Origin of the sequence: Geobacillus sp. B4113_201601 (genome assembly GCF_001587475.1) — a bacterium.
GTDB lineage: Bacteria > Bacillota > Bacilli > Bacillales > Anoxybacillaceae > Geobacillus > Geobacillus icigianus.
On record NZ_LQYX01000075.1, the window covers coordinates 19,776 to 77,446 of the forward strand.

Sequence of the window (57,671 nt, forward strand, 5' to 3'; positions counted from 1 at the left end):
CGCGAACGGAAACGCTTGCGTGAAGGTATGCACCATCAGCCAAACAAGCGAATGCCCCCAGACGGATTGATGATCTTTGTGCGAGTAGTGCCAATCACACCCTTGAATGGCGTGGGCGGCCCGTGACGAAGGCTTTGTTTTTTGGCAAATGGTATCATCCATCGAAACAAAAAGGGGTTGATTCTCCTGTTTGGCGATTCGCTTGATGCGATGAAGGATCCATTGCTGGAGTTTGCGAAGCAACGTCTCTTCATCCCAAGGGCTTTTCGTGAAAAAATGGCTGAGCGTGGTTCGATGATTGGGATGAAAACTCCAGTGATGGACATCGGTCAATGTTCCCGAAAATCCCTTGGTAGTCAAGGCATCCACAAGATGAACGAGATGCTTGATGACCGGCTTCGAGAAATAAAGCGCCAATCCCAGCGTCATGAAAAACTTGTGGATTCCTTGATGATGTGCTAATCTATTCATGAGACATGAACCTCCTTGTGGGTAGTTGGTGGTACATCTATTCTAACCAAGGAATCGGGTTCATGTCTCCTTTTTTGTTTAGTTGTCAATTTATGTTAGCAAATTTGCTCATCTACAGGAGAGAAGATGTTTTTATGGAGTCTGTCCAAAATAAATTCCGGATCCTGTCTATGGATGAGTGAAAAGAGCCCTGTATATAATTATTAATGATAATCATTATTAATTAAGGGGGAAGGACTCATGGTAAGAAGAAAGTGGCTTTACGGTGGCTTTATGATTCTACTTGTTGCACTCTTAGCCATCAGCGGAGTAAGGTCATCATCAACGGAGGCGGCTAGCAAGACGGCTAAAATTAAATATCTTGAGAAGACCTATAAGGTTCCCTTACCAGCAAAAAGAATTGTGATTACGGGAAGCATGGAGACGATGGAAGACGCTCTTGTGCTAGGAGTGAAGCCAACTGGAGGTATCACAGTTGGCGGTAAATTCCCAAGCATGTTCAAAAAAATCACTGGTTCTACAGTACCAATTGGTGAAAAAGCTCAGCCTAACATGGAAACCATTGTTAAGCTAAAACCAGATGTCATTTTGGCATCGAAAAAATTTCCACCAGATGTAATTAACAAATTGCAAAAAATTGCTCCAACCATTCCTGTTTCTCATATTTCAACAGATTGGGAAGCCAATTTGCGCTTGCTCGCTACATTAACAGGAAAGAAACAACAGGCAGAGAGCATTATCAAAAGCTATAAAAATCAATTGGCGATGGCTAAGAAAAAGTTAGGTGCAAAACTGAAAGGGAAAAAAGTAGTCGCCATCAGGATTAGAAATGGGAACATCATGATTTATAATCAAGATATCTTTTTCAACCCCACGTTGTATCGAGATTTAGGATTAACGGTGCCGAATGAGATTAAAAAGGCAAAATCTCAGGAAGTGATGTCGCTTGAGAAATTCAGTGCTATGAACCCTGATTATATCTTTATTCAATTCTCCGCAGACGAAAACAAGAATAAGGAAAATGCATTGAAGCAGCTACAAAAGAATCCAATTTGGAAAAGTATGAAAGCAGTGAAAAATAAGGACGTATTCATAAACGTTGTCGACCCACTTGCACAAGGTGGAACAGCGTGGAGCAAAATCCATTTCTTGAAAGAAGCGGTACCGAAGCTTAGCAAATAATATCACACTTTCTTGACAATTTGTGAGTCAATCATCCAAGGGAAGAGACAATAGCTATGAAAGACTGAGCTCTTTATATTCCCTTATCATAGGGGTTAGATGAAAATCCTTTTTTGCGATCTCATCTCTGATTTTTAGCAGGAAAGATGGATGCAAACTCGCACGTTTCCTATATTATTTATGAATGTTAATGTCGCTTTTCCTTAGAAAAACAAGCTGAAATCAGAGTTAAGCAGGAAAGGATCAAGGCTCTGAGAACACCTGCTTAACTCTTCTTTTATTTGTTTTAACATCCAACAAAATGAAAATAAGAAAATGTTAGAAGTTTTGTCGAAGAAAAATATTTTTTGAGACCCCTGAAACGGTCACAACCGTTGACAACATAGAGGGAGGATGGTGGCCCGTGATCGAATGGGAAATGACGAATTCGATTCCTCCTTTAACGAAGCAGGTGTGCCAAGTTTGGCTCGCTGACATCAGCGATTTACAATCATGGCATATTCAATTGCTGGACAGGAAGGAAAGGGAAAGAGTACAATTATTCAGGAATGAACAAGATCGAGCTTGTTTTATGATTGGATGTGTAATAAGTCGCTTTGTATTAGCGGCACAGCTCAATGTCGATCCACATGAAGTGCCGATTGATCGCACTTGCCCAGCTTGTCGTCAGGCTCATGGTCGGCCGCAGCTCCTTGGCCTTTCATTCCAATGGTCTATTGCTCATTCCGGTAAAAAAGTTCTTGTGGCTTTTACAGACGGCACCCCTGTCGGCGTTGATGTTGAGAGGCTCGATAATTCTTCGCTTTTAGATATCAAGCAAATGGCGAATGAGGTGCTGACAGAGGAAGAAAAATATCATTTGTTTCAAGCATTCCCTCAGGAGCAAAGAAAAGTTTTTTATACATATTGGACAAGGAAAGAAGCGATATTGAAAGCAATGGGTAAAGGATTACAAATTTCCCCATTGCATGTGATAGTATCTGCACCTCATCAAATTCCACGCTTACTTGACTTCAAGGATAATCCTGATTGTATTCATCATGCAGTGATGTATCCATTAGAGATGGATGACAGTTATGTGGCCTCGTTAGCTTTATTGGGTGACACATGCAAACGAATAGAGCGATACGATGCTCGAATGTTGCTCAGGGAAGGATTTAGATAGAAAGATCTTGACAGAAACATGGAACAATAAATGGGGAGAGAGGGATATGGCTGTTCTCTAGGGGAGACCAGCCATATTTTTGATTGTGTGGCTATCCTGAAAACACCACTTAAGACAAAAAAAGGTACCCCCTAACCTTGGGGACTAATTCTCAAAAAAGGGTATTACAGTATATATGTGGTTCATCCGTGCTATGCACTCGTTTTTTCCAGTTTCACTATAATGAAATACCGCTAATCCTCTTAATTAATGGGAGAATGAGTGAAAAGGAGGACTGGTGCAACAAGATTCTTTAGTTGAAAAATGGCATTGTAAAGCCGTATCCGCGAGTAAATCACCAGCCTCCTATAGATTTTTGCGCTTCATTTTTTTTGCAATGATTTGAGCTTGTATGAAACGATATTGTGAGAAAAGAAATGATTTGATATACTTTATATAATAATGATAATCATTATCAAATAAAACAGGAAAGAACAGTCAAAATGTCAATGAAATCGTTATATATACATGCTCATTGAAAAATGAACATTTGGCTTCTCCTGCAACAAGCTTCCTCTCCCATGGCTTAGCTTGCAGGTTGAGCCACAGGATTTTTGGAGAAAATGTGCAGCGCTTAGCGTGTGCAGGATAACAGAGAGGTGAACTCTTCATGTTGCATGTATATAGATCAAGAAGGAGGGAGATCATGGCCCAGTCTGGAACGATCAAGCAAGAGGGTGATGAATTTGCTTGGGATCGCTCGTTTTTTAGAATGAGGGAGATGCAGTTTATCAAAGAAGAAGGAGATTGGCGGATCGAACAGCAGCTTACAACTTCTCATGTACTGATGATCGTTAAAGATGGACAAGGACATTTTATGTTAAATAGTCACAGGTATCGACTGCGGCAGAATACTGTTTATATGTGCTCCCCTGGTGATACATATGGAATTGAAATAGAAGCAAGAAGTAAAATGTTCTTGTTTAAGTTTGACGTGTTTCAACGGAAAGGTTCAGGATATGAGTGCCTATCCGATCACGGGGAATGCTTTTTTCCGTTACAGGGGGAAATCTCTGTATTTCCTGCGGATCGGCTGATCTCGTTATGCGATGAAATTTATGATCATTGGCGAAGCGCGGATGAGCTGGAACGGTTTCACTGCCAGCTTGCTTTCCAACAGTTGCTTTATTATATCATGAAGCATCGATCCCCTTTTCCTAAAGAATCACGAACATCGCTAGAGGCCGCTAAGAACTATATGGAACGTTATTTTTATGAGAATTTGACAATTGAGCAATTAGCAAGGATATCCAATATTAGTCCTAAATATTTTGTTGATTTGTTCAAAAAAACGTATGGAATGAGCGCAATGGATTATTTAACAGAGCTTCGGCTGAATAAGGCGAAGCGTCTGATGGCTCAATCTGACGCTAAACTGCGTGATATCGCCCATCAGGTTGGTTATCATGATGAATTTTACTTTAGCCGTAAATTTAAAAAGAAGGTAGGGGTTACGCCGACTGCTTATATGAAAAGCCGTCGGCGAAAAATTGCTGCTTATACGTCTCCGATTACCGGCCAATTGCTTGCATTAAAGATTATTCCTTATGCGGCGCCGCTTCATCCGAAATGGACGGCTTATTATTATAAAATATACCGTGACGATATTTCTGTCCCTCTCAGTGCTTATCGCAAAAATCAAGATTGGGAATCGAAAGTTGAGGCTTTGTCCCATAAGCGGCCGGATGTGATTATTAGCACAGACGATCTCGAAAAGATGGAGAAGGTGAGGCTTGAACAGATTGCTCCTATTTTTTACGTTCCGTGGACTGAGAAAAACTGGCGGGAGCAGCTGATGCTGACGGCTGAATTTTTAGGAGAAGAGAAGGAAGCAGAGAACTGGCTTCAAATGTATGATCGAAAGGTGAAGTTTGCTAGACAACAGCTAAAGAGGGAAGTTGGAGAGGACACATTTTTAGTCGTACGCATCTCGAAGCAGCATTTATATGCTCATTGCAATCGTAGTATATTAGAGGTGTTTTATCAGGATTTGCAAATGAATGCCGCGTATCCTAAAAGCGATGCTTACAACGAGCCGATTGCGCTCGATCAGCTTGCCCAAATAGATGCGGATCGTTTGTTGCTATTAATTAGGCAGGAAGAAGAAACGTTAGCTTTTTGGAATCAATTGCAATATTCACTTCCATGGCAAGAACTGAAAGCGGTTCGCCACCATCAGGTATATGTGCTTTCTTCCGATCCATGGGTGGAGTACTCGGCATATGCCCATGATCGAATTATTGATGAATCGTTAAAGTTTTTTTCTGGAATTTGTCCAAAATGAATTTCGGATACTTTCCATGTTCAGGGTAGAAGATCTAAGTTATAATCATAAATGATAATGATTATCACCAAGAGGATGAGGGGGGGGACTTAAGAGAGACATGAAGAGAAACTATCTTTATCTAGGTCTGATAGCTCTACTTATTTTAGTATTAAGCGCTTGCGGCGCGAAAGAATCATCAGCGCCTGAAAAATCGGGGGATCGCTCGAATAAAAAACAAGAAACACAAGCAGATCCAAACGAAAAGCATACGATTCATTATCTTGGGAAAGATTACACAGTTCCAGTCAAAACGGATAAAATCGTTATCACTGGAAGCATGGAAACCATGGAAGATGCGCTTGTGTTAGGAGTAAAGCCGCTTGGGGGCATTACGGTTGGCGGCAAGTTCCCAGAAATGTTTAAGGACATTACAGGCTCTACTGTCTCTATCGGTGAGAAAGCGCAGCCTAATATTGAGGAAATCTTAAAATTAAAACCAGACGTTATTTTCTCGACGACAAAATTCTTGCCAGATGTTGCACAAAAACTGAAAAAAATAACAACAACGATCCCGATTTCTCACATTTCAACAGATTGGGAAGCGAATTTGCGTGTGTTGGCAGAAGTTACTGGAACACGAGACAAAGCTGATGAAGTATTAAACCAATATAAAAAAGACTTGGAAGAAGCGAAAGCGAAGCTGGGAGACAAGCTAAAAGATAAAAAGGTCGTGGCGGTTCGCATTCGCAGCGGAAATATTATGATCTATCCGCCAGATGTATTTTTCAATCCTTCGCTATATACGGATTTAGGACTGACCGTACCTCAAGAAATTCAAAATGCGAAAGCTCAGGAAATGATTTCTTTAGAGAAATTTAGCGAAATGAATCCGGACTATATTTTTGTGCAATTCTCAGAAGATGAAAATAAAAACAATCCTAAAGCACTTGAAGAGCTGCAAAACAATCCAATTTGGAAAAGCATCAATGCTGTGAAAAATGATAAAGTGTTCGTCAACATTGTCGACCCGCTTGCACAAGGCGGCACAGCGTGGAGCAAAATCAATTTCTTGAAAGCAGCTGTGGAGAAGCTCGGCAACGAATAATACAAGGCAGGTAGCGTCAATATGCAATTAAGAATTTCTCCGTCAGCCCTGATTTTATGGCTTTCACCGGTTGCGATGGTGTTGATCATCATCGCATCTATTTTGTATGGGGCCAAAAATATAGATGCGTGGACTGTTTGGAAAGCGATAGTTGCTTTTGACCCGAATGATGTTAATCATCAAATTGTCAGGTATTCGAGACTGCCAAGGGCGATTGGTGCTCTTTTGATTGGTGCATTACTTGCGATTTCAGGAGCGATTATGCAAGGGATGACAAGGAACTATTTAGCCTCTCCCTCCATTATGGGGGTTTCAGATGGTTCGGTTTTTGCGATCACACTTTGCATGATTATTCAGCCAGGCGCCTCTTCGCTTGAGATGATCATGTACTCGTTGGTTGGTTCAGCTGTTGCCGTAGGCTTCGTGTTCTGGATGGCCTCTGTCCTTCCCTATGGAATGTCGCCTGTTCGAATGGCCATTATTGGAACAATTATCGGAACCTTTTTTAGCAGCATATCAGCCGCTCTCTCTTCTTATTTTCAAGTTTCACAGGATGTGAGCTTTTGGTACAATGCCCGGCTGCATCAAATGGACCCTCATTTAATTAAATTGGCAATGCCCTTTGCCATTGCGGGTCTTGCTGTTGCTTGTATGATTTCTAAATCGATTACGATTTTGTCGTTGGGAGAGGAGATATCGGTCAGCTTAGGTCAGAAAACGATGGTGATCAAGATCTTGGCCATCGTCAGCGTGGTTATCTTAACAGGCATTTCTGTTGCCTTGGCTGGAAATATCAGCTTCGTTGGTTTAATTATTCCACATATGACGAGGTTTTTAGTAGGGGTTGATTATCGACGAATCATTCCTTGTGCCGGTGTTCTTGGTGCGATCTTTTTGGCGCTTTCCGATATTTTAAGCCGATTTTTGAATTATCCGTTTGAAACACCGATTGGGGTCGTTACAGCTTTGATTGGTGTGCCTTTCTTCCTCTATTTAATTTATACGAGAGGGGGAGGAAAGGATGCTTAATCATTCAGCCAAGCGCTATTGGTTGGTGTTGTTTAGTAATATTGTAATTATATTGTTGGTCATTTATATTAGTCTAACAAATGGAATATTTGATATAACCGTTCAAGATGTCTTAAAAACACTACTGCGAATGGATCCGGTCCCGGAGCATGATTTGGTAATTTTGGATTTCCGACTGCCGCGTATTGTCATTGCTGCGTTGGTCGGTTTTGGATTAGGAGTGGCTGGGGCGACTATCCAAGGAATTAGCCGAAACGGGTTGGCTGATCCAGGAATTTTGGGCATTAATGCTGGGGCCGGGGCTATGATCGTCATTTTTATGCTTTTCTTTGGAGGTCACAGGATAGCGGAAAATGATTGGCTATCGATTTTAGCGATGCCGCTATTTGGGTGGGTTGGCGGATTGGGTGCCGCCCTGCTCATTTATCTATTTGCTCGACAGAATGGCCATTTAGATACGCAGCGCCTCATTCTTGTGGGAATTGCCGCGGGGGCTGGTTTTGGAGCTCTATCCTTATATTTATCGTTAAAGATGAATCCACAGGATTTTGAAATGGCGACAGTATGGCTTATGGGAAGCATTTGGAACGCCAATTGGCAATATGTTGTTGCTGTGTTTCCATGGATGATTTTGCTTGTTCCCATTATCATCAGTAAAGCTTATATTCTCGATTTGTTCCAATTAGGGGAAGAACATGCAAAAGGGTTAGGGGTTTCTACTGAAAAGGAAAAAAATCTATTGCTATTGGCGAGTATTGGGATTGTGAGTGCGTGTGTGTCTGTGGCTGGAAACATCGGTTTTGTTGGTTTGATTGCCCCCCATATTGCCAAGCGTCTCGTCGGGGTTCATCATCAGCGTATCATTCCGGTTAGTGGAACGATTGGCATGTTGTTGGTAGTGGTTTCAGACTTTATTGCTAAAACAGTTTTTGCGCCTGTCGAACTGTCTGTTGGAATTGTCATTGCCATCATTGGTATTCCCTACTTCGTGTACTTGCTATTTAAAACCAAAGTGTAAGAGACGACTCGAAAACTGAAAAATGGAGGGGATGGAATGGGTTCTAAAAAAAGGGATTTATGTTCTTCAGCTGTTCATATAGCAGGTGTTAGTGAGTTCACAATTCCGCGAACGAAGCAGCGTGTGATGTATTCTCACTATGGGAATCGTGAGTATCGGATTTTTGTTGCACAACCTGATGCGGATCCACCTCCTTTGGGATTTCCAGTGATTTATGTACTTGATGCCAATTCGGTGTTTGGTACGATGGTGGAAGCGATGCGTGTGCAGGCAGGACGTCCTGATCGCACAGGAGTTGTTCCTGCGGTGATTGTTGGTATTGGTTATCCAACAGAAAAGCCATTTTCTCCTGCCCGTTTTTACGATTTTACCATGTCTGTTCCGGAAAGCGAATTACCTGCTCGTCCAGATGGAACCGCATGGCCGGAAATGGGAGGAGCAGAGGCTTTTTTGGAGTTTATTGAAACAGAACTGAAGCCTGAAATACAGCGAGAATTGCCAGTCGACCGGACGAAGCAGGCCATTTTTGGCCATTCTCTCGGTGGCCTCTTTGTTTTGCAGGTGCTTTTTACGAAACCGACTGCTTTCAGAACGTATATTGCTGGAAGTCCTTCGATTCATTGGAGTAAACAGCTGTTGCTTGAGGCAGAACAACGTTTTGTTGCTCGTATCACACATGAAACGCTCAACGTTGACGTACTTTTGGCGGCTGGAGAGTTGGAAAGAAGCCACAAAAGCCGAATTAACGCTCATGCTGAAGAACTGGTAAAACGCCTTTCCGCCTTTACTGATTTTGGGGTATATGTGGAGTTTCAGGAATTTGCCGGGGAAGGGCATGTCACAGTATTGCCGGCCCTCATCAGCCGAGCTCTACGATTTGTATCGAGAAACAGCATATAACCAATAATGATTTCGTCCTTAAGTTGCATCAAATATTTATTTATCTCAATTTCACACATTAGACAGTAAAAAGATTCATGTCATTCGAGGTGGCAAACAAAAAGGGCTCGGATAGGAAGGGATGAGCCCTTATTATTTTTTAGTTCGGATCAGTTCCTTCTCCATGAGAGCCATTCTCTTCTGTGAAAATGACGAACTGACGCGGATTTTCATCTTCGGGTGGAGGGCAGACCGCTGCCCATGGATCTTTTCTGTGCAAGTCCCATTGCAATTCATACGCGTTAATGTTGTCACCAGACCAAAGCGCGGAATTTCACATCTTTTGTTTCGATCACTTCCATCGCCCAGTTAATGCTTTTGTCATCTTTTTTGGTTAAGGGCTGGGAACCCTTTTGGATATAGAAAGCGGTCATAAGAAGCAATTCCTTAACCGTTAAGCCCTTGGACTTGGTAGCAGAATAGCTGCTTTTTGCCGTCTCCATTTTTGCACCGAAGCATTCCTCCGTGCAGGGGGGATGCTTTTTATTATGTTTAACAATAAGAATATCATTAAAATAAATAATTATTTATTGAAAAACGATAAATCAACGATTACAATAAAAACAAAAGCGAATCAGTGAGGTGCTTGCGGTGAAACGAGAAACGCTTTTTTTGAAGGTGGCCTTGGTGTTGATTGGCCTTCCGGTTTTGGCGTTGTGCTTGTTTTTGGTGCCGGCGCTTGCGAAGGTGGCGGTCAAGCTGGTGCCAACGTTCCCTTGGATCAAGTATTTCGTTTATCTTGCGTTTGAGGCGTCCGCGCTGCCGTTCTACTTCGCTTTGTATCAGGCGTTCCGGTTGTTAGTGTATATTGACCGAAACGACGCGTTTTCCGAGGCTTCGGTGAAAGCGTTAAAGACGATCAAACATTGCGCCGTCGCCATCAGCGGGCTGCATTTGCTTGTCTTGCCGCTGTTTTACTTGTTCGCCGAGAAAGACGACGCTCCGGGTGTCATTTTCGTCGGGCTGCTGGTGCCGTTTGCGTCGCTCGTGATCGCTGTCTTTGCCGCTGTGCTGCAAAAGCTGCTGCAACAAGCCGTTGACATCAAACAAGAAAACGAGTTGACGATTTGAGGTGAATGACATGCCGATCATCGTGAATCTTGATGTCATGTTGGCGAAGCGGAAGATGAGCGTCACGGAGCTGTCGGAGAAAGTAGGGATTACGATGGCGAATTTGTCGATCTTGAAAAACGGAAAGGCGAAGGCGATCCGCTTTTCGACGTTGGAAGCCATTTGCAAGGCGCTCGACTGCCAGCCCGGGGACATTTTGGAGTACCGAAGTGACGAAGGGGAATCGCATTCGTAAGCGGGGGAGGGGACGGCTTGAAAGGGGAGAAATACGCGGCAGCGGCGGGGGAATGCCCGCCTTGCTGGCTGGCTGTGGTTTGGAGGTGTCTCTGTTCTGGAAAAGCGCGGCTCAGCAAAGCGTTTGTGCAGCTTGTTCGCTTCGGTTGGGCGCAGGCGTTGTCCTGCGTGTTTCCGGTCGTTATTTTTGCTTCATTGGCGCTGACGAAGCTCGTGCCGCTTCCTTTGTTGCCGCGGTATGACTGGCTGCTTGTCATTTGCCTTCTCATGCAATGGTGGATGGTGCGCTCCGGGCTGGAAACGCGCGATGAGCTCAAAGTCATCACTGTCTTTCACTTGATTGGGCTTGCATTAGAGCTGTTTAAGGTGCGTATGGGTTCATGGTCGTATCCGGAGGAAGGATATACGAAACTGTTTGGCGTGCCGCTGTACAGCGGCTTCATGTACGCGAGCGTCGCGAGCTATCTTTGCCAGGCGTGGAGACGGCTGAAGGTGGAGCTCGTGCGCTGGCCGCCGTTTTGGCTGGTCGTTCCGTTGGCGGCGGCGATTTACGTGAACTTTTTTACCCACCATTATTGGATCGATGTTCGCTGGTGGTTGGCAGGCCTTGTGATTCTCGTTTTTTGGCGGTCGTGGGTCGCGTATGAGGTCGGGGGAATTCGGTATCGGATGCCGCTTGTTCTGTCCTTTTTGCTGATCGGTTTTTTCATTTGGGTCGCGGAAAATATCGCCACTTTTTTCGGGGCTTGGCAATATCCAAACCAAGCGAGGGCGTGGAGCCTCGTTCATGTCGGGAAAGTCAGCTCGTGGGTGTTGTTGGTCATTGTCAGTTTTCTCATCGTGGCGACGTTAAAGCAAGTGAAGGGCGGTGGAAAGGAAAAACAGGCGGGACGTCCGCGGATGTAGCCGAGGCCGGGGCGGGCCGAGCAGAGGCCGCCCGCTGTTGAGGCGGCCTAGCTCTGGTTATCCGAGATGCGCCTTGATTTCTTCAATTTGGGCAAGGTGGCGTTGTTCATGGTAGCTGACAAATTCCACCCATTGCTTTAAGCTTAGGGGGCCGAAAACCGGATGCGGGAACGATTTGGTTTCCAGATCAGCCGGGGCGGCTTGCTCGACGATGTGACGCAGTCGCTGCCGCGATTGACGCAATTTTTCCTCCAATTCCCCCCACGTGAAACGCCGGTCGCTCGGGCGGGCGAAATCGGGCGCCTCCACTTTTTTGGAACGGTCAAGGGTGAGGTGGATCGGTTTTTCGCTCACGGGCTGGTTTGCGCCGCGCGTCAATGTCTGGGCGATCATGGCGGCGATCGATGTCTCGATAAGGTACAAATGTTCGAGCACTTGGGCGATCGTCCAACTCCCTTCAGCCACCCGGGTGTTGAGTTGTTCGTCCGACAGAGCGGACACGCTTTCAAGCAGCTGTCGGCGCACTTGTTCCTGATGATCCATGATTTTCCCTCGCTTCGGTCTGGATTTGACTTCATCGTACTATAAAGAAAGCGAGCCGTAAAGCCGTTTTGTGTTCGCCGTGATGACCGTTTTCACGCGCTCGCTCTCTTCGCCGTAATGCGCCGCTACGGTGCGGACAGAGTCAAATAAAAACAGCGGCGTCGTCGGTTTTCCTTGAAACGGACCGGCAAACGGCCATGGGCCGTCCGTTTCGAGAAGCAGCTGCTCGAGCGGGATGAGGGACAATAGCGCTTGGTCGCGCTCGCGGTAGCACACCTCGGGAGTGACGGAAATGTAGTAGCCGCATTGGATGATGCGTTGCACTGTCTTTGCGTTTGCCTTCAGCCAATGGAAATGGGCGTGCCGGACGCCAGCTTGCTGCACGATGGCCAAGGCGGTTTCGGCCCGGTCGTAGACGGCGTGAAGCACGAGCGGCAAAGAGACATCGACGGCGATGGCGGCGATTTGCGCCAACAAGTCACAATAGCGAGGCAATTGGGCTGCTGCCTCGGCTGAGTAGTACGGCAGCCCGACTTCGCCAATGGCAGCGAGCTGCGGCCGCGCTTGCTTGAGGAGTGATGTCCATTCATTCCAATCGGCCGCGTTGGGCATGGGACGTTCCGGATGAAAGCCGATGGCGGCGTAGACGAAAGACGGAAACCGTTGTTTGAGCTCCAGCGTTCGGTAGCTGGAGCTTAAGTCAGTGGAGACGGCGACGACGCCGGTTATGCCTGCCTCTTGCCAACGTTTGATTTGTTCGTCTACCCGGACGTATTGGTCGAGATGAAGATGGGCATCGATCATCGGCGCGACCTCCCCTGTCGCCGCAGCGTCCTAGAAGGCTGGTGAAAAATGGTTGTTTCTTTTGAGCAATGGGGGATCGTTTGAAAGGTAATCCTGATGCGACGAGGCTTTTCTATTTGAAAAACGGGCTTGATCAGCGGCTTGCCCCCTTAAATCACCGGTCTCCTAGAAGGCTGGTGAAAAACATTGGTTTCCTTTGGTCGATGAAAAAAAGTGTGCACTGTTGCAAGGCTTTTCTATTTGAAAAACGATGCTGGGAAGCGGTTGCGCGAGTAAATCACCGCCCCTCTAGCGGCTTCCTCTTTATTCTTTGTCGATTTGATATTTTCGGATGCGGTATTGCAAGTTTTGCCGGCTTAGGCCAAGCGCTTTGGCGGTTTTGGTGATGTTGAAGCCGTGATGCTGCAGCGCCTTGCGAATGTAGTAAATTTCAACCTCTTCCATGTATCGGTCAAGCGGCAAAATATCATCCGTATCGAATAGAAAATCGGTCTTGGCCTCGTCAGGGGTAAGCTTGGCCCGGAAATACGCCGGCAGATGGGCGAGCGTGATCACCGTGTCTTGTTCCATCGTTTCCATCGTTTTGAAGATGACGGCCTCTAGTTCGCGCACATTGCCGGGCCAGCGGTAAGCGAGAAACGCCTCTTGCACATCCTCATCGAGCCCTTCCACCGTCAACCCATAGCGTTCATTGCCTTGGCGGATGAAATGAGCGGCCAACGGCAAAATGTCCTCCCTTCTCTCGCGCAGCGGGGGCAACACGATGCAATGGACGGCGAGCTGGTAGTAAAGCGGCTTCAGCAGTTCCCCCGTTTGCACGGCGTCAATGGGGTCGCCGCTTGTCGAAGTGATGAGGCGGACATCGGCCCGAACAGGTTCATGGCCTTGGGCGCGGACAAACTGTTTTTCTTGCAGGAAACGGGCGAGTTTTTGTTGGAGCGGCAGACTTAACGAGTCAATGTCGTCAAGCAGGACGGTGCCGCCGTTCGCCTGTTCGAACAAGCCGGGCTGAATCTCGCCGTTTGCTTCGCTGCCAAACAGCATCGTTTCCAACCAGTCGTCGGGGAGCGACAAACACGTTTGCGCCAAAAACGGTTTGGCGCGCCGCTCGCTTTCATAGTGAATGCAAGAGGCGAGCAAATCTTTTCCCGTTCCTTTTTCGCCGATGAGCAGCACAGGCGCGTCAGAGCGGGCGGCATGGCGGGCTAGGCGGACCGCCGTTTGCATCGCCTCGCTTTGGCCGATGATGTCAGCCAGCGTCCGTCCCGGTTCGCTGCGCTGGTACTGCTCGGCGATCAGTTTGCGAAACTTTGTGACATCTTTGGCGATTTCCACTGCCCCGATGATGCGCCCGTCTTTCCGCAAAGGGTATGTTTGATTGACCGTTGTCACGGCTTGCCCTTTGTTATTGAAATACGTTTGCTGCTTGTTCAAAATGCTTTCGCCGGTGCGCAGCGCTTCAAGCAAGGTGCTCGGCTGCTCCGGATGAAAGCGGAAGACGTCTAAAATGTTTTTATCGAGCACATCTTCCACATCCATGCCCTCGATTTCCCGCATTTTTCGATTGTAAATAACCGTTTTTCCATGCTGATCGACAGCGTGGATGCCAAGGTCGATCATTTCGAGAATTTGCTCGTACATCGATAAAAGCGTTTCCATCTCCCGGTTCACGATCAGCACCTCTCTTTTCCTTGTATTATAGCATAAGCCATTGCGAAAAAGTGGAATCTTCGATACGGAAGGAGAAATGGGAAAAATTTTTTTGCTAAATATATTGAAAATAGAAAAAAGAATCAACATAATAGAGATAGGAAGCAAGTTTAATTGAAAAAATTTTTTGCTTGATGATGAGCGCTGCTTGTTCGATGAAAATGTAAGCGATTCCGATTCGATCTGTTAAGGAAGGAGAGTGTGGGGAATGCCACCAGCACAAGAATTAAAGCGCGAATTAAAAAGCAGGCACTTGTTTATGATCGCCCTTGGCGGGGTGATCGGCACGGGGTTGTTTTTAGGATCCGGTTATACGATTCATGAGGCGGGGCCGGGGGGAGCGGTGGCCGCTTACTTATTTGGCGGTCTCGTCATGTATTTGACGATGCTTTCGCTAGGGGAATTGGCGGTGAGAATCCCCGATGCCGGGTCGTATCAGACGTATGCGACGAAATTCATCTCACCGGCTGCCGGCTACTGCATCGGCTGGCTGTCTTGGCTCAATTGGTCGGTGACGGTCGGCATCGAGCTGCTCACGGTCAGCATTTTGATGAAGCGATGGTTTCCCGATGTGCCGACATGGGTGTTTTGTGCGGTTTTTGCCTTGTTGTTGTTTTTGATCAACGCCTTGTCTGTCAAAGGGTTTGGCGAGGTCGAGTTTTGGTTTTCCAGCGTGAAAGTGCTGACGGTGATCGCCTTTATTGTGCTTGGATTAGCGGCGATGTTTGGCGTCATCCAGATGAAAAACGGGCAGCCTGCTCCGTTTTTCACGAACTATACGGATCATGGCGGTTTGTTTCCAAAAGGGTTTTGGGCGATTTTTTCAACCATGATATTGGTTAACTTTTCTTTCCAAGGGACGGAACTGGTCGGCGTGGCTGCCGGGGAAAGCCGCGAGCCGGAGAAGACGGTGCCGGTGGCGTTGCGCAATACGGTATGGCGCATTTTGATCTTCTTCATTCTGGCGATTTTTGTGCTGGCCGGTTTGTTTCCGTGGGAGAAGGCGGGTGTGGTGAAAAGTCCATTTGTGGTCGTTTTTGACAATATTGGCATTCCGTATGCGGCCGATATCATGAATTTTGTCATCATTACGGCAGTGCTGTCGGTGGCCAATTCAGGATTGTACGCAACGTCGCGCGTGCTTTGGTCGATGTCGCGCCAAGGAATGGTGACTCCGTTTTTCAGCAAACTGTCGAAGCGCGGCGTGCCGCTTAACGCGCTGATCGCCAGCATTGCCATCGGATGCTTGTCGCTGTTATGCAGCATTTACGCGGAAGATACGGTGTATGTTTGGTTGACGGCGATCGCTGGGTTTGGCGCGGTGACCGTCTGGGCGTCGATTGCGCTGTCGAGCTATTTGGGGCGGAAGGCGTTTTTGCGCGAGGGCGGCGATGTGCGCGATTTGAAGTATCGGACGCCGCTGTATCCATTTGTGCCGCTGGCGGCGTTTGCGTTAAATATGGTGACGATCATCGGATTGGCCTTTATCCCCGATCAGCGGATCGCGCTTTACTGCGGGATTCCGTTTTTGCTCGCTTGTTATGGCTACTACCACTTGGTGGCGAAAAAACGGCTTCGGCCTTTGAACGTGGAAAAAGAGGAGCTGACGGTGGCCAAGTAAAAATCATTGAAAAAAGCCATAATTATTTGCATAATATAACTATGAAACCGTTTTATAACGAAAAAATTTTTTGCTTGTTAAAAAGGAGGACGACGAAATGGTGCAGCCGTACAGACATGAACCGCTCACCAACTTTACTGTGGAAGCGAACCGGGACGCGTTTTTGGCAGCGCTCAAGAAAGTGGAATTGGAGCTTGGGCGCGATTATCCGCTCGTGATCGGCGGCGAGCGCATCATGACCGAGGACAAGATCACGTCGATCAATCCGGCCAATAAGGCGGAGGTGGTCGGCCGGGTGGCGAAAGCGAATCAAGAGCTCGCCGAACGGGCGATGAAAGCCGCCGATGAAGCGTTCCGCACGTGGAGCCGGACGAGTCCGGAAGCGCGGGCCGATATTTTGTTCCGGGCGGCGGCGATCGTGCGCCGGCGCAAGCATGAATTTTCCGCTTGGTTGGTGAAAGAAGCCGGCAAGCCGTGGCGGGAAGCGGATGCCGATACAGCCGAAGCGATCGACTTTATGGAATATTACGGCCGACAAATGTTGAAGTTGAAAGACGGCATTCCGGTGGAAAGCCGTCCGGGGGAAACGAACCGCTTTTTCTACATCCCGCTTGGCGTCGGCGTCGTCATCTCACCATGGAACTTCCCGTTTGCCATTATGGCGGGGACAACGGTCGCTTCGCTTGTGACGGGCAATACGGTGCTGCTGAAACCGGCGAGCGCCACGCCGGTGGTGGCGTATAAATTTGTGGAAGTGTTGGAAGAAGCGGGACTGCCGGCTGGTGTCCTCAACTACATCCCGGGCAGCGGGGCCGAAGTGGGCGACTATTTGGTCGACCATCCGCGCACGCGGTTTATCAGCTTCACCGGCTCGCGCGATGTTGGCATCCGCATTTACGAGCGGGCAGCGAAAGTGCACCCGGGACAAATTTGGCTGAAGCGCGTCATCGCGGAAATGGGCGGCAAAGACGCCATCGTTGTGGATAAGGAAGCCGATCTGGAACTGGCGGCGCAATCGATTGTCGCCTCGGCGTTTGGCTTTTCGGGGCAAAAATGTTCGGCGTGCTCGCGCGCGATCATTGTTGAAGATGTGTATGATCAAGTGTTGAACCGCGTCGTCGAGCTGACAAAGCAGCTCAACGTCGGCGACCCGGCGGAGCAAGCGACGTTTATGGGGCCAGTGATCGACCAAAACGCGTACAACAAAATTATGGAATATATCGAAATCGGAAAACAGGAAGGCCGTCTGATGACCGGCGGAGAAGGAGACGATGCAAAAGGCTTCTTCATCCAGCCGACAGTGTTTGCCGATGTTGATCCGAATGCGCGCATTATGCAGGAAGAAATTTTCGGTCCAGTCGTCGCGTTCGCCAAAGCGCACGACTTTGACCATGCGCTTGAGATCGCGAACAACACAGAATACGGTCTGACAGGCGCTGTCATTTCCCGCAACCGAGCGAATCTTGAAAAAGCGCGGCAAGAATTCCATGTCGGCAACTTGTATTTCAATCGCGGCTGCACGGGTGCGATCGTCGGCTATCAACCGTTTGGCGGCTTCAATATGTCAGGGACGGACTCGAAAGCCGGCGGTCCGGATTACTTACTCCTCCATATGCAAGCGAAAACGGTATCGGAAATGTTTTAAGGCAAAGGGGCTGACCCAACAGGCGATCTCCCCTCAAGAAAGACACAACATATTGTGTGGCAGGGAAGCGGCTGGTGCTTATATAGCGATGAGAGAGGGTGTCCCAGTCCTTTTGGGACACCCGCTTTTGCAACGCAACGAAGAAAACGGAAAGGAGCGGTGAAGGTGACAACTAAATCGGAACAGCTCATTGCGAAGACGGAACAATACGGGGCGCGCAATTACCATCCGCTGCCGATCGTCATCTCGGAAGCGGAAGGAGTATGGGTGAAAGACCCGGAAGGCAACCGCTATATGGATATGTTAAGCGCTTATTCGGCGGTGAACCAAGGCCATCGCCATCCGAAAATTATTGCGGCCCTGAAAAAGCAGGCGGATCGTGTCACGCTCACGTCGCGCGCGTTCCATAACGACCAGCTCGGTCCGTGGTACGAGAAAGTATGCCGATTGACAAAAAAAGAAATGGTGCTGCCGATGAACACGGGCGCCGAAGCGGTGGAAACGGCGCTCAAAGCGGCGCGCCGCTGGGCGTATGACGTCAAAGGCGTCCCGGACAACCAAGCCGAAATCATCGTTTGTGAAGGAAACTTCCACGGCCGGACGCTTGCCGCCGTGTCGCTGTCGTCCGAACCGGCTTATAAACGCGGGTTTGGGCCGCTGTTGCCGGGCGTGAAAATCATCCCGTACGGCGATATCGAAGCGCTGAAAGCCGCGATCACACCGAATACAGCGGCGTTTCTTGTCGAGCCGATCCAAGGCGAAGCGGGCATCCGCATCCCGCCGCAAGGATTTTTAAAAGCGGCGTATGACGTATGCAAGCAACATAACGTCTTGTTCATCGCGGACGAAATTCAAACCGGGCTCGGCCGGACCGGGAAGTTGTTTGCCTGCGACTGGGAAGAGGTTGTGCCGGATATGTATATTTTAGGAAAAGCGTTGGGCGGCGGGGTGTTCCCGATTTCGTGCGTCGTCGCCAATCGCGATATTTTGTCGGTGTTTGAACCCGGCTCGCACGGCTCGACGTTCGGCGGCAACCCGCTCGCTTGCGCGGTGTCGATTGCAGCGCTCGAGGTGATTGAAGAAGAGCGTCTAGCGGAGCGTTCGCTTGAACTTGGCGAATACTTCCTTTCGAAACTAAAACAAATTCAAAACGAGGATATTAAAGAAATTCGCGGCCGCGGCTTGTTTATCGGCGTTGAGCTGCATGGCCCGGCGCGTCCGTACTGTGAGGCGCTGAAAGAGCAAGGCTTGCTTTGCAAGGAAACACACGAGACGGTCATTCGCTTCGCGCCACCGCTCATCGTGACAAAAGAAGAGTTGGACTGGGCGCTTGAGCGGATTGTGAACGTTTTATCCCGGCCGGTTTCCAGTCCAAACGAATGAGAATGCAATGCGAATAGGCTGTGAAGCGAAAGAGGGTTGCGAATCTCGTTCAACAAGAGAGCATATCGCTTGAATGGAATGCGAATAGGCTGTGAAGCGAAAGAGGGAGCTGATTCAAACGCCCGCCCAATCAAGTGTGGGGCTGGAATCAGCTCCTGTTATTTTTGCGGTCACCGCGCATTTTCTGCTAAGATAGGAGAAAGGATGGTACGGATGGAGCATATCATACAGAGACGAAGAGCGAGTGAATGGAGGAAGAACTGTGCAGGCGTGGATCACTGATTTTATGGAGCAATTTGGCTATATCGGCATTTTCCTCATGATCGCGCTGGAAAATATCTTTCCGCCGATTCCGTCGGAAGTCATTTTGCCGTTTGGCGGGTTTATGACGACCTACACCACCTTGACGGTTCCCGGCGTCATTGCGGCAGCGACAGCGGGTTCGGTTGTTGGGGCGATCGTGCTGTACGGCATCGGCCGGCTGTTGTCGGTCGAGCGGCTTGGGCGGATCGTTGACCGTTGGGGCGGATGGCTGCGGGTGAAGACGGAAGACATCGATAAGGCGAACCGGACGTTTCAGCGCTACGGGGTGTGGGCGGTATTCGTTGGCCGCATGATTCCGCTCGTGCGCAGCTTGATTTCGATTCCCGCCGGCATGGCGAAGATGAACGTGTGGCTGTTTGTCTGGCTGTCGGTGCTCGGCACGCTTATTTGGAATACGATTTTAATCTCGATCGGGGCGGCGCTCGGTGAGTCGTGGGGGAAAGTATCGGAAGTGATTGGGATGTACGCTGAAGTGGTGTATGTCCTTATTGCTGCGGTTATTGTGGTTGGAGCGATCCGCGTTTGGAAGCGGCGCCAGGCTTCTTAATTCCGACATCGTAAAAAATGGTTTGGTCAAAAAGGGCTGCCCCAAGGCTGTTTTTTCGGCTTGGAGCAGCCCTTCTCGCAAACGGAAAACTTCCCGCTCCCACGTGAAACGGGAGTAGAGGCGAACGGGCTTTGTTGCCTGTGAGCTTTTTCATGGTCGTTAAAAGGTTCCGCGCTTCCATAACAAATAAATGAAGTATGGTGCACCGATGATTGACGCCACCACTCCTGCCGGAAGCGGTTCGGCGAGAACGTTGCGCCCGATCGTATCAGCGGCAAGCAGCAGCCAACCGCCGATGAGCATCGCTGCCGGAATGGCCCGCTCATGGCGCGGGCCGACGATCATTTTGGCGATATGCGGCGCCATTAAGCCGATAAAGGGGATGCCCCCGGTTACAGCGACGGCCGCTGCCGCGACGGCAACGGCGGTTGTCATCAGCACGAGCCGCTCGCGGCGAACATGGACGCCGACCCCGATGGCGACCGGATCGCCTAAATGCAAAAGGTTTAGCCGTTTCGCCCGATACAGGCCGATTAACGCACCGATGACAAGCCACGGCAGCATCGCCCAAATAAACGGCCAGTCATCGCCCCAAATGTTGCCGTACAGCCATCTGGCGATAAAGTCGACTTTCGTTCGGTCGGCGGCGGAAATGAGGACAATCATGAGCCCGGAGAGCGCCATCGAAAATCCGACCCCGGTCAAGATGAACGATACCGGCTGCAGCCCGGTTGTTTGATTGTAAGAAACGGCGTAAATGGCCGCTGCCGTCAACAGCGCTCCGACGAAGGCGACGAGCGGCAGCGCGTAAAGAAACGTCCCAGCTTCAATCGGGAAAAATAAAAAGAATATAGCGACGCCCGCGCCGGCTCCGGCGTTGATGCCCAATATGCCCGGATCGGCGAGTTCATTTCGGGTGATGCCTTGCAGCATCGCTCCCGATAGGGCGAGCGCCATCCCGGCGAGCAACGTAATCACGATACGCGGCAGGCGGAGAGAAAACAAAATAAACGCTTCTTGCATCGAGCCGTAGCCAAACAGCGTCGGCACGATGCGTCCGTACGAGAGCGGCGCTTCGCCGGTGCCCAACGCGATGGCGGCCGTTGCGGCAATAAGCAACAAAAGCAGTCCCAACACGATCGTGATGCGCATTCTCATTCAAAGCCCCTCCCTTTTTTCCGCACGACAAACAAGAAAAACGGCAAGCCGATCACCGCAACGATGGCTGCCACCGGCGTTTCGAACGGGGCGTTGATCGTACGGGCCGCCGTATCAGCGACGACCATGCCGGCCGCGCCGACTGTGGCCGACAGCGGGATGATGAATCGGTAATCGGCGCCGGCGATCGCGCGCACAAGATGAGGGATCATCAAGCCGATGAAGGTGATGTTGCCGGCGATGGCGACCGACGCTCCTGTCAATAAAAAGATAGCCAAAAACAGCCACGTTTTGACGGCTGTTGTTTTTTGTCCGACGCCGACGGCGACGTCTTCGCTCAAGCTAAGAATCGTCAGCTGCCGCGAATACCATGCGGCAATGGCGAGCCCGCTCACGATGAGCGGAATGACGACGGACAGCTGTTTCCACGACGTTCCGGCTACCCCGCCCGATGTCCACATCGAAACGTCTTTGGAAATATGAAAATAAAGGCCGACCCCTTCAGCGACGGCAAACAAAAGCGCTGAGATTGCCGAACCGGCTAGGACGATGCGCAATGGTGAAAAGCCGCCTTTGCGGGCGGCGCCGATGCCAAAGACCATCCCTGCTCCCACAGCCGCCCCAAGCAGACAAGCGACGGTGATTACGAGATAATGGGCGGAAGGAAAACAGGCCATCGTTATGGCCAACGCTGCGTTCGCTCCAGCGGTTAGGCCAAGCAGTCCCGGGTCAGCGAGCGGGTTGCGTGTCATTCCTTGCATGATCGCCCCGGCGACGGCGAGTCCGGCACCGACAAAGGCCGCCGCCGTTTCCCGCGGCAGACGGAGCTCGCGAATCACGTCAAGCTGTTTGCCTTGTTCGTTGGAGAAGAGCGCTCGCCATACGTCGCTCCACGTCGTGTCGGCGGCGCCAACCACCATCGAGCCAAACCAGACAGCGGCAAGCAGAATGAGCGACAACAGGAAGGCATAACGAAATGGCAGCAGCCTTCGGTTCATTTCCATCGGCGATTTCCCCCTTTTGCACAAGAAAGGACGGGACATTCACGCACGGTGAATCTCCCGTCCTGTTGGTTATTGGCCTAAAAAGTGTTTCTTAAAGAAATCAAGCTGGTGTTCTAATGTAATCGGATCATTGAAATAAAAGGATTTGGCATCGGCAACAAACATATGCCCGTTTTTCACTGCCGGAATGTTTTTGAATGTGTTGGTTTCCATGAATGACGTGTCGCTGTCGCTATATTTGCTTACGATGAGGTAATCGCCGACAAATTGCGGCAGCGCTTCGAGAGAGACAGCGTAATAACCGGATTTGAGCGCGTGCTCTTTGACTTTCTCTGGCATTTTCAGCTTCATTTCTTGGTATAAAATTTCTGTTCCGCGTCCCCAGTTGTTTCCGAAGACGTAAAGCTGCTTATCGAAGTTTTCCATCACGGTCACCGTGGCGTTGTCGCCGATTTTCGCCCGGATTTGTTTTCCGGCTTCTTGTGCCCGTTTTTGGAAATCGGCAATCCATGCTTTCGCCTCTTTCTCTTTATTGAGCAATTTTCCGTATTCTAAAATCAAGTCTAAGTAATTGAGCTTTCCGTATGTAAACGTGACGGTTGGAGCGATCTTTTTCAGTTTTTCGACGTTTTTTGTATTGGATAAGCCAACAATTAAGTCCGGTTTTAATGCCATAATTTTTTCGATGTCTTCATCGGTTACGGTCTGGGCATTTTTGAGCTTGTCCTGAAGAAGCGGATTCATTTTCGACCATGAATCGGCTCCGACGATTGGCACATCGAAGGCGGCGACATATCCAGCACCCCATAACGCCACAACGCGTTTCGGATGAGCAGGCACTTCGATTGGCCCGTTTTCTGATTGATAGGTCATCGTTTCCTTTTCTTTTTTAGCGGAAGGAGCGTTGGTTTCCTTCTGATGATTGGCGGCGTTGCCGCACGCGCTTAACACAAGGATAAAAAGAAGCAACAAGGAAAGCCACGTTTTTCTCATGATGAATAAACTCCTTTCAGCAAATGATACGTAAAACAAACTGGTTTGTTCGTCCGCGGGTCGCGGCCGATGTCAGCGTCAATGCCAAACACGTCGCGAAGCACTTCACGGCAAATGACGTCTTCGCTCGGCCCGGCTTTGACGATTTGGCCCGCTTTCATAGCGATCACATAGTCGGCAAACCGCGCCGCTTGGTTAATGTCATGGAGCACCATCACAATTGTCCGCCCTTCTTCTTTGTTCAGCCGTTCAAGCAGCTCGAGCACCTCGAGTTGATGGGCGATGTCCAAATACGTCGTCGGTTCGTCCAAAAAGATGATGTCCGTCTCTTGCGCGAGCGCCATGGCGATCCAGACGCGCTGCCGCTGTCCGCCGGAGAGGGCATCAACCGGCCGATGTTTCAACTCGGCTGTTTTTGTCACGGCAAGCGCCCAGTCGATCGCCTCGTAATCTTGTTTCGTTAGGCGGCCCCATCCTCTTTGATAAGGAAAGCGGCCGTATGAGACGAGCTCAGCGACGGTCAATCCGCTTGTCGCTTCCGGCGTCTGCGGCAAAATGGCCATTTTTTTCGCCAGCTCTTTCGTTGGCTGTTGTGAAATCGCCCGGCCATCCAACATCACCGCCCCGGATTGCGGGGAAATGATGCGCGTCAGCGTTTTGAGCAGCGTCGACTTGCCGCACCCGTTCGGCCCGATCATGGCGGTGATTTGCCGGTCGGGAATGCGGACGGACAAGCGTTCGAAAATCGTCCGGTCATCGTAGCGGACGGTCAGTCCGTCAGCGTATAGGCGGACCATGCGGCCACCTCCTTTTGAACTAGGAAAATGAGAATCAATATCAATAACAATCTTATTATAGCGAATCCGATGAAAAACGCAATGATTTTTTAAAAATAGCAATCTGTTTTACTTGCGAACAAGGCATCTATTTGCGTGGTCTCGATGGTCGACCAAAAAATGCGCATCGTTCAAAGAAACGGTCATCGCCAAACTGTTTGACTCGGGCGTGTCCATGGAATCGTCGGCATGGCTGTCCAAATTCACGGCGGCTTCCGCTTGGAGACGATGAAGCCGACGAATACGTTTGCCGCTCATCGCTTGGCGCAATACGCGAAGGAAAAAGGGAAGCTTGATGATGTCGTCGAACGGCTGTTTTTCGCGTATTTCACCGAATCAAAGCGAATCAGCGACCGCGCCGTGCTCCTTGACATCGCGGAAGCGGCCGGGCTTGACCGAAGCGAGACGGAAGCGGTGCTTCATGGCGGCCGCTACACGGAGCAAGTGCGAAACGATGAAGCGGAGGCAGCCCGGCTTGGCGTCCGCGGTGTGCCGTTTTTCGTGCTGAATGGAAAGTATGCCATTTCTGGGGCTCAGCCGGTCGATGTGTTCCGGCGGGCGCGAGAAACGGTGTGGGAGGAGAAACAACAAGCTTCGCCGTTGCGGCCGCTCGCTGACGAAGGCGGCACATGCACGGATGGCAACTGCTCGATCGACGAATCCGTCCGTTAAGCAAATGAACAACCGGCTCGAGTCCTCCGAGCCGGTTGTTTTTTGCCATTCCATTGAGGTAAGGCCGGTAGGATGAAGGAAAATCAGCCGCGCTTCACAAACAGCGGCAAGTCCGTATGCCCCATTGCGCGGACGTAGACGAACAGCTGCCCTTTATGGTGGATTTCGTGATCCATCGCCATTGGCAGCAGCTGCGCGGCTGGGATGTGAATGCCAAAGTCGGAAACATCAATTTGCAACAGGGCGGGCTCTTCATCGATCATCACGTTTACCGCTCCACCCCTAGGGGGAATCATATCACTCCTACCTGAGCTCCCTTTCCTTCATGGCAATGGAAGAAACTCCTCTTATTCATTACAATGAAAGTAAATCGTTCAGCGCGTCCACACATGACGATGAATGGGGAAAACGCAAAGTGGGAAAGGATGGGGAAAGATGAAACAGACCTCTGCGCCCGATCCGCTGCGGATCAAAGTGCTCATTGCCGATGACAATTCCTTTGTCCGCGAAGGGCTGCGGATCATCTTAAGCACGTATGACGAGTTTGATGTCGTCGCGACCGTAAGTGATGGGAAAGAGGCGGTGGAATATTGCCGGCATCATGAAGTCGATATTGCGTTATTGGATGTGCGCATGCCGAACATGAACGGCGTCGAAGCGACGAAGCTCATCTGTGAGCAGACGAAGACAAAGCCGCTGATTTTGACGACGTTTGATGATGATGAGTACATTATGGATGCCATCCAATACGGCGCAAAGGGATATTTTTTAAAAAATACCGATCCAGAGCGAATCCGGGAAGCGATCAAAGCCGTTTATCACGGTCAAGTGGTCATGCAAGAGGTGGTCATGGAAAAAATCAAGTCCAATCTCAAAGAAGAAAAAGGACCGACGCCGAAAATCGACAAACGTCTGTTTACTGAGCGAGAGTTGGACATTATGGCGCTCATTGCGAAAGGGCTTTCGAATAAAGAAATTGCCAGCCAGCTATTTATCTCCGAGGGAACGGTGGCTAATTACATTACGTCCATTTTCAATAAAACAGGATTGCAGCATCGAACGCAAATCGCTGTTTATTACTTGACGGGGAAAATCGGTTGAGGGAGCGGTATGGAACGTTTGCTTCTGTTTTACAAACTCATTGTATGGGGATATGCAGCGCTTGATTATATCTCATCGGAACAGAGGAATGAATCTTGGTTTGTCTTGTCCTCTCTGATTTATTTTTGTCTCAGTTTGTCTGCTTCTATCGTTCGAAATGTAAGGTGGAAAAAGGGAGCGGCGCTGTGTTCCGTCGTCCTTGTGATCCTTTCCAGCGCCTATGTGGAGCCGTCATTTGGTTTATTGTTGCCTCTCAATGGATATGAGTTGGCTTCGTTCTATATTCCCCGACTATGGGGGATATGGGTGGTGCTGCTTGTTCCTATGGTTTGGCTTGGCCCTTCGGCAGCGAAATTGTATGGTCTTGTGGCGTTGTTCAGTCTTGTCAGCGTGACGACAGCCAAGCGCCATCTTGAGCGGATGAAACAACAAGAAGATCGTTTGGATCAACTGCGTAACGATTGGCATCGGCTGACAAGGAGTGTCAACGAATATCATCAATATATCAAGCAATCGGAATATATGTTGCAATTAGAAGAGCGAAACCGTTTGTCACAGCGCATTCATGACCAAATCGGCCATTCGCTGACGGGGGCGCTCATTCAGATGGAGGCGGCCAAACGGTTGATGGATGGAGACCGCAACAAGGCAAAACAATTGTTGGAAAACGCCATCCACATTTCCAAAGAAGGCATTGAACAAATTCGGATGACCTTAAAACAGATGAAACCGCCGCCTGAGCAAATGGGGATCAATCGAGTGAAATTATTTATTGATGAGTTTTCCGCCCAACATCATCTCCCGATTCCACTCGTATGCAAAGGGGATCTGGATGTGATTACGCCAATCCAATGGAAAGTCATTTATGAGAACATGGCCGAGGCGTTGACGAATGCGATCAAATACGCCGAGGCTACCGCCATTGCCGTTGAGATTCACGTCTTGAATCGAGTCATCAAGGTGGAAGTGAAAGATAACGGGAAAGGTGCGACCAAGATCAAGAAAGGGCTTGGGATCATCGGCATGGAGGAACGGGCGGCCTCTGTTCATGGCACGGTCATTGTCGATGGGACAAACGGGTTCTCTGTCACAACGTTGCTTCCGATTCATGAGTAATTCGTGAATTTTCTCATGTCAACGAGATGAATTCCTGCACTTACAGGAGTTCATCTTTTTTTCTATAATCAATAACACCAAGTATGGAAAGAAGGTGGAACGGTGAACATGTTGGAAATCAAGCAGGTCACGAAAAAATTTGGCGACTTCATTGCGGTAGATCATATGTCCCTCTCTGTCGCCGAAGGAGAAATCTTTGGCTTTCTCGGAGCCAACGGAGCGGGAAAAAGCACCACGATCAATATGATTGCCGGGTTGCTGCGCCCGAACGCAGGTGAAATCACGATTCTCGGCAAGGACATCACGAGGCACCGCCAGTTTGCCAAACGACAGATCGGCATCGTGCCTCAAGAAATCGCCATCTATGAAAATTTGACGGCGTATGAGAATGTAGAGTTCTTTGCCGGATTGTATGGACTGCGCGGCGCGGAGCTGCGCCAGCGGGTGGAAGAGGCGCTTGAGTTTGTTGGCTTGAGCGATAAACGCAAACGTTATCCGAAGCATTTCTCAGGCGGGATGAAACGGAGGCTCAATATCGCCTGTGCGATCGCCCATCGGCCGAAGCTCATCATTATGGACGAACCAACAGTCGGCATCGATCCGCAGTCGCGAAATGATATTTTAGCTGCGGTCAAAAAGCTCAATGACATGGGATGTACGATGATTTATACAAGCCATTACATGGAGGAAGTTGAAGAAATTTGTACACGAATCGCGATCATTGATCACGGAAAGATCATCGCAGAGGGGACAAAGGAGCAATTGGAAGCGATGATTACCGATACAAAAGATATTTGGATCGAAATCAGGGGCATGGATCAGCTCAACAAGCAGCATCTACAAGACATTCCCGGGGTCAAGGCGGTGCAATGTGAAGAAAATATAATTAAAATCAGTTCGGACATCAATGTTAATCATTTAAATCAAATTGTGCAATGTTTGATCAATGACGGGGTGGAGATCCGGTCGCTCGAAGACCAATCACCGAATTTAGAAACCGTTTTTCTTACGCTGACGGGGAGAAATTTGCGCGATTCATGACCGATCTTTCATTGGGCAAAGGAGGTGCTTCTTTTGAATATTGTTCGGATCGCGGTAAAGGAGATCAAAAGCGATTTTCGTGATGCCCGGACGCTGTTTTTCATGCTGCTGTTTCCGATCGTACTCATGTTCATCTTAGGAACAGCCCTTTCTCACGCGTTCCAATGGACGGTTTCCATCGGTGAGGTACGCGTCTTCTACAAAGACCAAACAGCCGGGCAGTTGTCGGCATCGATTCACGCCTTGGCTCAAGAGGCGAAGAAAGCCCATATCAATTTTCAAAAGGTGCCGGACGATATGAATGGAAAGCAAGCGGTTCAGGACGGAAAAGCCGATGGGTATGTCGAGATCGGCCTACATGGGGTCGAGTTGTACACGAATGAACATAACAAGGTAAAAGGAGCGATTGTTCAAGGAGTGATGGGCGCGTTTGTCGGCCAATATCAGCTGGCCATGGCCGTTTCGCAAGGGCAGCCGGGTTCGTTTCAGCCCAATCGAAATCCGCATGAGGAGTACATTCAAGAACGATCGCTGCGTTCCAAACGAAAACCGGGGGCGATGGATTATTATGCGGTGGCGATGACGACCATGATCGCTTTGTATAGCGCATTGCCTGGCAGCTCTTTGTTGCGGGGAGAGCGGACGCGGAAGACGGCTGACCGCCTTTTGGCGGCCCCTGTTCGCAAAAGCGAGATTTTTATTGGAAAACTGGCCGGAAACATCGTGGCGAATTTTCTTTGTGTGGCCGTAGTGATCTTGTTTAGTAAACTTGTTTTTCACGCGTATTGGGGGCGTCACTTCAGTCTCGTGTATTTGCTTCTGTTGACTGAAGTGGTATTGGCCATAAGCTTTGGGCTAGGGATGAGCTATCTGGCAAGGACGGAAGGAGCGGCGCGAACGATAGCGATGGTCATCATTCAGCTCGCTTCTTTTTTCGGGGGTGCTTATTTTCCGATCGATGAAACGAAGTGGTTTGCTCATTTGTCGCCGCTTTCTTGGATGAATGAAACGATTTTTAAAATGGTATATGCCAACGATGTGTCCAGCGTGGTTCCAACCATGTTTCTCAATGTCGGTCTAGCGGCGTTGTTTTTATTGATCGCGGTGGCGTCTGTAGCGAGACGGGAGGGATTATAGGGTGAACGATGTGATTTGGTTGGTGAAGTATACGTTAAAGCGAACGTTCCGTCGAAAAATCAATTTTTTGTTATACTTTGGCACGCCGTTGGCGGCAATTCTTTTGTCTTTGTTTGCGGCCGGGAGCAACCCTGTCAAGGAGGTGCGCATCGGGATCGTCAATGAGGATCATGGACGGATTACCGATGATACGATCCATTTTCTGAAAAACATTGACCATCTATCAGTGAAAAGCGTCACGTTGTCAGCAGTGGACGACCAAATCACCTCGCAAAAGGTGGATGGCGTGTTGATTTTTCGCCAAGGGTTTTCCGAAAGCGTCCAGCACGGCCAACCTCGGCCGATTGAACTCGTCTCGCTCAAGGGAGCGGAAATCACTACGTTTATCAAATCATACTTGCATGAATACATTGATCATCTGGCCACATTGGGGCGATTGGCCAATGGAAACACCGATCTCTTTTGGAAAATGTATGAACGGTATCAACACGCACCGTTCCGGTTAGCTATTCACTCCTTATCCGATACGTCCAAACAAAAAGCGATCACGTATCAAACGATCGGCTACTTGCTCATGATCATGGTAATGTCAGCGGGAAATTTGACGGAGATCATCCTCAAAGAAAGAGAAGAGCGCACGTATTCTCGATTATTGACGACACCGATTCAAGCCAGAACGTATGTGTTATCGAATGTTGTGGTGAATGTGTTGGTCATAACGGTACAGATGATCGTGACCTTTGTGGCGATGAAAAACATCTTTCATATTTATCCTAACGTTCCGATGTGGCAAATGGCCCTCGTACTTTTCGTTTTCTCTTTATCGGCAATCGGGTTGGCTTTGATTACGGTGATGGTGGCGAACAGCTCCACCTCCGCCGGAGCGCTGCAGCCATTGATCACCGTTCCGACCTGCATGCTGGCCGGCTGTTTTTGGCCCGTCGAGTTGATGCCGAAGTTTTTGCAAAAGGCGGCGTACTTTCTACCGCAACGGTGGACGCTTGATTTCTTAGTGAAGCTGCAGGAGGGGCGTTCTTTTGGCAGTTTGTATTTGCATGTGTTGATTCTTCTCGCGTTTGCACTGACCTTTTTCCTTATTGCTGTTTATACGTTCAGCCGAAGTCAGCAGAATGGACAATTTGTGTAACGATGTTGAATGGTTGTTGATCGCTAGCGGTGCAAGAGGCCTTCATTGGTGTGGAACCGTTGGGTAGTCCTTAAATCAAGCACAGCCGAAGCAGATGGCTGTGCCTTATTTTATCGGTTTTGGGAAACTGTCCATCGCATTTTCGCTCGTTATGCTTATGCTAATAGTGACAGATTCCTAAGCGAGAAGGGTGGGAGAGAGAAGCGCGATGGTGAACATTTTTCTTGACCCCGGTCACGGGGGGACGGACACTGGGGCGGTCGGTAACGGATTGCGGGAGAAAGACATCACGCTGTCCATCGCCTTGGAGATGAGCCGCCTTTTGCAAAGTGAGTACGAAGGAGTTTCCGTGCAACTGAGCCGGACAAAAGATGAAACGGTGTCATTGAACGAGCGGACGGAGCGAGCCAACCGCTGGGGGGCCGATTTATACGTTTCGATCCACGTGAACGCGGGCGGTGGCACGGGATACGAAGATTACATTTACTACGAGCTGTCGGAAAATTCCCGAACGGCGCGCATTCGTGATGTGCTGCATGAAGAAGTGATTCGGGCGACAGGATTCCGCGACCGTGGAAAAAAGAAGGCGAATTTTCATGTGCTAAGGGAGACAGCGATGGCGGCGGTGTTGACGGAGAACGGGTTTATCGATAATGAGGAAGACGCAAAAAAATTGGCGGACACCGAATTTTTGCGGACGATTGCCCGCGGTCATGTCAACGGACTAGAACGGGCGCTCGGATTGAGAAAAAAAGAAGGGACACCGAACAATCCTCCTGAGCAGGATCCGGATGAGCCAAGCGTTCAAAGATTGACGCGTGTGATCGTTGATGGCAAGCAAGTTGGCGCCTTTGCTAAACCGGAAAACGCGCTGCGCCAAGTGGAACATTATTTAGGAAAAGCGAAGCGGATTGTGCTCGAACAGGTCGAGAAGTGACGAAAAACGTTTGTCTGGCTTTTAGACGGGCATGTGGTTTTGTCCGTTTGTCCTAGGGGATCGGTGATTATTATACGACGATGTCCGGCACATCGATGGCAACGCCGATTTGCGCCGGCATTGTCGCGTTAATGCTTCAGGCGAAACCAACCGCGACGCCGGATGAAATCAAGCAGGCGTTAAAAGACGGTGCCGATTTGTGGAAGGGGCGCGACCCGAACGTATACGGGGCGGGCTACGTAAATGCGAAACGGGCTGTCGAGCGGCTGCGGCAAGGCTAGAAAAAAAGAGGGAGGCGCTTAGTGAGCGCTTCCCTCTTCGTCTTCACGGTTGTTATAATCGTATTTCGACGGATCGACCGGTTTAAAGCCTTTGGGCGTGTAGAACCGGAGCAAATCGCCGTAAACGACTTTATCCGACAAATCGAGCTTCGTGCGCACGATTTGTTCAAGACGCTTGATTTCCGGCGTTTCTTTGAGCGGTTCGCCCGTTTTTGTATCATAGTATTTCCCGTTGACGGCCGTGACTGTCGGTGTGACAAAATCGCCGTTGCGGAACGGGATGATCTCTTGATGGTCCGGCGACAACAAGTCTGTTCCAAAGTGGACATAGTTTTTCGTATCGATGCCAAGCAAGTGCAGCAGCGTCGGCAGTAAGTCGATTTGCCCGCCAAACTCGTGAATGACGCCGCCTTTGACGCCCGGAACGTGGATAAATAGCGGTACCCGCTGCAATTGGGCATGTTCGTACGGCGTAATTTCTTTTCCTAAAATTTGTGCCATGGCTTTGTTATGGTTTTCGGAAATGCCGTAATGGTCGCCATACAAAATGATGACCGAGCGGTCGTACAGGCCCGATTTTTTCAGATAATCAAAGAACTCTTTGACAGCCTCATCCAAGTAGCGAGCCGTTTGGAAATAACGGTCGACCGAGCCGTCGCCAGTCGTTGCCGGCGGGATCGTAGCGTCTTCCTCGCTGATCGGGTACGGGAAGTGGTTCGACAACGTAATGAATTTTACATAGAACGGCTCTTTCAACGTCTCTAACAGCGGGATCGACTCCCGGAAGAACGGTTTGTCTTTCAGACCGTAGTTCAAGACGTCTTCGTCGTTCATATCGTAGTAGCTCGCGTCAAAAAAGTGGTCAAAGCCGAACGACTTATAAATTTCGTCGCGGTTCCAGAACGTTTTGTAGTTGCCGTGGAAAACGGCGCTTGTATAGCCGTATTGATGCAAAATGGCCGGAGCCGCATGGTACGTATTTTGTCCCTTGGTCGTAAAGACGGCGCCTTGTGGCAGGCCGTACAACGAGTTTTCCAACATGAACTCCGCGTCCGACGTTTTTCCTTGCCCGGTTTGATGGAAAAAGTTGTCAAAATAGAACGTATTCGGATCACGGGTGAGCGAGTTCAAAAACGGCGTGACCTCTTCCCCATCCAACTTGTAGTTAATGATAAAATTTTGAAGAGATTCCAAATGAATGTAAATGACGTTTTTGCCTTTCGCCACCCCGAAATATTTCGGGTTCGGTTTGGCGTATGTCGCCTGCACGTGGTTCAGCACCGTCGTGATGTCGCTTTTGTTCGCAAACGCCCGTTGTGTCGATGATTTCATGCTTTGGAACGCGTCGTAAATCAAATAGTTGTATACCCCTAAATATTTGACGATATAGTTGCGGTCAAACGTTCTCGTCAGCAGTTGCGGGCGGTCAGCCTCAGCGAGCGCCAAATTGACGCTGAACATCAGAATGGCTGAAGCGAATACAATGCTTTTTTTGAAGCGGCCGGCTTGCACTTGCGGGAGCGGAACGCGCTTAGAGATCACAAGCGCCGCCAAAATGGCCGTATCCAAGAAATAAAACACATCGTACCACTTCAGCAATTCCCAAATGCTTCCGCCCAAATCGCCGAAGTTTTTCGTTTGCGTCAACGTCGGTAATGTAATGAAATCGCTGAAAAAGCGGTAATAGACGATGTTAGCGTATAAGATGAACGACAAAATGAAATTAATAATGATGATCCAGCGGTAGAAGCGCGCATCCTTTGCGAGGAGCGCCAACCCTAAGAAAAACACTGCCGAACTGATCGGGTTGATCAGCAGCAAAAGTTCCTGCATTGAATTGCTGATGCCGAGGTTAAACTCGGCCAAATAGGCGATGTACGTCTTCAGCCAAAACAACAGCACCGCCAAAATAAAAAAACCAATATATTGGTTAGAGAGAGAACGGCACATCGTTAACCAAGTTTTTCCTGTTTTTTTGGCGTTCACGTCCTCTTCTCCTCCTTTACCTCGTATTCTTCCATCCTACATTTCTCTTTTATATGAAATATGCACGTTGCGTTCTTACATCATTTTACATCGGATCGTCTCCATGTCAAGTAGCATAATACTTCTTTTGCCAAAAGTCAATGGAATGTTTTTCGGGATGATGAACGCCTCCTTCCTCGTTTGGCTGGATGCGGCGGCGAGGAATGGACTGCCATTTATTATAGACGAATCGCAACGAAAAAAGTTTCAACAAGTTTGTCCCGATGTCCATGCTCTTTACCCATTTTATTACCCGGATTTACGGTTATGATAAAAATTGTCCCGTACCGAGAACGGGTTATTTTTGGTATAGTTTTTCTATATGCGGTCCGCTGCCTTGAATAAAGTAGAGGGAAGGTGATGGGATGATGAAGCGAAAAGGCGCGTTTTTGGATCCGCCAAAAATTCTCGTGCTAGGGTTCGCGCTCATTATTCTGGCAGGGGCGCTGCTGCTGACGATTCCTATGGCGACGGTCAACGGAAAAGGGCTGCCGTTTTTGGACGCGCTGTTTACCGCGACGTCAGCGACGTGCGTCACCGGCCTAGTCGTTGTGGATACAGGAACGACGTTCACCCTGTTCGGTCAACTTGTCATTTTGGCATTAATCCAAGTTGGCGGGCTCGGGTTTATGACGTTTGCGACATTGTTTGCCTTTTTGCTCGGCAAGCGCATTTCGCTGAAAGAGCGGCTCTTGCTGCAAGAGGCGCTGAACCAGTTGACGATTGAGGGCATCGTTCGATTGGTGAAACGCATTTTTATTTTCACCATCGTGATTGAAGGCGTGGGCGGCGTGTTGCTTTCGCTTCGGTTTGCGTTGGACATGCCGGTCGGCCGGGCGATTTATTTCGGCTTTTTTCATGCGATCTCCAACTTTAACAACGCCGGCTTTGATTTAATGGGCGAATTTCGCAGTTTGACCGGGTATGTAGATGACCCGGTCGTCAGCCTGGTCGTGCCGCTGCTGATCATTTTAGGGGGAATCGGTTTCATCGTCATGAACGAAGTATACGAATATCGGCAAACACGCCGCCTTTCCCTTCACACGAAAGTGGTCGTTGTGACGACCGGCTGGCTCCTGCTGGCCAGCATGGCGTTGATTTTGTTGCTGGAGTGGAACAATCCGAAAACGATGGGACCGCTGTCGCTGTCAGGCAAGTTGTTGTCTGCCTTTTATCAGGCGGTGACACCGCGAACTTCAGGTTCGAACACACTCAACATCCCCGATTTGACGCAGCCGACCTTGTTTCTCATCATTTTCCTTATGTTTGTCGGCGCCTCGCCGGGCTCGACGGGCGGAGGAATTAAAACGACAACGTTCACGACCTTGCTTGGCGCCGTATGGTCGCAAATCCGCGGGAAGGAAGATGTCGTGCTGTTTCGCAACCGCATCATTTACGATACGGTATACAAGTCGCTGACGGTGACGATGAGCGGATTGTTCGTTGTCATGTTGGTCACGATGGTGCTGACGGTGACCGAGAGCGGCAAAGATTTCTTAATGATTTTATTCGAGGCGACATCGGCGTTTGGGACCGTTGGATTGTCAATGGGATTGACGCCGGAATTGTCTCCGTTAGGGAAAATGTTCATCATTTTGACGATGTTTGCCGGCCGCGTCGGCCCGCTGACGATCGCCTATGCGGTAACGTTGCGCCGTCAGCCTGATCCGTTCCGTTATCCGAAAGGGAGAATGATGATCGGATAACGGCGGGAATAATACAAATAAACGCCTGAGGGAGTGAGCAAAAGAAAAACAAAGAGAACGTGAGCGATCGTTCGCCCGGCAAGGCAAAATGACCGAAAGCGGCGAAAAATCGTCATTGGTTGCCTATTTTCCTTGTTTACCGCATGAAGGACGAGGAGTACGATATGAAAACAAGAGCACCAGTAACTAGGCGCTGAATCCATGACGGAGCGAGGAGCCCAACGTTGTAACGGTTTCGTTACTGGGGGTGAATCCGAACAGGAAGGGCATCTCTCCAAGCCCGAACCCGACAGCGAACTCCGCAAGCGCTTTTTGGGGAGGGACGAGTATGTTTTTCGGCTGCTTTTAGCCGCTGAGTGCGTCCTCGGCGGTTTTTTCTTTTTGGCTGACAGACATGGCAAGGAGGAATTGAAGACATGGCTTCGCTGAAACGATGGGTAATCGGCAAACCGATGGAAACGAAACAGTTAAAACATGAGAAATTGCCAAAATGGAAAGCGTTAGCTGTTTTTTCATCGGATGCGCTGTCATCAGTAGCCTACGCGACCGAAGAAATTTTGTTGGTGTTGGCGCTGTTAGGAACGAGCGTCTTTTTCTACTCGCTTCCCATTGCGGTAGCGATTTTAGTGTTGTTGCTGCTGGTGACCCTCTCCTACCGGCAAATCATTTACGCCTTTCCGTCCGGGGGAGGGGCGTATGTGGTCGCACGCGATCATTTAGGGACGAAAATTAGTTTAGTGGCCGGGGCGGCGCTCATGATCGATTATATTTTGACGGTCGCCGTCAGCATCAGCTCCGGCGTCGCCGCGTTGACATCGGCTTTTCCGGGGCTGCTGCCGTGGAAAGTAGAGGTCGCTGTCGCCTTTGTTTTGGGATTGATGATTTTGAATTTGCGCGGCATCACCGAATCGGCGACGGTTTTTGCCTATCCCACATACGTATTTATCGGTTTTGTTCTCATGATGATCGCAGCCGGCGGATGGCAATTGTGGCAGGAAGGGTGGCATGGGTTCACGAGGCAGGAGCATGCATCGACAGCCCATATGTTCGCGTCGGGGTACAGTTGGTTTCTTTTGTTGCGCGCTTTTTCTTCGGGATGTTCGGCCATGACGGGAGTTGAAGCAATCAGTAACGGCGTGCCGGCGTTCCGGCCCGACAGCTCGAAAAACGCCGCCATTACGATGGGATGGATGTCCTTGCTGCTAGGCACGATGTTTTTAGGCATCACGGTGCTGGCAGCTGGATTTGGTGTGACACCGGCTGAGCACCAGACGGTGATTTCGCAAATTGGACGTCACGTCTTCGGAAATGGACTTTTGTTTTACTTGTTCCAGCTGACAACGATGCTGATTTTAGTGCTTGCCGCCAATACGAGCTTTGCCGGGTTTCCACAGCTGACGTCGATCATGGCGAGAGACGGATTTTTGCCGCGAAGCTTGGCGGCCCGAGGGGATCGCCTCGTGTTTTCCAACGGTATTATTTTATTGAGCGTGCTGGCGATTTTGTTGATCGTTATTTTTCATGCCGAAACGCATTCGCTCATCCCACTTTACGCGGTTGGCGTCTTTCTTTCCTTTACCATCGGCCAGAGCGGGCTGATGAAAAAATTATGGAATCGGGAAGAAGGACGGAGGATCGGCGTGCTGTTTACCGTTGGAATGGGAGCGGTGGTCACCGGAATGGTCACTCTTGTCACGATGGTCGCTAAATTTGCGCAAGGGGCGTGGATCGTTATTGTGGCGATTCCGCTGTTCGTCTGGATGTTCATCCGAATTCATGAACACTACAAAAAACTCGGCAAGCAGCTACGCTTGGACGAACGGGAGTGGCAACGTCCCCAAAAAATATGGAAACCAAAAGTTATTATTCCAATTTCCGGCGTCAGCAAAGTAGTCGACCAGTCCGTTCAGTACGCCCGCAGCATTTCTGATGACATTACCGCTTTGTCGATCATTTTCGACGAAAAAGACGAACAAAAACTGCGGCAGAAATGGGAGACATTTTATCCAGATATCCCGTTGACCATCATCTATTCCCCATATCGAACAATTTTATCGCCGCTGCTTGAGTATATTACGCGAACAGAAAAAGAAGCTGATCGGGCGCCGGTGACAGTACTCTTGCCACAATTTGTTGTAAAAAAATGGTGGCATACGTTTTTGCATAACCAAACCGCAATCATTTTACGCTTTGTTCTCATTATGAAAAAAGATGTCGTCATCGCGACATTGCCGTATCATTTGCGGGAATAATGTCGAGAAAAGAGGAAGTATTTCCCCGGAAATCGATTCGTGTCGAAGGGGATGACATTCCCCTTGCCGTACTGGATTGCATATTTTACGGCAAGGGGGGATTTGAATGTGGTTATGGGTATCGATGATGGGGTTGGCTTTGAGCGTGAGCATGGACAGTTTGAGTGTGGGTATTTCATATGGGATGAGGGGGATCCGTTTTCCCTTTCTTTCATTGACGCTCATTTCATTGATGTCTGGAGTGGTAGTGTTTGCTTCCATGCACATCGGCGAGTGGCTGGCGCTTCTGTTGCCGAGGCAGGTTGAGCGCGGACTTGCTTCAGTCATTCTCATTGGTCTTGGCGGTTGGGCGGTTTATCACGTCTATCGTTCAAAGGAGGAGCGAAGGGAAGGATTGGCGGAAGACGGCGGCAGCGCGGTGGCCGGCCGTCTGAGTGGTGCCGTTCAAGTGTTGAAACGGCCTGAACAGGGGGATTTAGACCGTTCGGGAACGATCAGCCAAAAAGAGGCATTGTTGATCGGATTGGCCTTGTCCACGGATGCGTTTGGCGCCGGAATCAGCTCATCGCTTTTGCATCTTCCCGCGCTTTCTTTTGCCTTGCTGGTTGGATCGTTTACTCTCGCGCTGATTCGTGTTGGCTTGTCGCTCGGGCGTTTAGCCTCAAAAACGAAAATCATGAAAAAGGCGAACGTGGTACCTGGCTTTGTGCTCATTGTTTTAGGAGTGGTGAAGTTATTTCGATGACACCGTTAAACCGATTCATTCGTAATTCAAGGATGGAGCTAGGGAAAAGGGAAAGGAGAGAGAGTCGATGTGGAAACGGTTTTTAACGAAATTTGGCATCGGTGGCGCGAAAGTGGATCTCATGTTGCACCGTTCCCATGTGCACCTCGGTGAAACATTGGAAGGCGAATTTTGGTTGGAAGGCGGTTCCGTTGCACAGCACGTCCGTGCCTTGGACGTTTTGCTGGAATTGGAAATGCAAGCGGAAGGGAAGGGGTATCGCCAGACGGCAGCGGTGATTCCAGTCGCATCCTCGTTTACGATTCAGCCTGGGGAGCGAAAAAAACTGCCATTTGCCTACAAACTCCCACTCCATTTGCCGATCAGCCGCCCCACGGTCCGTTATACGTTCGTCACTCGGCTTGATATTGCCAATGGGGCGGATGCGTACGACGAAGATGCTATTGAAATCTTGCCGCCACTAGCGCTTGAGCAAACGTTCGCGGCGTTTGCAGCGCTTGGGTTTCGCGAGAAGCCGGCCTCTGGGCGCATTACACGATATGGGCAGGAATTTTCGTTTTTCCCAACAGGCGAATTTCATGGAATAGTTCAAGAAGTAGAATTTTTGGCCCTTGTTGAGACGGAAGGCGTGCGTCTGCATATGGAAGTGGACGTTTGCCATCGTGCCGGTGGGGAACGGGAGATGAAGCGGGAATTGTTTCTCCCGTTGGAGTCGCTGCGTGATCTTGAGACCGCGGTCCGCCTGATCCGGGACGCCCTTGAAGAAACGGTGCAAGCGGCTGGCGCGATCGATTCACTGGAGCCGCATCATTGGCCATTGTCGTCTTCGCCGTTCTATGGTCATTCGGGCAGCCACGTGCCACCCGTTTCTCGCCCACATCATGGCGGATCAGGATGGGCGGGAGCCATTGGCGGCTTTGCGGCCGGAATGCTGACGGGAATGATCGCCGAGGAGCTGCTCGATGATGTGATCGATGATGTTGCCGACGATGTCGCGGATGGAATCGATGTTGATGATTGGTTTGACGGTGGCGATGGCTTTGACGGCGGGGATTGGCTGTAACGGCGGCGCAACGCAGTTCGCTTTGTCTTCTTTGCGTTGCTAGGCTTGGGCAATGGAAACCGTTTCCTCTAGGAGGTCGGTGATTTAGTGGAAAATAATGCTGATTCCATCCATTTCTCAATGAGAGAAATCTTGTAGAATCAGCTTTCTTTTCTGAGATGAACATGCCGCTGATTGGTGTGTGCCAGCGGTTTTTCACCGGCTTTCTAGGGGACCGGTGATTTACTCGCACAAACGCTTCTCAGAATCGTTTCTCAAGCAGAAAAACTGGTTGCATCAGATTCTATGTTCAAGCGTTCCATCATCGATCAAGGCAAACAACGATTTTTCACCGGCCTCCTAGGAGGCTGGTGATTTACTCGCGGATACGGCTTTACAATGTTATTTCTCATTTAGAAAAACCTTGTTACATCGGTCCTGCTTTTCGCTCATTCCCCCATTGATGAAAGGAATCAGAGGTTTTCACCGGCCTTCTAGGCAATACAGCCAATGGAAGCAAGCCGAATAGGGGTGGGATGGATGCCTCAATATATCGTCTTTGATGTCGGTGGAACGTATGTCAAATATGCGGTGATGAACCGCCAAGGAGATTTTTTGGAGAAAGGGAGTTATCCTTCCGAACGGCATGATTTGGCCAAGTTTAAAGCCGATCTGTTGGCTGTTGTCCGTCAAGCCCGAACGAATTATTCGATTCAAGGCATGGCGATGAGCTGTCCGGGGGGAGTGGACAGCGAGAGCGGCATCATCGGTGGAAGCAGCGCGTTGCCTTGCATTCATGGCCCCAATTTCAAAGAAGTGTTCGGCGGTGAGACGGGACTGCCGATTGAATTGGAAAACGACGCGAATTGCGCCGCGCTCGGTGAGCTTTGGAAAGGAGCGGCGAAGCATCATCGCGATGTCGCCTTTGTCGTCGTCGGCACCGGCATCGGGGGAGCGGTCGTGAAAGACGGCCGCATTCATAAAGGGGCTCATTTGCATGGCGGGGAATTTGGCTATATGTTGATGAACGTTTGCTATGAGGATGGAGTAGTGAAAGGAAAAACGTGGAGCGAGTTAGGGGCGACGAGCGCGCTTGTGCGCATGGCCGCGGCGGACATGGGAGTGCCAGAAGGGGAACTGAATGGGGAAAAGGTGTTTGCGCTGGCCCATGAAGGGAATGCCGCCGCCCAAAAGGCAGTCGACCGGTTTTATTTTTCACTCGCCCATGGCATTTTTAATTTGCAATACGCCTATGACCCGGAAAAAATCGTTCTCGGCGGCGCCGTCAGCAATCGTCCGGACTTTATCGAACAGATTGAACGGCGGCTTTCCCTCTTGCTCGCAGCCGTACCGTTTGCCAAAGTGAAGCCGGTCATTGAAAAGTGTCACTTCAAAAATGATGCCAATTTGCTTGGGGCGTTGTATCACTATTTGCAGCGGCGCGGGGAACTGCCGCCGGCGTAACGGGCATGCATGACGGCTCCGTCTTTGTCCAGCCAATGAACGGCGCGGGTAGTAGAAACAGATGATTTATAGTACAATAGAGCAGGCGTGACTGAACAGGCAGTGCTATTTTGCCGCTTCGCCCATATGTATGGAAACAGACGATTTCCGCGCAGAAAGGATGGACAAAGATGCAGTGGATGGAGTTGTGGAAGGCCGTCATTTTAGGAATGGTGGAGGGATTGACAGAGTTCGCTCCCGTTTCTTCCACCGGCCATATGATTATTGTCGACGATCTTTGGTTGAAGTCGACGGAGTTTTTAGGCCAATACGCCGCCAATACGTTTAAAGTCGTCATTCAGCTCGGCTCCATTTTGGCTGCCGTTGTGGTGTTTAAAGACCGGTTTTTGGATTTGCTCGGCGTTCGTGGCCGTCATCCGGGTGGGAAGCCGCGGCTGACGCTGCTTCATGTCATCATCGGTCTGTTCCCGGCCGGGGTGCTCGGCGTATTGTTTGAAAACTATATCGATGAACATTTGTTTTCAACGAAAACGGTGCTCATCGGCTTAGTGTTTGGCGCGCTGTTGATGATCGTTGCCGACCAATTCGCCAAAAAGGCGGCGCGGGTGCGGACGGTCGACGAAATCACGTACAAGCAGGCGTTTTTTGTCGGTCTCGTGCAATGTTTGTCCTTATGGCCGGGGTTTTCCCGCTCCGGATCGACGATTGCTGGCGGGGTGCTCGCCGGTATGAGCCATCGCGCTGCCGCCGATTTCACGTTTATTATGGCGGTGCCGATCATGGCGGGGGCGAGCGGCCTGTCGCTCTTGAAAAATTGGCAATATGTCAGCGCCGCCGATATTCCGTTTTTCATCGCCGGCTTTTTGAGCGCTTTCGTCTTTGCCTTGCTGGCGATCCGCTTTTTCTTACAGCTGATTAACCGCATCCGTCTCGTGCCGTTTGCGGTGTACCGCATTGTCTTGGCGGCGGTCATTTATTTCTTGTACTTTTAACTTAACCAACGGAAGAAGTCTCCCACTTCTAAACAAAAAAGGGAGATGAATTTCGGTTCCGTCTCCAAAAAGAAAGGCTTGAAACAGTTGTGGTCTAACGGGCTGTCGAACCGTGGAGCATACGGGAGTGGCTTGGTCCACTTCCTGTCGATAGACGCGATGACCCGAGTCCCCGCCTCTAAGCGTCGGCGTAGGTGGTGGAAGTATATCACCGCTCGTTTCGAATGAAGTTTCTCTTCCGGTTTGGCTCGATGTTGACGTGATCCGTCAGACGGGAAGGCGTTAACGATGAGGATGCCCATTCGAGGAGGGAGGAAGGCGATGCCCAGCAACGGCCAATAGCGGTGTGAGGCATCGCCTTCTTTTGATCAGCGGGCGGTATCTTCAATGACAGAAAGAAGCGTTTGCAGCGGATCGTTGTTGCCGGACCGTTCCATGTTTTGCCGGTAGCGGTCGCGGTTTTCGTACAGGCGGCGAATGGCCGCTGGCAATGATTCGTCTGTCAAGTCTTCTTCCATTAACACGGCTGCATAGCCCGCTTTTTCAAATGAGCGAGCGTTTAAGATTTGGTCGCCGCGGCTGGCGGCTTTTGAGAGCGGGATGAGCAACATCGGCTTGCGCAAGGCCAGCAGTTCGAAAATGGCGTTCGCGCCGGCGCGGGAGACGACGAGATCGGCCAAGGCCAACAGGTCGGGCAGCTCTTCGTTGACGTATTCGAACTGTCGGTAGCCTTGTTGGCCTATTAGGCTTGAATCGACGTTGCCTTTTCCGCAGATGTGGACGATGTCAAATTCGCTCAGCAGCGCGGGCAGGCAGGCGCGCAATGCATCGTTGATCGTTTTTGAGCCTAAGCTGCCCCCCATGGCGAGCAGCACCGGTTTTTTTCCCGCAAACCGGCAAAGGCGTCGCCCTCGCTCCGCGCTTCCGTGTTTCAGCTCTTCGCGGATGACGGCGCCGACGTACACCGCTTTGTCGGCTTGCACATGATTCTTTGTTTCCGGAAAGGTCAGGCAAATTTTTGTCGCAAACGGCATGGCGATTTTGTTGGCCAAGCCGGGCGTCAAATCAGACTCGTGAATGACGGACGGAACGCCGTTTAGCCAAGCGCCGAGAATGACGGGAACGGAGACGAACCCGCCTTTGGAGAATACGACCGCCGGCTTTTCTTTTTGGATTAAGCGATACGCTTGCCAAATCCCTTTTAAGACGTGAAACGGGTCCTTAAAGTTTTTCCAATCAAAATAACGGCGCAGCTTTCCGGTTGACACCGGATAGTACGGAACGCCGTCGATGCGGCCGATAATCTCGCGTTCAATACCTTGATGGGATCCGATGTACACGATCTCCCATCCAAGCTCTTTCAGCTTCGGGATGAGGGCGACGTTGACCATGACATGTCCAGCCGTGCCGCCGCCGGTTAAAACGATTTTTTTTCGCAACACACATCACCTGTCTTGTTGGCAAAATGAACCTATGCCATTCTAGGCTCCGAGAGGCAGAAAAGTTTCCGCAGGCAAGGCCCGCTAGCGGAAATTCCCGCCCCAACATATCGTGCCCATCTGTCATTATAGCAAATTTCCCACCGCTGATGGAGGAAACCAGAGAGCGGTGCATTTCGTATTGAGCAGGAGGAATGGGCAAGGCGACTTCATTTCAGTGCATCATTTTTCTAGGGAGGCCGGTGGAAAACCGCTGTCACACACAAATCGGCGGCATTTTCATTCAAAAAAGAAAGCTGATTCTGCAAAGTTTCTCTAATTGAGAAATGGATGGGGTCAGTAGCGTTTTACACGAAATCACCAGCCTCCTAGAAGGCCGGTGATGATGAATAAAAGTGTGCAGTGTTGCAAGGCTTTTCTATTTGAGAAACGATGCTAGGAAGCGGTATGCACGATGGAATCACCCGCCTTCTAGCGATTTATTAAACAGTGATCGGCTAGTCTCCTATTTTCAAAGACAAGAAATATTGGTAAAGTACTATCAAGGGGTGAAGACGAGATGTTGGCATGGCTGGTTGGTTGTTTGTTGGTTGGAATCGTTAGTTACGGGGTTGTGCCGACGATCGTCATTCGCAAAAAGCGGGTGCGTTTGTTTCGTGAAGGAACGGCGCCTGACTGCCTCGCTTTGACGTTTGATGATGGCCCTGACCCGTATTATACGCCAAAGCTGCTTGATTTATTAAAGAAATATGGAGTGAAAGCGACCTTTTTTGTCGTCGGTCGAAAAGTGGAGCGCCATCCGGAGATCGTGCGGCGGATGGTGGAAGAGGGGCACGAAGTCGGTCTGCATAATTACCGTCATATCAGCAATTGGCTGCTTCCGCCGTTTTGGCTCGACCGAGGGTTGCGGCGGACCGCTGCGGCGATTGAGCGGGCGACCGGGCAGCGTCCCTTATATTATCGGCCACCATGGGGCCATTTTAACGCTTGGACGCCCATTGTGCAAAAACGATATGTTACCGTGTTATGGTCGCATATTCTTGGTGATTGGAACGAGAAATTGGGTACAATGGAATTGTTCCACCGATTGCGGGCGGCTGTGCGCGGTGGAGCTGTGATCGTATTGCATGACAACGGTGATGCTTTAGGAGCGGATCAGCGCGCTCCGGAGCAGATGCTGGCCGCTCTTGAGCTGCTGCTGAAGGATGAAACAGCGAAAAAGATGCGCTGGGTGACGATTACAGACTTGAGAAACGCGCAAACTAATCAACAAATGCTGTCGATGTAATGGGGGAGTTATGGATACGAGCGTATGGTTGCCGTATGTTCAGTCGTACGGGTATGTGATGTTGTTTTTGCTTTTGTTTTGCGGCATCGTTGGCATTCCGGCGCCCGAGGAGAGTTTGCTTTTTCTTGTTGGAGTCATGATTGCCAAAGAGCAGCTGTTGTTTTGGCCGACGATCGCTTCGTGCTGGGGCGGAACGATGGCCGGCATGGTGACCGCGTATGGGGCTGGGAGATGGTGGGGAGCTCCGTTTGTGCAAAAATACGGGAAATATGTAGGGATTACGAAGGAGCGGTGGGAACAGGCCCAACTTTGGTTTCGCCGCCGTGGAAAATGGGGCATTTTGTTCGGGTGCTATGCCCCAGGGGTGCGGCAAATCTGCCCGTATATGGCGGGGGTGAGCCGTCTCCCGTTTCGGACGTTTTTATGGTTGGCTACGGTCGGGACAGCCGGATGGGTCATCCCTTTAACGTTGGCTGGACAGCTGCTCGGCCGGCATCTCCATCTCCCCCTCGCTTCCTTCCCGCTCGCTGGATTGGGATTGTTTTTGCTGTTTTTGCTTGCGGCATGGGTCGGACAGCGGAGGCGAAAAAAATCTATGGAGAGCTAAAGGGTGCGATCGATGATGAAAGTGTTGTTTTTGCCGCTGTTTCAAATGAATACCGGACACCATAAAGTGGCCGATACGCTGATCGATTTTTTGCAACGGCAAATTCCGGCGGTTGAAAGCAAAAAGATCGATTTTTTGAGCTATTGCAATGAACTGATGGAAAAGATGGTGTCGGAGGCATATTTGCGCTGGATTCGCTCGCATCCCGGTTCGTATCACCGCTTGTACAAAACGCTCATGTACCAAGAGCTGTCACGGTTTGAGCTGATGCCGTTCGAGCCATGGCTTCCTTACTTCGAGAACAAGATGAAAAAGATGGTGGAGCAAGAGCGTCCAGATCTTATCGTCTGTACCCATTCGTTTCCATCACGCATTTTGCAGCGGCTGAAGCGGAAACGAGCCTTGGCCGTTCCCGTAGTAAACGTCTATACGGACTTTTTTATGAACAGCATATGGGGAAAACGATTCATTGACTACCATTTTGTTCCCCATCAAGAAGCCAAATGGGAGCTGATGACGACATATGGACTCGATCCGGCCCGCATTGTTGTGACAGGCATTCCGGTTCATGATGTGTTTATGAACCGTGCCGAGGGGCGGCGAAAACGGCAGCCTGCTCACGTGCTTGTCGCTGGCGGAAACCAAGGACTCGGCAATATGATGGCCTTCTTACAGGCGGCGCGGACATCGGCTCGGTTCCGCTACTCTGTGTTATGCGGCGCCAATCGCCAACTGTACGAAGAAATCGCCAGCTGGCAGCTGCCCCACATTCGCCCGCTTCCGTACATCACCGACCCTGAGGAGATGAACCGGCTGTACGATGATGCGGATGCGGTGGTGACGAAACCGGGCGGGGTAACCGTCAGCGAACTGCTTCATAAGCGCATTCCGATCTTTGCGGTTGATTGCTTACCTGGGCAAGAGCGCATTAATTTGCAATACTTGCAGCGAAACGGCCTCATTTACCATTTGAGCGGACCGGAACAAGTCGAACAGGAGATGTTGCGGCTGCTGACCGACGATGTCGAGAAAAACCGCTTTTTCCGGCGCGTCTCAGACTATTTTGCTGGGTTGGAAAAAACGGCGCAAGAGGCGCTTGCCGAAATGGTGGCCGCGATGCCGCAACGTGTGGTTTGGCGGGTGTTGCGTCCGTAATGAGAAGCCATCTGACAGGAGTTGGATGGCGTTTTTTTTTGCGGAAAGATGGAGGTGTGGCGAAACAACCCACGCCGCACATAATAAAATATCAGACCGTTGGGTGTGAACCGTGTTACAATAGACAACGATGGCTAAAGAAATGAGGAGGAACGATGATGAAAACGAGAGTAGGCGTGTTATACGGGGGCAAATCGCCTGAACATCAAGTGTCGCTGTCAACGGCCATGGCGGTGATGAACGCGATCGATCCTCATAAATTTGCTGTAGTTCCCATTTATATTACGCTGGAAGGGAAATGGATCAAAGGAGAGCCGCTGACGGGTCCGGTCAAGGAAGTCAAGCAGCTCCAATTTGTGTCAGACGCTACCGCGATGATCCCGGTGTCTTTGAACCAAGTCCAACCATCGGATGCGGGGGGGCAAGAGGAAGCGATTGATGTCATTTTCCCACTTTTGCACGGACCAAACGGCGAAGACGGAACGGTGCAAGGGTTGCTGGAAATGCTCAACCTTCCGTACGTCGGCAATGGGGTGCTCGCCTCTGCTGTCGGGATGGATAAAGTGGTGATGAAAAACTTGTTTGCCCAAGCTGGGCTGCGCCAAGCGAAGTATGTGGCAGTGACAAAATACGAATGGAACCAAGGCGGCGAGGCGGTGTATGACCGGGTTGAACAGGCGCTCGGCTATCCGTGCTTTGTCAAGCCGGCCAACGCCGGTTCGAGCGTCGGTATTTCGAAGTGCAAGCGGCGCGATGAGTTAAAAACGGCGTTTGCTGAGGCGTTTACGTATGATCGGAAAATTATTATTGAGGAAGCCATTGTCGGCCGAGAAATTGAGATTGGCGTGATCGGGAACGACGAGCCGGTTTGTTCCGTTGTCGGAGAAATTGTGCCGAAAAAGGAATTTTATGATTATGAAGCGAAGTATGAAGATGGGCAAACGGAGCTGATTATTCCCGCCGCTGTGACGGAGGAACAGTATGAAACGATCCGGTCGATGGCGTTAACGGCGTTTCGGGCCCTTGATTTATCCGGGCTCGCACGCGTTGACTTTTTCCTTGCTGAGAACGGCACGGTGTACATTAACGAAGTCAATACGATGCCAGGATTTACGCCATACAGCATGTTCCCGCTCCTTTGGAAGCATAGCGGCGTGTCATATCCGGAGCTGATCGAGCGCCTCATTGCGCTGGCGTTGGAACGGCATCAAGAAAAACAGACGATTTCGTACACATTGGAACGAAAAAGAGGGTGAGAGCCGATGATGAAACGGACGGTGCGAGAGATTGCTGCGATGACCGGCGGCCGTTGTCCCCGGCCAGAGTGGGAAGACATTGTCGCCTCTGGGGTATCGACCGACACAAGGACGATTGCGGCCGGCAATTTGTACGTCCCGTTGCGCGGCAAGACGTTTAACGGCCACGCGTTTGTGAAAGAAGCGGTGCAGAAGGGAGCGGCCGCCGTCTTATGGACGGCAGCGGAGGGGGAGCCGCCGGAAGGGGTTCCGGTCATCGTTGTTGATGATACATTGACGGCGCTGCAACGGCTTGCTGCCCGCTATCGCGAACAGCTCGGTCTACACGTGGTCGGCGTCACCGGCAGCAACGGCAAAACGACGACGAAAGACATGCTTGCCGCTTTGCTTTCGACCCGCTATCGCGTGCAAAAAACGGAAGGGAACTTGAACAATCATATCGGTGTGCCGCTCACGCTGCTCGCGCTGGAGGAAGGGACAGACATCGCCGTCGTGGAGATGGGAATGAGCGGGTTTGGTGAAATTGAGCGGCTTACGATGATCGCTCGGCCGAACGCCGCCGTCATCACGAACATCGGTGAAGCGCATTTGCAAGAGCTTGGGTCGCGAGAAGGAATCGCCAAGGCGAAACTGGAAATTGTCGCCGGTTTGCATCGCGACGGGTTGTTCGTTTATCACGGCGATGAGCCGCTTTTAGCCGAACGGGTGCCGCATTTGCCGCTGCCCCGTCACGTCGTCACGTTTGGGGAGAGCGAGGAAAACGATTATTATCCGACAGCGGTGCGCATCGAAGCGGGGGGCACGTCATTCGCGGTGAACGCCCTCCCCGGCCGGACGCTGTTTATGCCGGTATTGGGGAAACATCACGTATACAATGCGCTCGCTGCCATTGCCGTGGCCCGCTTTTTTGACATCAGCTGGGAGGAGATTGACGCCGCTCTCTCCCGTTTGCAAGTGACGCGCATGCGTACGGAAGTAGTGAGAACGAAACGCGGCTTTACAGTGATTAATGACGCTTACAACGCCAGCCCGACATCGATGCGCGCTGCGTTGCTGCTGCTTGGAGAACTGGATGGTTATCGGCACAAAATCGCGGTATTGGGCGATATGCTCGAACTCGGCGACCAAGAAGTTGCGTTCCACCGAGAAATCGGGGAAATGCTGCGGCCGCAAATGGTGGATTATGTGTTCACTTACGGACCGTTGGCGCGCCATATTGCCAAGGCCGCCGCGCCGTTTTTTGGCCAAGGACGTGTAACGGCGTTTGACGATAAGACGGCACTGGCCGAGGCCGTGCTATCGATTGCCTCTCCGGATGATATTGTGTTGTTGAAAGCATCGCGCGGCATGAAATTGGAAGAGCTGCTTGGCTGTTGGGAGTAGCGCCGAGTCGGCGCAAAGAAATGAAGAGCAGGGGGGCGTGGCTGTAAGTCTCATCGACCGCTTTTGTGACCTTCGCCCGCTGCGCCTGTTATAGCATCGCCCGCTGCATTCATCGACCCGAGGGGGGGAACATTTTTGCCCGCCGCGGACGCCCAACATTGCAAATCGCTGCATAACATGGTATGATAACTGTCAAACCTTTCTCACGAACAAAAGGGACGATTTTGGATTAAGGGAGTTTGAATAACATTGACGACATTTCAAGAATTAGGATTAAGCCAAGAAGTCATGAAAGCCATTGAGCGAATGGGATTTGAAGAAACGACCCCGATTCAAGCGAAAACGATCCCGCTCAGCCTGCAAAATAAAGACGTGATCGGCCAAGCGCAAACCGGAACGGGGAAGACGGCGGCGTTTGGCATTCCGATCGTGGAAAAAGTGGACGTGAAAAACGGCGCCATCCAGGCGCTCGTCGTCGCACCGACGCGCGAGCTGGCCATCCAAGTGTCAGAAGAACTGTATAAAATCGGCGCCGTCAAGCGGGTGCGCGTTTTGCCGATTTACGGCGGCCAAGATATTGAACGGCAAATTCGCGCCTTGAAAAAGCATCCACACGTCATCGTCGGCACGCCGGGCCGCATCATCGATCATATTCAGCGCGGAACGCTGCGCCTCGATCACGTGCATACGGTCGTGCTTGACGAGGCGGATGAAATGCTCAACATGGGCTTTATTGAAGATATCGAGGCGATTTTAAGCCATGTGCCGACCGAGCGGCAGACGCTGCTGTTTTCGGCGACGATGCCGGATCCGATCCGCCGTATTGCCGAGCGGTTCATGAACGAACCGGAGCTCGTCAAAGTGAAAGCAAAAGAAATGACCGTGCCGAACATCCAGCAATACTATTTGGAAGTGCACGAGAAAAAGAAATTTGACATTTTGACGCGGCTTCTGGATATTCAAGCGCCGGAGCTGGCGATCGTGTTTGGCCGCACGAAACGGCGCGTTGACGAGCTCGCCGAAGCGCTCAACTTGCGCGGCTATGCGGCGGAAGGCATTCACGGCGATTTAAGCCAAGCGAAGCGGCTGTCGGTGCTGCGCAAGTTTAAGGAAGGAACGATTGAAATTTTGGTCGCGACCGATGTGGCGGCGCGCGGGCTCGATATTTCCGGCGTCACGCACGTGTACAACTTTGACATTCCGCAAGACCCGGAAAGCTACGTTCACCGAATCGGGCGCACCGGGCGCGCAGGCAAGACCGGGATGGCGATGACGTTTGTCACGCCGCGGGAAATCGGACAGCTTCACCATATTGAACGGACGACGAAGCGGAAAATGGAGCGCATGAAGCCGCCGACGCTCGATGAGGCGCTCGAGGGCCAACAGCGCGTTGCCATTGAACGGCTGTTGAACGTTGTTGAAACCGAAAACTTATCGTTTTACAAACGGGCGGCGGAAGAGTTGCTTGAGGAGCACGATTCGGTGACGATCGTCGCCGCTTGTTTGAAAATGTTGACGCGCGAACCGGACACGACGCCGGTGAAGCTGACGGAAGAGCCGCCTTTGGCGGTCAAACGGGAGAAAAAGCGAGGCGGTCGCCCGGACAGCTCGACGCGCAGCCGGACGAAAAAACGGCGGATGACGGCGCATTAAGCGCCGTTTTTCTATGCCCGTGGCCGGAAACCGCCGCGTTCTTCGAGCGCTTTTCCCCCGTCCGAGGTGGCGCTCTGTTGGTGAACACGATCAAAAAAGACGATTTCGTTTCGGCGTATGGAGCCAAAGGAGGGGCGGTGGGTCAAGGCGGACAGCCAAAAACGGGGCGAGCAGCCCGCCGGTGGTGAAGCCGAACAAATGGGCCAGCAAATTTCCGTTGGGCCTTGTCAAAGCAAGCGCCAGATTCACAGCGATGACGGCCAGCAGCAGCTGGGCATATCGGGGGGCGATTGCCTCGCGGCGAAACAAAGCGAGATAGCTATACATGCCAAATAAAGCGAAAATGGCACCCGATGCCCCGACGTGTGTATACATTGGCGGCATGAACAAGACGGTGGCGATATTCGCGCCGATGCCGCCCGCGAGGTAAAGGGCGAAAAATCGTCTCGTTCCGAGCGCGCGTTCCAGCCATGGACCGCATACGTACAACGAAAGGCTGTTGGCTGCCATATGGCTGAAATCGCGGTGCAGCACGATCGGGCTGACAAGCCGCCAATATTCTCCACGGAGAATGGCGCCGTTTGTTCCGACGGTATACTGCCAAACCGGTTCGAGCGTTGCGATGGGCAGGGCGAACAGCAGCCATAGCGCGATATGGGCGCACAGCAGCGCGGCAACGGCCGGGCAAAGGCGGATCAATGTGCGACTATCGTTTGCGGGAAGAAACACGGATTTGTCTCCCTTCTTAGTGAAAATGAAATGGCATTTCTATGAAACCATTTTATGCGACGCGTCATGAAAACATTTGTCCAAAGAAAGAAGAGGAGGGAAGGCGATGATCATCGGCATCGGCATTGATATTGTCGAGCTGGAACGGATCCGGTCGCTCCTTGAGCGCAGCCGTAAATTCGCCGAGCGCATTTTGACGCCGCGCGAAAAGGCGCAGTTTGATGCGTTGCCGACCGCGCGGCAGACGGAATTTCTCGCCGGTCGGTTTGCGGCGAAAGAAGCGTATGCCAAAGCGCTTGGGACGGGGATTGGCAAGAAGGTGTCCTTTCGCGATATCGAGATCGTTTGCGATGAGAATGGGAAACCGGGGATTCTCGCCCGCCGCGACGGTGAGGCGGTGCACTTGTCCATTTCGCACAGCCGCGACTACGCGGTCGCCCAAGTGATCATTGAGCGTCTCAGACCGGGCCAGCCGCTCGATGCTTGCCATGGCTAGTCTGCATATTCCCGGACTTTGTCTCATATATTGTAGTGCATGGACAGAAACCGATCTATGAGGCAAAGGGGTTGAAGCGATGGGCAAAAAAGTCCTTTTGGCATTCGCCGGCATCATCTTTTTGTTTGCTTTGGCTGGCTGCGGGTCGAAATCACAGGAGGAAGTGCTGAAAGCGCTCGATGAAAAGATGGAAGAGATGACGAGCTATCAAGCGGAAGCGAAAATGACGTTCCGCACGGGGGCCAAGCCGCAAGTATATCATGTAGAAGTATGGCATAAGCAGCCGGCGTATTACCGCGTCAGTTTGAAAAACGCCGACAAAGGGCAAAGCCAAATGATTTTGCGCAACGACGAAGGGGTGTTCGTCTTTACGCCCGCCCTCAACAAAAGTTTTAAGTTTGTCAGCGATTGGCCGAAAAACAGCAGCCAAGCCTATTTGTACGAATCGCTCGTCAAAGACATTTTAAGCGACTCGAAGGCGAAGTTTAAGGCAACGAAGGACTACTACGTGTTCGAAACGAAAACGAACTATCCAAACAGTCAGGTCGTTCCGACACAAGAAATTACATTGCGCAAAAAAGATTTGGCACCTGTTTCGGTCAAGGTGATGGACACGGATCGAAAAGCGCTGTTGACCGTGGAATTTTCGAACGTCGAATTCAACAAAACGTTTGATGATGATGCGTTTGATACGTCCAAAAATATGACCGGGGCGCGCCTCGAAGTACCAACGATGGCTGAGGGCAGCGGACAAGGGATGGCCGTGATGTATCCAAGCCGCCTTCCGCAAGGCGTTCAAGCGCTGGAAGAAAAAGAAATCAAAAACGAAAACGGCACACGGGTGATTATGACATTCGGCGGCCAAAAATCGTTTACCCTCGTGCAAGAAAAAGCGGAAGTGCTCCCGGCGACAAGCACGCCGGTGCTCATTAACGGCGATCCTGTTGATTTAGGATTCACGGTCGGCGCTCTCACCGACAGGACGTTAACTTGGTCGTATAATGGAGTGGAATTTACATTGGCTTCAGACGATTTGACGCCGGAAGAAATGATCATGGTCGCCAGCTCGGTGCAAGAAAAAGCAGCCAAATAGAGGCATTGGAAAAGGCGGATTCCCCGCTTCGGGCGTGGGGCCGCCTTGTTGTTATTTTCCAGCCTGCGGTTTAGAACGTTGGTGAAAAACGCTGTTTCCCTTCATCAGTGGGAGAATGAGTGAAAAACAGGACCGATGCGACAAGGTTTTTCGAATGGCGAAATGACATGGTAAAGCTGGATCTGCGATGAAATCACCACCCTCTTAGATGGTTGGTGAAAAACCGCTGTTGGCCTTAATCGGTGATGGAACGCGTGAACATAGCGGCTGCTGCAGCAAGTTTTCTCTACTTGAGAAATGATTCCGAGAAGCGGTTGCGCGAGTCAATGGCCAGCCTCTTAGGCCGGAAACGGGCCTTCTAGGGTGAAAGGCCGTTCAAGGAGAGGACGGAATGAAACAAGAGAGGATGGGAATCGTTTGCGCTCCCTAGGAGGCCGGTGACTAAAGGGGGCAAGTCGCTTATCAAGCCCTTTTCTCAAATCGAAAAGCCCTGTCGCATCAGGATCGTCTTTCAAACGCTCCCCCATTGCTGAAAAGAAACAACCGTTTTTCACCAGCCCTCTAGGCAATGGGAAAGGAGCGGCCCTTTGCAACATTTTCCTCCGTGCAGGCCGTTTTTTCGCGGCTCCTCCTATTCCTTCTTTTTGGAGAACGTGATAAACTAAAAAAGGATTAAGAATCGTTGAAACGCTTACAAAACGGCTATTAAGGGAAAGGCAGCGAGAGAAGGATGGACGACTTTCATCGCGATACATGGGCGGAAATCGATTTGGACGCCATCTATGACAACGTCGCCAATCTGCGCCGTTTTTTGCCAACGGGCACGAACATTATGGCGGTCGTCAAGGCAAACGCTTACGGGCACGGTGATGCTGAAGTGGCGAACACCGCGCTGGAGGCCGGCGCCTCTTACCTAGCTGTCGCTTTTTTGGATGAGGCGCTCGCGCTAAGGAAAAAGGGCCTCGCCGCCCCTATTTTAGTGCTCGGAGCGTCTCGCCCCGAAGATGTGAGCCTTGCTGCGGAACACCGCATTGCTCTCACCGTGTTCCGTTTGGATTGGTTGGAAAAAGCAGCAGCGCTGTATCAAGGTTCTGCCCCGGTTCATTTTCATTTAAAGATGGATACGGGAATGGGACGGCTTGGCGTCAAGGATGAACGGGAGACGAAGCAAATGGCGGCGCTGATCGAACGCCATCCGCATTTCATCCTTGAGGGAGTTTACACACATTTTGCGACGGCCGACGAAATCAATACGGACTATTTTTCGTATCAGTACGATCGTTTCTTATCGATGCTTGAGTGGCTGCCGTTTCGGCCGCCCCTCGTTCATTGCGCCAATAGCGCCGCGACGCTCCGCTTTCCTGATCGAGCGTTCAATATGGTCCGCTTCGGCATTTCGATGTACGGGCTCGCCCCATCGCCAAGCATCAAGCCGCTGCTCCCGTACGAGCTCAAGGAGGCGTTCTCGCTCCATAGCCGCCTTGTGCATGTGAAAAAGCTGCAACCGGGGGAAAAGGTGAGCTACGGAGCGACGTATACGGCGCAAGCGGAAGAGTGGATCGGCACGATCCCGATCGGCTATGCCGATGGCTGGCTGCGCCGCCTAGAGCATTTTCATGTGCTAGTTGACGGCAAAAAAGCGCCGATTGTCGGCCGCGTTTGTATGGACCAATGCATGATCCGTCTCCCGGGGTCGCTGCCGGTCGGCACGAAGGTGACGTTGATCGGCCGCCAAGGGGACGAAGTCATTTCCGTCGATGACGTCGCTCGCCATCTGGATACGATCAACTATGAGGTGCCTTGCCTGATCAGCTATCGGGTGCCCCGTATTTTTTTCCGAAATAAGCGTATAATGGAAGTGAGAAATGCCGTTGGTCGCGTGGGAACGAATGCATAATTTGCTTCGGGAGACAAAGGATAGAAAACGAAGAAATGACTTTGCAGCGCCGTTGTTTAATGGTATCATGAAGTGGAAGCAATGAATGGCTGCAGTTCGTGGAGGTGTATATTCGTGTCGGAATCGGGCGCAACAACGGAAATCATCGTTCGCTTGCCGCAATCGCTGGTGACGGAGCTGGATGTGCTTGTCAAACAGGAAAATGGCAACCGCAATGAACTGATTTATCAGGCGACAAAAATGTATATTCGTGAGCGGAAAAAACGGCAAATTCGCGAGGCGATGAGACGAGGCTACATGGAAATGGCAAAAATCAATTTATCTATCGCTTCTGAAGCGTTTCATGCTGAATACGAGGCCGACCACACCGTTGAACGCTTAGTTAGCGGGGGGTAATGCTTTGATTGTCAAACGTGGCGACGTGTATTTTGCGGACCTTTCCCCGGTTGTTGGCTCAGAGCAGGGCGGCGTGCGTCCCGTCTTGGTCATTCAAAATGACATCGGCAACCGCTTCAGTCCAACGGTAATTGTTGCGGCAATCACGGCGCAAATTCAAAAGGCAAAATTGCCGACGCATGTGGAGATTGACGCGAAGCGTTACGGGTTTGAACGCGATTCCGTCATTTTGCTTGAGCAAATCCGTACGATCGATAAGCAACGGCTGACCGATAAAATCACCCATTTGGATGACGAAATGATGGATAAAGTCGATGAAGCGTTGCAAATCAGTTTAGGGCTGATTGACTTTTGAGCTTCGTTGCCTTGCCACCGCAACGCGTTTTTGTGGCCAATAAGATGAGGGAAAGCGGCGTTGACGTGCGGCATCGGTCTTGGATAATGGTCTGTGGATGAGATGGGCAGATCGGGCTCCCATCGCGATCTGTCCTTCTATGTATATATGAAGTTGACCAAGAAGCTGCGGATTGAGTAGCTCTTTTTTTTGTCACCGCGAATGGAGAAGCCCGCGGTTTCTCCATACATAATAAAGGGGGAAGTACATCGCCAATCGCTATCATGTGCATCGGCTAGAGTTTCTCTATACATAAAAGGAGGGAAGCGTTTGACCACTGAACAGCAACTCATTTCGCTGATTGCTGCCGAGCAGAAACTGGCAGCGCCACACGTTAAAAATGTCATCACGCTTCACCAGGAAGGAAACACGATCCCGTTTATCGCCCGTTACCGGAAAGAAATGACCGGGGCGCTTGATGAGGTGCAAATTCGTGATGTGCTTGAGCGCTGGGAGTACTTGCAGCATTTAGAACAGCGCAAAGAAGAAGTCATTCGCTTAATCGATGAGCAGGGGAAATTGACGGAAGAGTTAAAAAACGAGATTATGGCGGCGACGAAGCTGCAGCAAGTCGAAGATTTGTATCGCCCTTACCGACAAAAACGGCGCACGAAAGCAACGATCGCCAAGGAAAAAGGGCTCGAGCCGCTTGCCGATTGGCTTCTTTCCTGCCCCCCGTCCCCAACGCCTGTTGCGCAGGCGGAAGCGTTCGTTGATGTCGAAAAAGGGGTGGCGACTGCTAGTGAGGCGCTGCAAGGGGCGAAAGACATTATCGCTGAACGAGTAGCCGATGATGCTGGCTTCCGTCAATGGATACGCGAGCAAACATGGCGGAAAGGAACGATCGCTTCGGCCGCCAAAGCGCCGGAAAAGGACGAGAAGCGCGTGTATGAAATGTATTATGATTACGAAGAGCCTGTCGGCAAAATAGTTCCGCACCGTGTGTTAGCGTTAAACCGCGGTGAAAAAGAGGGCGTGCTGCGCGTCTCGATCAAGGCGCCGGTCGAGGAGATCGTTCGCTATTTGCAGCGAAAAACGGTCACCCATCCGTCCTCTCCGGCCGCCGCGCTGGTGGCGGAAGCGGTGGAAGACGGGTACAAGCGGCTGCTTGAACCCGCCATCGAACGCGAGATCCGCAACGAGCTGACGGAAAAGGCCGAGGAACGGGCCATTCATATTTTTGCCGAAAACTTGCGCAAGCTGCTTCTCCAGCCGCCGCTAAAAGGAAAAACGGTCCTTGGCATTGATCCGGCCTATCGCACGGGATGTAAACTCGCTATCGTCGATGAAACGGGGAAGCTGCTCTGCATCGATGTTATGTACCCGCACCCACCTCAAGAACGGAAAGAAGAAGCGCGAGCAAAGCTTCTGCGTTTGCTTGCTGACTATCATGTGGACATGATCGCCATCGGCAACGGAACGGCATCAAGGGAAACAGAGCAGTTTGTCGCCGACGTGCTGAAGCAAGTGGAGCGGGACATCTTTTATGTCATCGTCAACGAGGCGGGGGCGAGCGTCTATTCCGCTTCCGACCTTGCGCGCGCCGAATTCCCGGATTTGCAAGTGGAAGAGCGGAGTGCCGTTTCCATCGCTCGCCGCGTTCAAGATCCGCTGGCCGAACTCGTCAAAATTGACCCAAAATCGGTTGGGGTCGGCCAGTACCAGCATGATGTGTCGCAGAAAAAGCTGGCCGAATCGCTTCAGTTCGTCGTGGAGACGGTGGTCAACCAAGTGGGTGTCAACGTGAACACGGCGTCCGTTTCATTGCTTCAATACGTGTCAGGGCTGACGAAAACGGTGGCCGAAAACATCGTCAAGCGCCGCGAAGAACAAGGAAAATTCCGCAGCCGTGAAGAGCTGAGAGCGATCCCGCGGCTTGGAGCGAAAACGTACGAGCAATGCATCGGCTTTTTGCGTATTCTCGATGGTGAGGAACCGCTCGACCGCACGCCGATTCACCCTGAGAGGTACGCGGAAGCAAAACGGCTTTTGCACACGGCGGGATTTACCACCGACGCCATCGGCAGCGATGAATTGCGCCGGGCGCTGCAAGCCATCGACATCGAAGCAACGGCAGCTGAACTTGGCATCGGCGAACTAACGTTGCGTGATATCATCGATGCCTTATGCCGTCCGGAGCGCGACCCGCGCGATGAGCTGCCCAAGCCGCTGCTTCGCAAGGACGTTTTGAAAATGGAAGACTTGCAACCGGGCATGGAACTTGAAGGTACAGT

The 57,671-nt window shown here is 50.7% G+C and carries 51 protein-coding genes, 2 pseudogenes and 1 riboswitch (1 of these 54 only partly in view); of the genes and pseudogenes, 40 read left to right on the plus strand and 13 right to left on the minus strand.

Features of this window, described 5'->3' with window-relative positions; translation table 11 throughout:
- Window positions 1-471 (minus strand): transposase (locus B4113_RS10070; RefSeq protein WP_160331369.1); only part of this gene is annotated, 471 nt, incomplete at its 3' end.
- A gap of 240 nt (window positions 472-711) precedes the next feature.
- Between B4113_RS10070 and B4113_RS10075 the strand changes: the two genes are divergently transcribed.
- From B4113_RS10075 to B4113_RS10105, 7 genes are all read left to right on the plus strand, one after another.
- Entirely contained in the window at window positions 712-1,653 is a 942-nt protein-coding gene (locus B4113_RS10075) for an ABC transporter substrate-binding protein (protein ID WP_033842655.1), read from the plus strand.
- 403 nt (window positions 1,654-2,056) lie between these two features.
- On the plus strand, window positions 2,057-2,818 hold the full coding sequence (locus tag B4113_RS10080) for a 4'-phosphopantetheinyl transferase superfamily protein (RefSeq protein WP_033017989.1): 762 nt from the start codon (window positions 2,057-2,059) through the stop codon (window positions 2,816-2,818).
- Between the two features lie 685 nt (window positions 2,819-3,503).
- Window positions 3,504-5,141: an AraC family transcriptional regulator gene (locus B4113_RS10085; protein WP_033842653.1), complete on the plus strand. Its 1,638-nt coding sequence runs from the start codon at window positions 3,504-3,506 to the stop codon at window positions 5,139-5,141.
- 100 nt (window positions 5,142-5,241) lie between these two features.
- Window positions 5,242-6,228 (plus strand): ABC transporter substrate-binding protein, encoded by a 987-nt coding sequence (locus B4113_RS10090; protein ID WP_033842652.1) that lies wholly within the window; start codon window positions 5,242-5,244, stop codon window positions 6,226-6,228.
- Between the two features lie 21 nt (window positions 6,229-6,249).
- The gene (locus tag B4113_RS10095) at window positions 6,250-7,257 is read left to right on the plus strand and encodes an iron ABC transporter permease (RefSeq protein ID WP_033842650.1); all 1,008 of its coding nucleotides are present in this window, start codon (window positions 6,250-6,252) and stop codon (window positions 7,255-7,257) included.
- On the plus strand, window positions 7,250-8,275 hold the full coding sequence (locus tag B4113_RS10100; RefSeq protein WP_033842649.1) for an iron ABC transporter permease: 1,026 nt from the start codon (window positions 7,250-7,252) through the stop codon (window positions 8,273-8,275). The genes B4113_RS10095 and B4113_RS10100 overlap by 8 nt, the downstream gene beginning before the upstream one ends.
- A gap of 36 nt (window positions 8,276-8,311) precedes the next feature.
- The gene (locus B4113_RS10105) at window positions 8,312-9,175 is read left to right on the plus strand and encodes an alpha/beta hydrolase (RefSeq protein ID WP_033842648.1); all 864 of its coding nucleotides are present in this window, start codon (window positions 8,312-8,314) and stop codon (window positions 9,173-9,175) included.
- 290 nt (window positions 9,176-9,465) lie between these two features.
- On the opposite strand, the gene B4113_RS19540 is transcribed toward B4113_RS10105, so the two are convergent.
- Window positions 9,466-9,657 (minus strand): hypothetical protein, encoded by a 192-nt coding sequence (locus B4113_RS19540; RefSeq protein WP_131385696.1) that lies wholly within the window; start codon window positions 9,655-9,657, stop codon window positions 9,466-9,468.
- 148 nt (window positions 9,658-9,805) lie between these two features.
- On the opposite strand from B4113_RS19540, the gene B4113_RS10110 reads away from it, so the two are divergent.
- From B4113_RS10110 to B4113_RS10120, 3 genes are read left to right on the plus strand one after another with little or no spacing between them, the layout of a single operon-like run.
- Window positions 9,806-10,285, plus strand: a complete 480-nt coding sequence (locus B4113_RS10110; protein ID WP_033842647.1) for a DUF2975 domain-containing protein — start codon at window positions 9,806-9,808, stop codon at window positions 10,283-10,285.
- A 10-nt stretch (window positions 10,286-10,295) separates the two neighbouring features.
- On the plus strand, window positions 10,296-10,520 hold the full coding sequence (locus B4113_RS10115; protein ID WP_031406132.1) for a helix-turn-helix transcriptional regulator: 225 nt from the start codon (window positions 10,296-10,298) through the stop codon (window positions 10,518-10,520).
- A gap of 17 nt (window positions 10,521-10,537) precedes the next feature.
- On the plus strand, window positions 10,538-11,425 hold the full coding sequence (locus B4113_RS10120) for a DUF817 domain-containing protein (protein WP_051962576.1): 888 nt from the start codon (window positions 10,538-10,540) through the stop codon (window positions 11,423-11,425).
- Window positions 11,426-11,482: 57 nt separating this feature from the next.
- On the opposite strand, the gene B4113_RS10125 is transcribed toward B4113_RS10120, so the two are convergent.
- The 3 genes from B4113_RS10125 to B4113_RS10135 form a co-directional block, all read right to left on the minus strand.
- Complete coding sequence (locus B4113_RS10125; protein WP_033842646.1) at window positions 11,483-11,968, minus strand: DinB family protein; 486 nt, start codon at window positions 11,966-11,968, stop codon at window positions 11,483-11,485.
- Window positions 11,969-12,007: 39 nt separating this feature from the next.
- The gene (locus tag B4113_RS10130) at window positions 12,008-12,772 is read right to left on the minus strand and encodes a TatD family hydrolase (RefSeq protein ID WP_033842644.1); all 765 of its coding nucleotides are present in this window, start codon (window positions 12,770-12,772) and stop codon (window positions 12,008-12,010) included.
- Window positions 12,773-13,075: 303 nt separating this feature from the next.
- The gene (locus B4113_RS10135; protein ID WP_033844719.1) at window positions 13,076-14,443 is read right to left on the minus strand and encodes a sigma-54-dependent Fis family transcriptional regulator; all 1,368 of its coding nucleotides are present in this window, start codon (window positions 14,441-14,443) and stop codon (window positions 13,076-13,078) included.
- A 247-nt stretch (window positions 14,444-14,690) separates the two neighbouring features.
- Here B4113_RS10135 and B4113_RS10140 point away from each other — a divergent pair, with 247 nt between their 5' ends.
- From B4113_RS10140 to B4113_RS10155, 4 genes are all read left to right on the plus strand, one after another.
- Window positions 14,691-16,103 (plus strand): amino acid permease, encoded by a 1,413-nt coding sequence (locus B4113_RS10140; RefSeq protein WP_033842643.1) that lies wholly within the window; start codon window positions 14,691-14,693, stop codon window positions 16,101-16,103.
- A 97-nt stretch (window positions 16,104-16,200) separates the two neighbouring features.
- On the plus strand, window positions 16,201-17,748 hold the full coding sequence (gene pruA, locus B4113_RS10145; protein ID WP_033842641.1) for an L-glutamate gamma-semialdehyde dehydrogenase: 1,548 nt from the start codon (window positions 16,201-16,203) through the stop codon (window positions 17,746-17,748).
- 165 nt (window positions 17,749-17,913) lie between these two features.
- Window positions 17,914-19,131 carry an ornithine--oxo-acid transaminase gene (locus tag B4113_RS10150; protein WP_033842639.1) on the plus strand — a complete coding sequence of 406 codons (1,218 nt, stop codon included), beginning with the start codon at window positions 17,914-17,916 and terminating at the stop codon, window positions 19,129-19,131.
- A gap of 262 nt (window positions 19,132-19,393) precedes the next feature.
- The gene (locus tag B4113_RS10155; protein ID WP_033842638.1) at window positions 19,394-20,002 is read left to right on the plus strand and encodes a DedA family protein; all 609 of its coding nucleotides are present in this window, start codon (window positions 19,394-19,396) and stop codon (window positions 20,000-20,002) included.
- Between the two features lie 159 nt (window positions 20,003-20,161).
- Here B4113_RS10155 and B4113_RS10160 read toward each other — a convergent pair whose 3' ends face one another.
- The 4 genes from B4113_RS10160 to B4113_RS10175 all read right to left on the minus strand — a co-directional run bounded on the left by B4113_RS10160 (window position 20,162) and on the right by B4113_RS10175 (window position 23,954).
- Window positions 20,162-21,160, minus strand: a complete 999-nt coding sequence (locus tag B4113_RS10160) for an iron ABC transporter permease (RefSeq protein ID WP_033023635.1) — start codon at window positions 21,158-21,160, stop codon at window positions 20,162-20,164.
- Window positions 21,157-22,164 carry an iron ABC transporter permease gene (locus B4113_RS10165; protein ID WP_033023636.1) on the minus strand — a complete coding sequence of 336 codons (1,008 nt, stop codon included), beginning with the start codon at window positions 22,162-22,164 and terminating at the stop codon, window positions 21,157-21,159. Before B4113_RS10165 ends, B4113_RS10160 begins: the two co-directional genes overlap by 4 nt.
- Before the next feature lie 69 nt (window positions 22,165-22,233).
- Entirely contained in the window at window positions 22,234-23,157 is a 924-nt protein-coding gene (locus B4113_RS10170) for an iron-hydroxamate ABC transporter substrate-binding protein (RefSeq protein ID WP_033023637.1), read from the minus strand.
- Window positions 23,154-23,954, minus strand: coding sequence for an ABC transporter ATP-binding protein (locus B4113_RS10175; protein ID WP_033023638.1), 801 nt, complete (start codon window positions 23,952-23,954; stop codon window positions 23,154-23,156). The genes B4113_RS10170 and B4113_RS10175 overlap by 4 nt, the downstream gene beginning before the upstream one ends.
- A 252-nt stretch (window positions 23,955-24,206) precedes the next feature.
- Between B4113_RS10175 and B4113_RS10180 the strand changes: the two are divergent.
- Window positions 24,207-24,665, plus strand: a pseudogene (locus B4113_RS10180) (DsbA family oxidoreductase); the annotation flags it as partial.
- Between the two features lie 83 nt (window positions 24,666-24,748).
- Here the strand turns inward: B4113_RS10180 and B4113_RS10185 are convergent.
- Window positions 24,749-24,928, minus strand: a complete 180-nt coding sequence (locus tag B4113_RS10185) for a DinB family protein (protein ID WP_051985138.1) — start codon at window positions 24,926-24,928, stop codon at window positions 24,749-24,751.
- A 172-nt stretch (window positions 24,929-25,100) separates the two neighbouring features.
- On the opposite strand from B4113_RS10185, the gene B4113_RS10190 reads away from it, so the two are divergent.
- The 7 genes and pseudogenes from B4113_RS10190 to B4113_RS10220 form a co-directional block, all read left to right on the plus strand.
- Entirely contained in the window at window positions 25,101-25,766 is a 666-nt protein-coding gene (locus B4113_RS10190; RefSeq protein ID WP_033023639.1) for a response regulator transcription factor, read from the plus strand.
- 9 nt (window positions 25,767-25,775) lie between these two features.
- Entirely contained in the window at window positions 25,776-26,882 is a 1,107-nt protein-coding gene (locus tag B4113_RS10195) for a sensor histidine kinase (protein WP_033023643.1), read from the plus strand.
- A gap of 102 nt (window positions 26,883-26,984) precedes the next feature.
- Entirely contained in the window at window positions 26,985-27,923 is a 939-nt protein-coding gene (locus B4113_RS10200) for an ABC transporter ATP-binding protein (protein ID WP_033023645.1), read from the plus strand.
- A gap of 33 nt (window positions 27,924-27,956) precedes the next feature.
- The gene (locus B4113_RS10205; RefSeq protein ID WP_033023648.1) at window positions 27,957-29,060 is read left to right on the plus strand and encodes an ABC transporter permease; all 1,104 of its coding nucleotides are present in this window, start codon (window positions 27,957-27,959) and stop codon (window positions 29,058-29,060) included.
- Window position 29,061: 1 nt separating this feature from the next.
- Entirely contained in the window at window positions 29,062-30,207 is a 1,146-nt protein-coding gene (locus B4113_RS10210) for an ABC transporter permease (RefSeq protein ID WP_061912469.1), read from the plus strand.
- Between the two features lie 208 nt (window positions 30,208-30,415).
- On the plus strand, window positions 30,416-31,144 hold the full coding sequence (locus tag B4113_RS10215; RefSeq protein ID WP_061912470.1) for an N-acetylmuramoyl-L-alanine amidase: 729 nt from the start codon (window positions 30,416-30,418) through the stop codon (window positions 31,142-31,144).
- Window positions 31,145-31,203: 59 nt separating this feature from the next.
- A pseudogene (locus B4113_RS10220) lies at window positions 31,204-31,425 on the plus strand (S8 family serine peptidase); the annotation flags it as partial.
- Window positions 31,426-31,443: 18 nt separating this feature from the next.
- Here the strand turns inward: B4113_RS10220 and B4113_RS10225 are convergent.
- On the minus strand, window positions 31,444-33,375 hold the full coding sequence (locus tag B4113_RS10225) for an LTA synthase family protein (RefSeq protein WP_061912482.1): 1,932 nt from the start codon (window positions 33,373-33,375) through the stop codon (window positions 31,444-31,446).
- Window positions 33,376-33,818: 443 nt separating this feature from the next.
- Here B4113_RS10225 and B4113_RS10230 point away from each other — a divergent pair, with 443 nt between their 5' ends.
- From B4113_RS10230 to B4113_RS10260, 6 genes are all read left to right on the plus strand, one after another.
- The gene (locus B4113_RS10230) at window positions 33,819-35,156 is read left to right on the plus strand and encodes a TrkH family potassium uptake protein (RefSeq protein WP_082799313.1); all 1,338 of its coding nucleotides are present in this window, start codon (window positions 33,819-33,821) and stop codon (window positions 35,154-35,156) included.
- 181 nt (window positions 35,157-35,337) lie between these two features.
- Window positions 35,338-35,479, plus strand: a riboswitch (cyclic di-AMP (ydaO/yuaA leader).
- Window positions 35,480-35,572: 93 nt separating this feature from the next.
- On the plus strand, window positions 35,573-37,408 hold the full coding sequence (locus B4113_RS10240; protein ID WP_061912473.1) for an APC family permease: 1,836 nt from the start codon (window positions 35,573-35,575) through the stop codon (window positions 37,406-37,408).
- 106 nt (window positions 37,409-37,514) lie between these two features.
- On the plus strand, window positions 37,515-38,153 hold the full coding sequence (gene ytaF, locus B4113_RS10245) for a sporulation membrane protein YtaF (RefSeq protein WP_061912474.1): 639 nt from the start codon (window positions 37,515-37,517) through the stop codon (window positions 38,151-38,153).
- 67 nt (window positions 38,154-38,220) lie between these two features.
- Window positions 38,221-39,216 (plus strand): sporulation protein, encoded by a 996-nt coding sequence (locus tag B4113_RS10250; RefSeq protein WP_061912475.1) that lies wholly within the window; start codon window positions 38,221-38,223, stop codon window positions 39,214-39,216.
- 519 nt (window positions 39,217-39,735) lie between these two features.
- Window positions 39,736-40,659: an ROK family protein gene (locus B4113_RS10255; RefSeq protein ID WP_061912476.1), complete on the plus strand. Its 924-nt coding sequence runs from the start codon at window positions 39,736-39,738 to the stop codon at window positions 40,657-40,659.
- A gap of 170 nt (window positions 40,660-40,829) precedes the next feature.
- On the plus strand, window positions 40,830-41,651 hold the full coding sequence (locus B4113_RS10260; RefSeq protein ID WP_061912477.1) for an undecaprenyl-diphosphate phosphatase: 822 nt from the start codon (window positions 40,830-40,832) through the stop codon (window positions 41,649-41,651).
- A gap of 368 nt (window positions 41,652-42,019) precedes the next feature.
- Here the strand turns inward: B4113_RS10260 and B4113_RS10270 are convergent, their stop codons facing one another.
- Window positions 42,020-43,090, minus strand: a complete 1,071-nt coding sequence (locus B4113_RS10270; RefSeq protein ID WP_061912479.1) for an undecaprenyldiphospho-muramoylpentapeptide beta-N-acetylglucosaminyltransferase — start codon at window positions 43,088-43,090, stop codon at window positions 42,020-42,022.
- A gap of 559 nt (window positions 43,091-43,649) precedes the next feature.
- Here B4113_RS10270 and B4113_RS10275 point away from each other — a divergent pair.
- The 6 genes from B4113_RS10275 to B4113_RS10300 all read left to right on the plus strand — a co-directional run bounded on the left by B4113_RS10275 (window position 43,650) and on the right by B4113_RS10300 (window position 50,432).
- A complete protein-coding gene (locus B4113_RS10275; RefSeq protein WP_061912480.1) occupies window positions 43,650-44,378 on the plus strand; it encodes a polysaccharide deacetylase family protein in 729 nt (242 codons plus the stop codon).
- Between the two features lie 10 nt (window positions 44,379-44,388).
- Entirely contained in the window at window positions 44,389-44,985 is a 597-nt protein-coding gene (locus tag B4113_RS10280) for a DedA family protein (protein WP_033023669.1), read from the plus strand.
- A 12-nt stretch (window positions 44,986-44,997) separates the two neighbouring features.
- Window positions 44,998-46,140: a galactosyldiacylglycerol synthase gene (locus B4113_RS10285; RefSeq protein WP_033842627.1), complete on the plus strand. Its 1,143-nt coding sequence runs from the start codon at window positions 44,998-45,000 to the stop codon at window positions 46,138-46,140.
- 158 nt (window positions 46,141-46,298) lie between these two features.
- Window positions 46,299-47,396 (plus strand): D-alanine--D-alanine ligase, encoded by a 1,098-nt coding sequence (locus B4113_RS10290; RefSeq protein ID WP_033842626.1) that lies wholly within the window; start codon window positions 46,299-46,301, stop codon window positions 47,394-47,396.
- A gap of 6 nt (window positions 47,397-47,402) precedes the next feature.
- Window positions 47,403-48,779 carry a UDP-N-acetylmuramoyl-tripeptide--D-alanyl-D-alanine ligase gene (gene murF / locus B4113_RS10295; RefSeq protein ID WP_033842625.1) on the plus strand — a complete coding sequence of 459 codons (1,377 nt, stop codon included), beginning with the start codon at window positions 47,403-47,405 and terminating at the stop codon, window positions 48,777-48,779.
- 249 nt (window positions 48,780-49,028) lie between these two features.
- A complete protein-coding gene (locus B4113_RS10300; RefSeq protein ID WP_033023675.1) occupies window positions 49,029-50,432 on the plus strand; it encodes a DEAD/DEAH box helicase in 1,404 nt (467 codons plus the stop codon).
- Between the two features lie 90 nt (window positions 50,433-50,522).
- Here the strand turns inward: B4113_RS10300 and B4113_RS10305 are convergent, their stop codons facing one another.
- Window positions 50,523-51,161: a rhomboid family intramembrane serine protease gene (locus tag B4113_RS10305; protein ID WP_051962575.1), complete on the minus strand. Its 639-nt coding sequence runs from the start codon at window positions 51,159-51,161 to the stop codon at window positions 50,523-50,525.
- A gap of 106 nt (window positions 51,162-51,267) precedes the next feature.
- Between B4113_RS10305 and acpS the strand changes: the two genes are divergently transcribed.
- The 6 genes from acpS to B4113_RS10335 all read left to right on the plus strand — a co-directional run.
- Window positions 51,268-51,657: a holo-ACP synthase gene (gene acpS, locus B4113_RS10310; RefSeq protein WP_033842624.1), complete on the plus strand. Its 390-nt coding sequence runs from the start codon at window positions 51,268-51,270 to the stop codon at window positions 51,655-51,657.
- A gap of 79 nt (window positions 51,658-51,736) precedes the next feature.
- Complete coding sequence (locus tag B4113_RS10315) at window positions 51,737-52,750, plus strand: outer membrane lipoprotein carrier protein LolA (protein ID WP_033842623.1); 1,014 nt, start codon at window positions 51,737-51,739, stop codon at window positions 52,748-52,750.
- 730 nt (window positions 52,751-53,480) lie between these two features.
- The gene (gene alr, locus B4113_RS10320) at window positions 53,481-54,647 is read left to right on the plus strand and encodes an alanine racemase (protein ID WP_033023680.1); all 1,167 of its coding nucleotides are present in this window, start codon (window positions 53,481-53,483) and stop codon (window positions 54,645-54,647) included.
- A 114-nt stretch (window positions 54,648-54,761) separates the two neighbouring features.
- Window positions 54,762-55,043: a CopG family ribbon-helix-helix protein gene (locus B4113_RS10325; protein ID WP_033023681.1), complete on the plus strand. Its 282-nt coding sequence runs from the start codon at window positions 54,762-54,764 to the stop codon at window positions 55,041-55,043.
- A gap of 4 nt (window positions 55,044-55,047) precedes the next feature.
- Window positions 55,048-55,398, plus strand: a complete 351-nt coding sequence (gene ndoA, locus B4113_RS10330; protein WP_003253417.1) for a type II toxin-antitoxin system endoribonuclease NdoA — start codon at window positions 55,048-55,050, stop codon at window positions 55,396-55,398.
- A gap of 309 nt (window positions 55,399-55,707) precedes the next feature.
- Window positions 55,708-57,671, plus strand: the 5' portion of a protein-coding gene (locus B4113_RS10335; protein ID WP_061912481.1) for a Tex family protein. 202 nt of this gene lie beyond the right edge of the window; only the first 1,964 of its 2,166 coding nucleotides appear in the window; it begins with the start codon at window positions 55,708-55,710; its stop codon lies beyond the right edge, outside the window.

What these genes read in the sequence shown, in the direction of transcription:
- B4113_RS10075 (WP_033842655.1), top strand. Translation starts at nt 712, where the DNA reads ATGGTAAGAAGAAAGTGGCTTTACGGTGGCTTTATGATTCTACTTGTT.
- B4113_RS10085 (WP_033842653.1), top strand. Translation starts at nt 3,504, where the DNA reads ATGGCCCAGTCTGGAACGATCAAGCAAGAGGGTGATGAATTTGCTTGG.
- B4113_RS10090 (WP_033842652.1), top strand. Translation starts at nt 5,242, where the DNA reads ATGAAGAGAAACTATCTTTATCTAGGTCTGATAGCTCTACTTATTTTA.
- B4113_RS10095 (WP_033842650.1), top strand. Translation starts at nt 6,250, where the DNA reads ATGCAATTAAGAATTTCTCCGTCAGCCCTGATTTTATGGCTTTCACCG.
- B4113_RS10100 (WP_033842649.1), top strand. Translation starts at nt 7,250, where the DNA reads ATGCTTAATCATTCAGCCAAGCGCTATTGGTTGGTGTTGTTTAGTAAT.
- B4113_RS10105 (WP_033842648.1), top strand. Translation starts at nt 8,312, where the DNA reads ATGGGTTCTAAAAAAAGGGATTTATGTTCTTCAGCTGTTCATATAGCA.
- B4113_RS19540 (WP_131385696.1), bottom strand. Translation starts at nt 9,657, where the DNA reads ATGGAGACGGCAAAAAGCAGCTATTCTGCTACCAAGTCCAAGGGCTTA.
- B4113_RS10115 (WP_031406132.1), top strand. Translation starts at nt 10,296, where the DNA reads ATGCCGATCATCGTGAATCTTGATGTCATGTTGGCGAAGCGGAAGATG.
- B4113_RS10125 (WP_033842646.1), bottom strand. Translation starts at nt 11,968, where the DNA reads ATGGATCATCAGGAACAAGTGCGCCGACAGCTGCTTGAAAGCGTGTCC.
- B4113_RS10130 (WP_033842644.1), bottom strand. Translation starts at nt 12,772, where the DNA reads ATGATCGATGCCCATCTTCATCTCGACCAATACGTCCGGGTAGACGAA.
- B4113_RS10140 (WP_033842643.1), top strand. Translation starts at nt 14,691, where the DNA reads ATGCCACCAGCACAAGAATTAAAGCGCGAATTAAAAAGCAGGCACTTG.
- pruA (WP_033842641.1), top strand. Translation starts at nt 16,201, where the DNA reads ATGGTGCAGCCGTACAGACATGAACCGCTCACCAACTTTACTGTGGAA.
- B4113_RS10160 (WP_033023635.1), bottom strand. Translation starts at nt 21,160, where the DNA reads ATGAGAATGCGCATCACGATCGTGTTGGGACTGCTTTTGTTGCTTATT.
- B4113_RS10165 (WP_033023636.1), bottom strand. Translation starts at nt 22,164, where the DNA reads ATGGAAATGAACCGAAGGCTGCTGCCATTTCGTTATGCCTTCCTGTTG.
- B4113_RS10170 (WP_033023637.1), bottom strand. Translation starts at nt 23,157, where the DNA reads ATGAGAAAAACGTGGCTTTCCTTGTTGCTTCTTTTTATCCTTGTGTTA.
- B4113_RS10175 (WP_033023638.1), bottom strand. Translation starts at nt 23,954, where the DNA reads ATGGTCCGCCTATACGCTGACGGACTGACCGTCCGCTACGATGACCGG.
- B4113_RS10185 (WP_051985138.1), bottom strand. Translation starts at nt 24,928, where the DNA reads ATGATCGATGAAGAGCCCGCCCTGTTGCAAATTGATGTTTCCGACTTT.
- B4113_RS10190 (WP_033023639.1), top strand. Translation starts at nt 25,101, where the DNA reads ATGAAACAGACCTCTGCGCCCGATCCGCTGCGGATCAAAGTGCTCATT.
- B4113_RS10195 (WP_033023643.1), top strand. Translation starts at nt 25,776, where the DNA reads ATGGAACGTTTGCTTCTGTTTTACAAACTCATTGTATGGGGATATGCA.
- B4113_RS10215 (WP_061912470.1), top strand. Translation starts at nt 30,416, where the DNA reads ATGGTGAACATTTTTCTTGACCCCGGTCACGGGGGGACGGACACTGGG.
- B4113_RS10225 (WP_061912482.1), bottom strand. Translation starts at nt 33,375, where the DNA reads ATGTGCCGTTCTCTCTCTAACCAATATATTGGTTTTTTTATTTTGGCG.
- B4113_RS10230 (WP_082799313.1), top strand. Translation starts at nt 33,819, where the DNA reads ATGAAGCGAAAAGGCGCGTTTTTGGATCCGCCAAAAATTCTCGTGCTA.
- B4113_RS10240 (WP_061912473.1), top strand. Translation starts at nt 35,573, where the DNA reads ATGGCTTCGCTGAAACGATGGGTAATCGGCAAACCGATGGAAACGAAA.
- ytaF (WP_061912474.1), top strand. Translation starts at nt 37,515, where the DNA reads ATGTGGTTATGGGTATCGATGATGGGGTTGGCTTTGAGCGTGAGCATG.
- B4113_RS10250 (WP_061912475.1), top strand. Translation starts at nt 38,221, where the DNA reads ATGTGGAAACGGTTTTTAACGAAATTTGGCATCGGTGGCGCGAAAGTG.
- B4113_RS10255 (WP_061912476.1), top strand. Translation starts at nt 39,736, where the DNA reads ATGCCTCAATATATCGTCTTTGATGTCGGTGGAACGTATGTCAAATAT.
- B4113_RS10260 (WP_061912477.1), top strand. Translation starts at nt 40,830, where the DNA reads ATGCAGTGGATGGAGTTGTGGAAGGCCGTCATTTTAGGAATGGTGGAG.
- B4113_RS10275 (WP_061912480.1), top strand. Translation starts at nt 43,650, where the DNA reads ATGTTGGCATGGCTGGTTGGTTGTTTGTTGGTTGGAATCGTTAGTTAC.
- B4113_RS10280 (WP_033023669.1), top strand. Translation starts at nt 44,389, where the DNA reads ATGGATACGAGCGTATGGTTGCCGTATGTTCAGTCGTACGGGTATGTG.
- B4113_RS10285 (WP_033842627.1), top strand. Translation starts at nt 44,998, where the DNA reads ATGATGAAAGTGTTGTTTTTGCCGCTGTTTCAAATGAATACCGGACAC.
- B4113_RS10290 (WP_033842626.1), top strand. Translation starts at nt 46,299, where the DNA reads ATGAAAACGAGAGTAGGCGTGTTATACGGGGGCAAATCGCCTGAACAT.
- murF (WP_033842625.1), top strand. Translation starts at nt 47,403, where the DNA reads ATGATGAAACGGACGGTGCGAGAGATTGCTGCGATGACCGGCGGCCGT.
- acpS (WP_033842624.1), top strand. Translation starts at nt 51,268, where the DNA reads ATGATCATCGGCATCGGCATTGATATTGTCGAGCTGGAACGGATCCGG.
- B4113_RS10315 (WP_033842623.1), top strand. Translation starts at nt 51,737, where the DNA reads ATGGGCAAAAAAGTCCTTTTGGCATTCGCCGGCATCATCTTTTTGTTT.
- alr (WP_033023680.1), top strand. Translation starts at nt 53,481, where the DNA reads ATGGACGACTTTCATCGCGATACATGGGCGGAAATCGATTTGGACGCC.